Genomic DNA, 55,713 nt, shown 5'->3' on the forward strand with positions numbered 1-55,713 from the left:
ACAGCCTAAAAGATTTAGTTGCTATTAAAAACATTAGCTATAAATCACTAAAGAATATGGTTAAAAGCATTTTTGATAAGTACCACCCCCAAGGAACAATCAAAAAAGAAAAGGGAAGATACCACATTCATTATTCAATTCTGGATGCATTCAAATTGAAGGTTCCCAGACGTAACAAGTCGCCCACCATTTACAGCCACAACTGGAAAAGTAATATTGTATGGACAACTAGAGATTATTATGATCGTGATTATCACCAGTACTTAATCAATCATTTAAAGGTATTAACCTCGGATGTAAATTATCTGGAAGCCATTGAATACGATAATCAAGATAGACTTCACGTTCATCTATTGGCAGACGTAGAACCAAAGGCTATAAAACCTGTTTTAGAGGCCCTACTACAAACTTTTCTAGATGATGACAGAAGTTATAGAATATACTGCGAAAGTGTCGCAAATACCGGGTGTAGCGTTGACTACCTATTAAAAGGTCAACAATAAATTAATATTAAAAGATAAAAATATGGAAGAAATTCAATTATCAGAGGCAAAAAGCCTCTTAATCAGTGACTATATGCTCACTACCAACAGAGAGTACACAATTATCCACAATCAGCACATATTAGGCGTATATCAACACCTAAAACAAATAGGGCTATTAGGCATGCTATTTAGCTATCAAAATCCAGATGCCGAAGAACTTGTGTTTAATGAGTACCAAAGAAATGTAATTATAGCCTATATGCACGCCCAGTACGAAGAAGAAGCTATATGCACCGATTATTACATAATTACAGAATACAACTATTTAGTTGAAAACAATTTATTACATGAACTTTTTGAGTACCAAAACTAAATGAAAGTTAGGCGAACCCTACAAAGCAACAAACTAAGGAGGGCCGCCTAGACCATCATAGCAAATGAAAAAATATTAACATTTTAAAATTAAAAATTATGAATTACATTAACTTAGATAACCCAGGATTTGTAAAAAACTTAGAGGACCATCCATTTTTGTGGGAGCTATTGAAAAAGCACATAACCTACAAGGAAGGAAAAGATTCAAATTATCCAAAGGAGCAATTGGAGATACTAATAAACTATTATATTCAGCAAAGAGAATATAGTAATATTTTGAGCGTATTACTTAGTGAAGTAATAATAAATACTCCTATGGTAAACGGCTATAAAATCTATGATCTGGAGAATTTAGAATTAAGCAATAGTCCAATGTTAATAGGGTTGATAAAAATCAATATTACTAACAGAAAAGATGATGTACATGTAAGTTCCTCAGTTCGTAACTTCATGAATATGGTAAGCTGGACTTTTAAGCATGAATTAGGGGAGGAAATTGTTGGAATAGCCCTAAATGAAGCTATTAAAAACGATAATACACCTCAACTCAACACAGTATACAAAGATGTAGTAGCACTTCCCGAAGCATCTAAAAAAGTAATAGGTAATTATATAAAGAAATTAAATAGGCAGAATATGATAGGCATGCCTAAATTTTATTTCAATGATTTAATCATAAGCGAGTATAAGCGATTGAGAAATGAAGGCAAGCTACATGAAGTATTCGAAATGGAAGAATTAACAGAATCCAAAATTAGTGATGAGGATTGGCAAGAGTATATAGAACTCACAAAAGAAAGTAAGACCCCTCCAAAGTCAAATTTAGCTTGAAAAGTTATTATTAAAAATAATGGACCCCTCCCTCCCTATATATAAAGTTAGGGAGGGAATTCCACAAGTTGTGACCCTTCTTAGAAATAGGAAATATTAAACATAATTATACACACATGATGAGGTTAAGAAAATTTTTGGGGAAAATTTTAGGGAATTATATTGTTCCTTTTTCTACCAAAAGGGATAACACTTAGCACCTAAAACGGAGAGCACAAATATTCATTATAAGGGTTTAGCACGTGTTTAGGGCCATAAACATGATGAGGTGTTCAAACTGAGACTAAAAAATTAAAAAAAATTTAAAATGGACAAAAACGAAATAAACAATAAAATAATACTAAAACAAAAAGAAGTTGATCTAGAACAGGATTTCAACAAAAAGAATCAATTAAGAAGTGAGTTACAGATTTTAAACCTGCGAAAAGATATACTTGATACGAAAGAAAAAATTGACAAACTCATGTGAACACCTTAGCAAAATTAATTGTTTTTAGTATTGGTCTCCACATCTAGTCATGGCTAACGAATAAAGTCACACCCTACGAATACACCCCTTATTAATAATGGTTATTCGGTTAATGCCAGTTCGGATTTAATATTAAGATTATCTATGTATTCTTGAAACTTACTTATTGACAATTTAGGCGCAGACCTAATCTTATCCTCTCTACCTCTGTCGTCCTTTTCATCAGGAAGGGTCTGTTTAAAATCTCTCGGATTAGCATTTGGGAACAAACCAATATCTACCATATATGCAGAATACCTTAAACCATCGCTTGGAGCTGAACTAGTATTGGAATTAACCAGATGAATTAAGCGTAAATCAACTAATTCCTTAATAGCTTGATTAAGCTGTGGGTGACTAATTATTTCTGAGTTAGAAACCAGAAATGAGTTGTTTTTCTTTATTGTGATTATTTCATCTCTTATAAACTGTAAGTAATGTTCTAAAACTTCTTTCTCGTCTGCAGTGTCAGTTTTAAATGCTTCCAATTTATTAGGCAAATTGTCTATGCTACAGTCAATAACATTTGGTTTACTTATAGACTTATCTCCATTTATCATTTTATTACCCAACGAAATGAACAAAGAGAAAAAATCTCTAGGTACACCACCAGAAGCAAGACACAGAAATTTGAAAGCGTTATCTGTTAAAATAGTTTTGTAATCAATTTCAACCCCCACCTTGGCATTAACATGTTCCAATAATTCACGCATGAAGCTAACCAAGGCATTGAAATTTTCAAGACTGTAATCCAGGTTAAGTGCCTGCGCATCATGACCAATTTCCATCCCAATAAATGTGTCTCCCTGTACATACAAAGAAGACCTATGTTTAATTGTTGCTACTTTTAAAAACATACTCGTGTTTTTACAAAGGCGGTGAAAGAAATCGATAAAATATGGTTGCTCTAATTTTCTAATAAAATAGAAGTCATCTAGGATTAGAAAAATGTTACTATCAAGAAGCTTACAGGTTTGATTCACCAATTCTTTTAAGTCCGGCAATTCATTTTTTAGAATATTTAGCTTGTCGATTTTAAACTGCTTTGAAATTTCCCTTTCCTCTGATTGTTGTGCACTGACAGAAGCACTAGTATTTTTGTGACCAGACTTTGCTGTGCCTGATAATTTTGATCCAGTTTTCTCCCTTATGGATTCATCAAAATTATCGGGTTGAACAAGTCTTTTTTCAAGCTTGGATAAAATATCGTCATACTCTTTAATTATTCGTCTTGACTCTTTCCATTTTCTAAAAGATTTAAAAATACTGTATTTGCCTTTTATCTCATTCTTAAGTTGCATTATTAAACTTCGCAATACTTGAATGATCGAATTCGGAAAACTAATATCTTTAAAATCTTCAAGATTAATAGATATACATGTAATTTCAGGTCTGTTCTTTTTTAAGGACTTCAATAACAATGACTTACCAGAACCCCTTCTCCCAAAAATAATTTGATTTTGCTTACTATCTAACCTCTCAATATGTCCTTTAGGGTCCAGATATTCAATTGAAGTTTGATCTGTCACCCTAATGTTTTCTTCAATATACTTTAAAACTTTATTTAACTCACTATTTGTCATACTTTTATAATTAATACCAACAATCCGCCTCGATTTTGGCCTGAAAAATCGAGGCGGATTTCCCAATTAAAAAATCAAGTTTTGAAATGTATGGATTTTATCTAATTCAATAGGAAGCAATGTTTAGCAAATCAGTGCATGCCCTAAATTAATATTTGGTTATTTTACATTTACCTTGTTCTAGGTCCAATTTAACTTTTTTATATTTAATATTATCAATCCGTTTACCATCTTGATAAACCACATTAATTCGGTCGTTTCTACCAAGCATTTTAATCGGTGTAATTTTAGATTCATTTTTATGGTTTAGAGGAGTACAATTAAACATTAAGCTTTTCGGCAAACCTACTTGTTCATAGCGGACTTGTTTTCCTTTTCCAACTTGCATTTTTCTAAATAATTCAAATGCTTTATTAGCCTTTTCCTCGTCATAAAGAATCTTTCCATTCTCAAAATCAAAAGCTTTAGTTCCAAATGAACCAATAATTTGGTCAGTGGTAACTTCCTCTGAAGTATGGTCAAGTTTAGAATATTCGTCAAGAATAAACCTTGTTTCAACTCCGATTAAATTATATCGATCTAATATGAGTTCATTTCGAATGGCTACATTCCATCCATGTTTTTTCCTTTGAACACTTGGATATAATATTGCATCGAAGTTTAATTTCGAAACGATTGGATAAAACAATTGGTCCGAGGATATTTGACCACTGAATAAATAATCCCTCGGCCTATCCCTAGACACCCTAAGACTATAAATTTCTTCAAAAAACTCCTCAAGCAAATAAAAAACTTCCTGCAGTTTACTCTCGATTTTTGGGTCTTTGGTCTTCTCCTTACTAACAATGAAAGAACGAACCTTTGAATTTGGCTTTAACTCAAAAAAGGAAACAGTAATTACATCTCCATTTTGCGGCCTAATCTCCCAATAAGCACCAGCTTCAGTGGTTGCACAGTATAACACTTGCTGCTTTGGGATATTACATCTTCCAAAATTACACACTTCAATAGGCGGTGCTAATAATTGAGAGATGTCAGTCAGGTAGCCCAATGCTTTACCTTGAGCCTTAAGAATTCTATTATTAATGGAGATTCTAATTAATCTTTTTGGTGGTTCATCCGTTTGTGAACCGAGCTTTAGAGTGAAAAATTTTGAAACATCCTTTCGTAAATTGTCAAATTCCTCATCAGATAAGTCCTGAACTTTACCAAAAAAAGAGCGATAATAATCAAGTTTTTCAACTATTTTTTCGATAGAATGTAAATCCGGTTCACGAAAACTATCTTTATTCTTAGTGATTTTCTCTATCATTGGCGGATTTTTCTAGAGACAATTATTAGGAGTGTGCACATTAACTTAGTTCTGAATTCCGAGAATAATTATTTGATTATTATCACTTTTATCCCTTCATGCAAAATTGGTTTTTACAAAAGCTTAAACTTCTACCAAATGGATTTATGCATCACGTAGTATCCAGCGGATTAGCCACATTTTCAATATTTTCCGTCTCTTTTAGTTATTCCATCTAGTTTTCCAGTTGGTAGATTGGAATATATTCCACTGACTTTTTTAGGCAATGCAATCATATATTCTACAATTACATTTATTAAATCAAAGAGCTGACCAACTGTTTCCTGATTATCAGTATCTATTTGACCAGGATGCACAGCGTCATTTCCCGTTACTCTAACAATATCAAGTGATTGCTGTACTATTTCAGGAAGTCCTTTTTTTACTAGACTACCAATATCAGCATTAATATTATCACCCTGCTCCCCTAGCTCCTTACACAGAACTTGTATCGCCAGTCTTATTAATGCTGCGGCTCCTCTAGGTGATTTGTTACTTATTGAAGCAGCCTCTAAATATAATTTTTTAACATTTTCTGGCATTTCTGGATTTGGGAAAGGTGAATTTCCTGTATCAGGGAAATACATTATATCCTTCACCCATATTGATGTATCATTACAATGCTGACAAGTAGAAGACCCAAGAATGTTACTTTGTAGATGTCCGTGATTACCAAATCTCATACCTCTAGAAATCCACTCTTGTTTGGCTAATACTCCACAACTTGGGCAAGTAAAAGAATCCTTATGTAATTTCGGTTGAATGTATTTCATATTATGCTTTTCGTAATTATGATCAACATACGGATACGATTAAATATTGATATCTAGATAAAAAAAATAAAAGTGTATTATACTTAATAAGCAGATAGTCTATAATGCCCCACTCCCATCAATTATATAATATCTCATAAAAATCATGAATTTAACAATTTTAGAGGAATCAAAAATTTAAAAATACAAGAATTTTCCAACAGTAATAAAATATTGGATAAATCCATTTCTATTTTTAGTCATATGAAAATTCAAAGACTGGAGTTTTATTAAGAGAATAGCAGTCTTTGAATTTAAAAACTATTAATTTAAACCCAATAAAATTCTTCGAAGAAAAAAAAACCAGAAACAAACTAAAAGTGACACTAAAAATGACACAATTACAAAAATAAAAAAAGCAACTAACTGAAAATCAATTAGTTGCTCTACATAAAAGTGACCCCGGAGGGATTCAAACCCCCAACCCTCAGAGCCGAAATCTGATGCGCTATTCAGTTGCGCCACGGGGCCTTTAATTAGTTCTCAGTCGACAGCGGCAGTAAGCAGTTCTATATATTAGAAACACTGCCCACAGTAACGGCCTACATTTTCATTAAATTCTTTTTTACAATAGTAGATATCGTCTTCCCATCTGCCTTTCCTGCCAATTCTTGGGATACAAGACCCATAACCTTGCCCATATCCTTCATTCCTGCAGCACCAAGAGCAGCTATGGTCTTTATTACCGCATTTTCAATTTCTTGTTCCGACAATTGTTCTGGCAAGAACTTTTCAATGATCAATGCCTGTGCCAATTCCGGTTCGGCCAAATCTTCCCGACCTTGTTCTTTATATATAGCCGCACTGTCCTTTCGCTGCTTTACCAATTTTTGAACCAACTTTACTTCCTCTTCCTCAGACAGTTCCGTACCAGGACCTGTTTCGGTCTGTGCCAATAATAAAGCAGATTTTATAGCTCGTAACGACTCCAAGGCCACGGTGTCCTTAGCCCTCATTGCCACTTTCATGTCTTCCATTACCCTTTGCTGTAAACCCATATCATTTTTTTAGCCCTGCGAAGATAAAAATAAACCCGAAAATAAAAGCTATTTTCGGGTTTAAACTTTGTGATTTATAGTTCACCGTACTCTACTAGTCCACATTGTCATGTAAATAAGAGTTGTTGGAGCGCAATTGGATATCGTCATTACTATCCTCACTAAGACTCGTTCTGGAAACTTTATTCTCCCTAGGGTTTTCGTTTAGATTTACCCCTTGTCTCTTATAAGCCGGTTGCTTGGATATTTCGTCCAAGTTGCTAAGACTATTCTGGAATTTATAGTTAAAGTCCTTTAGTTTACGTCTACGTTCATCTGCGCGTTCTTTCAAAAGGATTTCTATTGGGGTGTTAACGGGGTCTTCATCCTCCACATTCACCCTATCTTGATTTGATTCCTGTTTTGCAATGGTGCGCTTTTCAAATATTAACTCATCTTCAACAATACGGGGCTCAAACTCCTCCGCCTTCGATTGTGCACCGGTAAGTTTCTTCTCCAACTCCATATAATCATCCAAACTGTATCGCTTTTCCCCGTTCTTATTGTATTCTAGAACTGGTATTACCTCTACGTGATCTTTTACTTCCAAATCCCTTACCTCTTCATCCAAATCGAAGGTGATGATATGGCGGGCTTCCTCTTCCTCCTCTACCGGCTTTTTGGCCAAAGGCATATCAAAACTAAATTCAAATTGATCTTCCTCCACAACCTTATTGGAAACTACTCGGGGATCTACTACCTCAATATCCTTAATTTCATCGGAAGCACTAATTATGATAAAATCGTCCTGAACATTTTCCGCTACAACTTCCTCATAGAATACATTAAAATTCTTAATAAAATTGGTGGTAGGTATCAAATCCATTTTCGGCTCCTCTTGCACCTTATTAGGCTTAACTGGAGTTACTGTAATTTCCTCTTCTTCGACCAACTGGTGAACAAGGCTTTTAGGAGTAAGATTATGCTCCGCGCGTTGTTCATCTTCTAACGTATGAATGATTTTTTTGGATTCGGTATTTACTATATCATCCTGTTGATCAATATTAAAACCCGTGGCTATAACCGTAACTGCGATTGCCTCGCCCAGTCCCTCATCTTCACCAACACCCATAATGATATTTGCACCGAAACCTGCCTCATTTTGAATATGGTCGTTAATTTCACCTATTTCGTCAATCGTAATTTCTTGTGCCCCGGAAACAATAAGTAGAAGTACATTCTTTGCTCCAGTTATTTTGTTATCATTTAGCAAAGGGGAATCCAACGCTTTCGTAATAGCTTCATGAGCCCTGGATGAACCGGACGATATGGCCGATCCCATTATGGCCGTACCACTACTGCTCAACACAGTCTTGGCGTCACGTAAATCTATGTTCTGAGTATAGTGATGTGTAATTACCTCTGCAATACCACGAGCGGCAGTGGCCAACACTTCATCTGCTTTAGAAAAACCAGCCTTAAATCCTAAATTGCCGTATACTTCCCTTAATTTATTATTATTAATAACAATCAGGGAATCTACATTGGCACGTAATTTTTCAATTCCCAACTGAGCCTGTTGGCAACGCATTTTACCTTCAAATTGAAATGGCATGGTAACGATCCCCACAGTAAGAACATCCATTTCCTTTGCCATTTTTGCAATGACAGGGGCAGCACCAGTACCTGTTCCCCCGCCCATACCGGCAGTAATAAAAATCATCTTTGTTGTAGGTTCAAGCATTTGCTTGATTTCCTCCATACTTTCAATAGCCGCTTGTTCCCCTACTTCAGGATTGGCACCAGCGCCCAGTCCTTCCGTCAATGAAACTCCCAATTGTATCTTATTGGGCACAGGACTATTATGAAGTGCTTGTGAATCGGTATTGCAAATCACAAAATCCACCCCATTGATACCGGCCTGGAACATGTGATTAATAGCGTTACTACCTCCACCACCAACACCAATGACTTTAATTACGTTGCTTTGATTTTTGGGCAAATCAAAGGCTATACTTTCAAATTCAGTGTTCTTGCTCATATTTTTAATTTTACTGGTTTTCTATACTGTTCTTATTTTATAATCTATTCCGCATTATCCAAGAAATCCTTCAATTTCTCGGACCATTTATCAAAAATAGATTTACGCTCTTTTTTAAAGGCAGTTGTGGTTTGGGTTTGGCTCTCTCCCCTAAAAATATCCTGGTTTGCATCCTTATCTACTTCTTCTTGTTGCGCTTCCCTTACTTTTGACTTGTTCTGCACCGCGTTCATCAATAGTCCCACCGCAGTAGCATATAATGGACTAGCTATTTCCTCGTCGGAATCACCTGCCAAATGCTCATTTGGATACCCAATCCTAGTGTCCATTCCCGTAATATATTCCACCAATTGCTTAAGGTGCTTCAACTGGCTACCTCCACCCGTTAATACGATGCCTGCAATCAATTTTTTCTTTTGCTCGTCGTGCCCATAATTCTTAATCTCAACATATACCTGCTCTACAATTTCCACTACGCGGGCATGTATTATCTTAGATAGATTTTTCAAAGTAATTTCCTTAGGCTCGCGCCCTCTAAGGCCTGGAATGGAAACAATTTCATTATCCTTGTTTTCCCCTGGCCAAGCCGAACCAAACTTGATCTTTAAAAGTTCCGCCTGCTTTTCAATAATGGAACAACCTTCCTTTATATCTTCGGTGATTACATTTCCTCCAAAAGGAATAACTGCCGTATGACGGATAATTCCATCTTTAAAAATGGCCAAATCCGTGGTGCCACCCCCTATATCGATAAGTGCTACACCTGCTTCTTTTTCTTCCTGACTCAAAACAGCATTCGCGGAAGCCAAGGGTTCCAAAGTAATATTGCCAAGATCAAGACCGGCACTCTTTATACATCTCCCTACATTTCGGATAGAGGAAACCTGACCCACAACAACATGAAAATTGGCCTCAAGTCTTCCTCCATACATCCCCATGGGCTGCTTTATCTCCGCTTGTCCATCTACTTTGAATTCCTGCGGCAAGACATGTATTATCTCTTCACCCGGAAGCATTACCAATTTATAAACCTGATTGCAAAGCTTTTCCACATCATCTTCATTGATAACTTCTTCGGATTTTGCCCTGGTTATATAATCACTATGTTGTAAACTTCTAATATGCTGTCCTGCAATACCTACCACTACAGAGTTGATTTTTAAACCTGAGTTGGCTTCGGCCAATTCAACAGCTTGTTGAATGGATTTGATGGTCTGTGTAATATTATTGACCACACCACGATGCACTCCCAAACTTTTAGATCTACCAATACCCAAAATTTCAATCTTGCCATATTCATTTTCCTTTCCAATGATGGCCACAATTTTGGTGGTTCCAATATCCAACCCAACTGAATAATTACCTTGTTCCATATCTTAAATTTTGGTGCACACTACTTGGTTATTAAATTCTAAACTCACCCTATTATAATCGTTCAGCGTTTTGTCCTTGTTCGCCTTGGTATAGAACGCTTTGAAATTGCTGAACTTTTTCTCCAATTCTTTCACATCCCCTAGGTCCACAACAAAATTCTCCATTCTAAATTTCAACTGATACTTTTCCTCACCGGTAATATGAACGCCTATAATATTCTTTCTTAAGAATTCATCAGAATTTATATAGGTTAAAATTTCATACACTCCCACTGTACTTTTATCTGTTATTTTCCCAGTAATTATTGGCACTCGCGCAGAATGGTATCTGGAAAATGGCATGCGTCTCCCATCCTCATCAATATAAAACTTTGCAACTCCCTCAACTCTTCCGATTGGTTTACGCTGTATGACTTTAGCCATTAGGTCCCCGTTTACCGTAAGGTAAACTTGGGCATTTTTTACCATTTCATTAGCTTCGATAGCTTTTTCTATAGTATTCAAAACTATATCTTCTTTGGGCAGGTTTTTAAGGTCCCCGGAATTTTGTATTAACAATTTATTAACCGTCTCCTGGGTCATATAAAGATTCTGATCTCCGACAAACTTAATTTCAATATTATCGATCATTTTATGCTTGTTCCTAATGTTGGAAAATGCATAAAGACCTGTAACAACAAGCAGTAAGGCCCCGAATTTTATGAAATTCCAATTTATTTTCATTTCTTTCAATTTTACAGTTTATTATCTACTAGATCTAATTCCTTTTTTATTTTTGGAACTTCCAATCCAATATCTCCCGCACCCAAGGTGATTAAAACATCTGGGTTTTGGGCTATTATCTCGGAAATCAACTCTGACTTTGTCAACAATTTCTTCACTGGACTTGTAACCTTATCCAACAACCATTGAGCGGTAACTCCTTCAATAGGTTTTTCCCGCGCAGGATATATATCCAATAATATCAAACTGTCAAAGTTGGACAGACTCCTCGCAAATTCATCCACAAAATCCCTCGTTCTAGAAAATAAGTGTGGTTGAAAAACCGCCAGTACCCTCTTACCGGGATGCATTTCAGAAACGGCCTGAAAGGCTGCATCAATTTCCGTGGGATGATGTGCGTAATCATCTATAAAAACAAAATGGGCCCTTTTAATCTGATAAGAAAAACGCCTCTGGACTCCCTTAAACGTTGCCAATGCTTTGGCTAAGCCCTGTGGTGACGAACCGGCTTGGATGGCCATTGCGTAAGCCACCAAACCATTAAGCAGATTATGTCTACCCGGTTTATTAAATCGAACCGCTTCAAGTTTAGCTTCCGGAGATTCCAGATCAAAAACATAGCTGCCCTGGTCTATTTTAATATTTCTAATACAATAATCGGAACCATCCTCAATACCGTATGTTGTTCCCTCCAACGGCAAACCATTGCGTACAAACAGTTTACCATTTGGCTTGATGCGTTTTACAAAATCGGCAAAAGACTTTTGAAGCTCTTCACTACTACCATATATATCCAAATGATCCGCATCCATGGAAGTAATACAGGCCACATCAGGGGACAGCCGAAGAAAGGAACGATCAAATTCATCGGCCTCCACTACCGAGTAATCCGAACCTTCCAATAAAAAATTACTGTTAAAATCCTCTGATATTCCTCCCAAAAATGCCGTAATGGGTGTCCCTGTTTCTTTTAATAAATGTGCCAGAATACAAGAGGTGGTTGTCTTGCCGTGAGTACCTGCAACCGCAAAACAGAAGGTATCCTTTGTAATCAACCCCAGAACTTCAGATCGTTTTTTTACCTGAAACCCGTTGCCTATGAAATAATTATATTCCATATGATAATTGGGTACCGCTGGAGTGTAAACAATTAGCGTGTTAATTGGATCTAAATAGATCTTTGGAACTAGTTCCAAATCATCCTCATAATGTACATTGATACCGAATTCAACCAAATCCCTTGTCAGTGGGGTTTCGGTCTTGTCATAGCCGGCAACATTTTTACCCACAAATTTAAAATACCGCGCAAGAGCAGACATACCAATACCTCCAATACCTATGAAGTAGACCTTATGTATATCTTTTATGCCCATTTTCTAATTATTTCGCTAATAGTTTTTGTATTTCATCTACAATTTCCTGCGTAGCATTTGGCCGGGCCAATTTTTTGATATTGGCTCCCAACTTTTCTCTTATACTATTGGAAAGGAGTAATTCAGAAAACGCTTTTTCAAACTTTTCATCCAACTCTGTCTCCCTGATCATAATTGCTGCATCCTTATCTACAAGTGCCTTGGCATTTTTCGTTTGATGATCTTCCGCCACATTTGGGGAAGGGATAAAGATTACCGGCTTGCCCACTATGCACAATTCGGATACCGAACCGGCTCCGGCCCTGGAAATAATAACATCCGACGCCATATAAGCCAGATCCATTCTATTTAAAAACGACACTACCCTAATAACTTCACTGTCATATTTTTTATACTCCTCATAATAAATCTTGCCACTTTGCCAAACGATTTGAATTCCTTCAGCTTTAAAAAAAGGCAACTCCCGTTCTATAAGTTTATTTACACGTCTCGCTCCCAAACTACCTCCCAGAACAAGCAGCGTGGTTTTACCAGGTTGCAATCCAAAGAAACCCAACGCCTCCACTTTATTACTTGTCAATGAAACCAAATCCCCTCGGACTGGGTTTCCCGTTTTCACAATTTTGTCCTTTGGAAAAAACTTATCCATACCGTCGTAAGCCACACAAATTTTGGCAACCTTGTTGGCCAACAATTTATTGGTAATACCTGCATAGGAATTCTGTTCCTGCAATACACATGGAATGCCTTTACCCGAGGCCACCTTCAATAAGGGACCACTGGCAAAGCCACCAGTACCTACGACCGCATGTGGCTTAAACTTCCTTACTATGTTTGCTGCTTTTACCAAACTACTTATTACTTTAAAAGGAAACATTAAATTTTTCAAGGTGAGCTTCCTTTGTAACCCACTTATCCACAAACCTTCTATTTTGTAACCCGCCTGCGGCACCTTCTCCATTTCCATTCTGTCCTTTGCCCCAACGAATAAAAATTCGGCATCAGGATACCTAACTTTCAGCTCATTTGCAATTGCTATGGCAGGATATATATGCCCGCCTGTTCCCCCTCCTGAGAGTATAAATCTATAACTGCCCACTTAGAACTTCTAAAGGGTTGGATTCATCAATTTCTTCAGGTTCAGACTGTGCATGTTTGTTACTGGCACTTAAAATTATACCTATGGCCAAGCAGGTCATCCAACTCGAGGTTCCCCCACTACTGATCAAAGGCAAGGTCTGACCCGTAACCGGAAAAAGTTCCACCGCAACTGCCATATTTATCAATGCCTGAAAGACTATAGGAAGTCCCACTCCCAAAACCAACAATTTTCCAAATACCGTTCCGTTACTATTTGCCACCACAACAATCCTAAAAAGCAACAGCAAATAAAAGAACATCAGGACAAAACCTCCCAACAGTCCATACTCCTCCACAATAATGGCATAAATAAAATCCGAGGAACTCTGTGGCAAAAAGTTCTTCATTACACTTTTACCAGCTCCATTACCCACTATTCCACCTGTTGCAATCGCTATCTTCGCCTTTTCTATCTGGTAATCCGCCTCCGTATCCTCTGGATTGGAAAAGCTTTCTATCCTGCTCATCCAAGTATCTACCCGGTTGGGAAATAAATCCGGCACCGCTTTGGCCGTCAATACAAACAGGGTTAAACACAATATCCCAGCTCCAACTATACCCAACAAATACTTAAAGGGATATCCACCAATAAAACAAAGCAGCAATACCATGGAAAATATAATCCCGGCGGTTGAAAAATTAGCAGGAAGTATCAACACTACCACCAAAAAAACCGGTAACCATAAAGGCAGGATACTCTCTTTGAAAGTTATGGTCTTATCTTTTATTTTTGTTAAATACCTAGCCACATAGATCATCAATACCACCGCTGCCAAATTCGATGTCTGAAAGGTAAATCCAACAATTGGAATTCGTATCCACCTACTGGCATTTGCCCCATCTATAACCTGTCCTTGCGCTAGGGTATAAAGCAATAAAAGCAATACTACCGGCATTGCAATCAATGACAAACCTTTAAAAAAATGCGTGGGAATACGGTGTACCCCATAAATAATCCCGAACCCCATTAACAGTAGGATGGCATGCTTTACCAGATAACCTATGGTAGTTCCACTGCCTACAACGTAGACCAAGTTACTACTGGCACTATAAACAGGTAAAAATGAAAATAGGGCCAAAAGGGCAACGACTGCCCAAATAGCTTTATCTCCATTCATTTTGTTTAAAAATCCCAACACAGTTTATAATTTTTTAATTGCTGCTTTAAACTGATTTCCCCTATCTTCATAATTCTTGAACAAGTCAAAACTGGCACAGGCCGGTGAAAGTAATACGGTATCTCCCCGTTCGGCAATCTTATAAGCCACCTTTACGGCCTCATCCATTGCATATGTTTCCACAACCAAATCCACAACATTTCCAAAAGCATCCTTGATTTTTGAATTATCCATACCCAAACAAATAATTGCCTTTACTTTTTCACGGACCAAAGACATTAATTCCTTATAATCGTTTCCTTTGTCCACTCCCCCAACAATCCAAACCGTCGGTGTCTTCATACTATCCAAGGCGTAATAGGTAGCGTTAACATTGGTGGCCTTGGAATCGTTGACATATTGCACATGATGAATCTTCAATACTTTTTCCAACCTATGCTCCGCCCCTTGAAAATTCTCTATACTTCTACGTATAGTTTCTTTTCTAATACTAATTAAATTAGCCGCTGTACTAGCCGCCATGGTATTCTTTAAATTGTGTTTTCCTTCCAAAGCCAAAGCATCTGTACCCATTTCTATAGTATTATTATCTGTTTTAATAATTATTTTATCAATTTCTAAAAATGCCCCTTCATCCAATTTCTTATTGATCGAAAAAGGCAATAATTTTGATTGGACCGGGTTCTTCCTCAACCAGTCGACTATTACTTCATCATCGGCGTCATATATTAAATAATCTTCCTTCGTCTGGTTTTCTGCAATTCTAAACTTGGATGCTATATAGTTTTCAAATTTGTATCCATATCTATCCAGATGATCTGGAGTGATATTGGTTAGGATGGCGATATGCGGCTTAAAATCCACTATTCCATCCAGCTGAAAACTACTAATCTCCAAGACATAGTAATCAAAATCCCTTTCTGCAACCATTTTGGCATAGCTATCACCAATATTCCCTGCCATTCCCACATTTAGTCCTGCTGACTTTAAAATATGGTTTGTAAGCATGGTAGTGGTAGTTTTCCCATTACTACCCGTAATCCCAATAATGGTAGCCTTTGTATACCTTGATGCAAACTCGATTTCCGAAATAATCGGAACTCCTTTCGCCTTTAGCAAGAGTATTAATGGAACCGTATCGGGGATACCAGGACTTTTCATGACCAAATCAGCATTCAAAATCCTATCTTCAGTATGTTGCTGTTCTTCCCAATCAATCTCAAAATGTTCAAGAACTTTTCTATATTCCTCTTTAATAATCCCCTTATCGGAAACAAAAACTTCAAAACCTTCCTTTTCACCTAAAATAGCCGTTCCAACACCACTTTCTCCACCACCCAAGACAACCAACCGCTTCATTTTATCGCACTTTTAAGGTTACAATGGTAATTACCGCCAACAGGATTCCGACAACCCAGAATCTGGTGACAATTTTACTTTCATGATATCCCTTTTTTTGATAATGATGATGTAAGGGTGCCATTAGAAATATCCTCTTACCTTCTCCAAATCTCTTCTTGGTATACTTAAAATAGCCTACCTGCAGCATTACTGAAATGGACTCAGCAAAGAAAATTCCACACAAAACAGGGATTAATAATTCCTTTCGGATAATGATGGCTATCACAGCAATAATCCCACCAATGGTCAAACTCCCGGTATCTCCCATAAATACCGTAGCAGGATATGCGTTATACCATAAAAACCCAACCAAGGCACCTACGAATGCAGCAATAAATACCACCAATTCACCTACTCTAGGTATGAACATGATATCCAAATAATCGGAGAAAATTATATTACCCGATACAAGGGTAAAGATGCCTAGAGTGAATACAATTATCGCCGATGTACCGGCAGCCAATCCATCTATACCATCGGTAAGATTTGCTCCGTTGGAAACGGCAGTGACAATGATTATGATAATGGGAATAAATACCAACCATGCATATTCCACCATCCCATCTCCCATCCAAGAAATAAAACGGGAATAATCCAACTCGTTATTTTTTATAAACGGCAAAGTGGTCATGGTAGATTTAATTTCCTTGCCCGGGATTTGTTTAACGGTATAATTCTGGGTAATCTCCGTCCTGGCATGTTCCTTCACGGTTACCTCTGGGTGAAAATATAAAGTCGCCCCCACCATAAGTCCCAAAACTACCTGCCCCAACACCTTAAACCTTCCCTTTAATCCCTCTTTGTCCTTTTTGAATATTTTGATATAATCGTCCACAAAACCAATTATCCCCATCCAGATTGTAGTAACGATCAAAAGGATCACATAAATATTATCCAAGAAACGGGCAAATAGCAAAACCGGAATCAAGGTGGACATAATAATAATGAGTCCTCCCATGGTTGGCGTGCCCGATTTCTGTTTCTGGCCATCCAGACCCAAATCCCTAACGGTTTCCCCAATTTGTTTGTGCCTCAAAAAATTAATAATCCTTTTCCCATAGACCGTGGCCAAAATAAGCGAAAGCATTACCGCCATTGCCGCCCTAAACGTAATAAATTGGAAAAGCCCCGCACCAGGCAGTTGATATTGTTTTTCCAAATATTCGAACAAATAGTATAGCATTTCCGGGTTATTGTTTTTTATTATTCACTTTAAAACAGATGACCTAATCCTCTATTTTTTTACACTGGCCAACAACTCCTTGACCATTTTAAAATCATCAAAATCTTCACGGACACCATTTGTTTCCTGATAGGTTTCATGACCTTTGCCAGCAACCAAAATAATATCCTTGGCAGTGGCCAATTGACAGGCCGTTTTAATGGCCTGTTTGCGGTTTACGATTGATAATGTTTTGTTTACATTTTGAGGTTCCACACCAGCTTCCATTTCCTCGATAATAACGGTAGGTGATTCCGATCTAGGGTTATCCGAGGTGAAAATGACTTTATTGCTTAATGATGATGCGATATGACCCATAACCGGACGCTTAGACTTATCTCTGTCACCACCACACCCCACGACGGTGATGACATTTTCATTTCCAGTCCTCAATGTATTGATTGTATCAAGTACATTTTTCAAGGCATCCGGTGTATGGGCATAATCAACAATAGCTGTAATTTTTTCTTTTGATATATAATACTGAAACCTTCCGTCCACATTTTCCAATTCACTAAGAAGACGTAGAATTTCCAATTTTTCCAATCCCAATAAATCTGCCGTGGCATATATGGCCAACAAATTATAGGCGTTAAAATCCCCTATAAGTTTAGACCATACCTCATTGTCATCGATCTTTAACAATTGACCATTAAACTGATTTTCCAATACCTGAGCCCTATAATTGGCATAGGATTTTAAAGCATAGGTATACTTTTTTGCGTCTGTGTTCTGCAACATCACCAAGCCGTTCTTATCATCTATATTGGTAAGTGCAAACGCTTTTTTCGATAATCTATCGAACAAGATTTTCTTGGTATCCCTATATTCTGCAAAAGTTTTATGATAATCCAAATGGTCATGGGATAGATTGGTGAAAATTGCACCTTCAAACACCAATCCTTCTGTTCTTTTTTGATGGATTCCGTGTGAACTCACCTCCATAAAGCAATACTCAACACCGGCATTGTTCATCAATTGCAAGTATTTATTTATTGTCAGGGCATCCGGAGTCGTATGGGTAGTGGCATATTCCTTATTATCTACCATTATTCTTATAGTGGATAATAAACCTACCTTAAAACCAGCTTTCTTAAACAACTGATATAATAGGCTGCTAACAGTAGTCTTACCGTTGGTTCCTGTAACCCCCACCAGTCTTAAGTTTTTGGAAGGATTACCGTAAAAGTTGGATGCCATTATAGCCAAGGCCTTGTTACCATTGTCCACCTCTACATAGGTTATTTCATTTACCAATTTTTTTGGCAGTTCTTCGCACACAATAGATTTAGCACCAGAAGCAATGGCCTTATCAATGAACTGATGACCATCGGCAACAACTCCTTTTATAGCCACAAAAACATCATTCTTTCCAACCTTTCTGGAATCGAAACAAATACTACCCACCTTTATGGAGGTTGAACCACTTACCGCAGTAAGGCTAACACCGTACAATATGTCCTTTAGTGTCATCATGATAGTTCCAATACTATTTTGTTAACCTTTTTTAGATCCGTTCCCTTAGCAATAGATTGCTTCTTGACCTTTCCATTTCCTTTTACCTCTACTTCTATCCCCAAATTTTCAAGAATAGAAACCGCATCCATTCCGCTCATACCTTCTACATTGGGCACTTCATTGTAATTCTTATTGGAGGCGGCAAAATATCTTTGAAATTCCTCGTCCAATTTCTTTGTCTCGGCATCATGAACATCAACTTCATCCACCAAAGGGGAACTTGCATAAATTTTTTGTGCAACGGATTTGAAAACGGGACCTGAAACATCCGCACCATAGTAACCAACACTTTTATCGGGCTCATGAATTACCACGATACAAGAATATTTTGGATCGTCCGCGGGAAAGTAACCAGCGAAAGTAGAGATGTATTTCATTACCTCAGGATCTTTGGAAACATAATTTTTCTGTGTGGTTCCGGTTTTACCGGCCATTGAAAAATTAGGCGAATAAAGCCCATGACCGGTGCCGTGTTTTTTCTCCACAACATTTTTAAGCAATTGCTGCACCTTGTGAGCTGTTTCCTTTGAGCAAATGGAAGGGTTAATGACCTCCTTATCAAATTTGAGAATAGTCTTATCCCATTCCTTTACCTCTTTTATAAGTCTAGGCTTTAACATCTCACCATCGTTGGCAATGGCATTATAAAATGTTAAGGTCTGCAATGGCGTTAAGGAAACCTCATAGCCATGGGACATCCACGCCAAGGAAACACCGGACCAACCCTTATCACCTGGATATCGAATTACAGGAGTTCCCTCTCCTTTTACCGGCAAACCCAATTCCCTATGAAGGTTCATATTCATTAGGCGGTTTACATATTTTTCTGGATTTTCCTTATAATTATTATTTATAATTTTAGCAAAAGCGGTATTTGATGAGACCTCAAATGCCTTAGCAGCCGTTATTTTACCATAACCTCCGTGTTTGGAATCCCTAACGGTCCTATTATAAACTTTAAATGTGCCTTTTTCAGTATCTATAACCGTATTGGTATCGATTACCTTATCCTCCAAGGCCACGACCATGGACATTAGCTTAAAAGTAGACCCAGGCTCATGCGACTCGCCAATGGCATAATTTAATCGCTCATAATACTTACCATCAGTGGTTCTTCCCAAATTGGAAATAGCTTTGACCTCCCCGGTCTTGGTTTCCATAACAATTACACAACCGTGTTCCGCATTATATTTTTCCAATTGCCGCAATAAAGCATGATGGGCAATATCCTGTATGTTGATATCTATTGTGGAAACAACATCATAGCCATCTTGTGGCTCCACAATATTATCCCAGCCAATTGGCTTCCATTGTCCTTTTGCAATTTTTTGCTTTAACCTCTTGCCCTCTATGCCCCTTAAATAATTTCCGAAAGCTCCTTCAAGTCCAACTCTGGTGCGGTATCCATTCTCATCGACCCTTTCATAGCCTACACTCCGCTCTGCGATTTTACCCAAGGGATGCTCACGAACAATTTTTTGCTCAATGATCAATCCTCCCTTATATGGACCTTTATTAAAGAGTGGAAATTGCTTTACCGCTATATAATCCGAATAGTCCAAATCCCTTGCCACCAATGCGTATCTGTTCTTGTTTACTTTCGCTTTTCTCAGCAACTGCTGATAATAGGAAGTAGACTTTCCGAATAATTTTGCCAAAGCATCGGACAAGGGCTTTACATTTTCCTCAAAATCTTTCTTTCCTACAGTTTCAGCATCAAAACGTATGGTATATCGTGAAACTGAAGTTGCCAGCAAACTGCCGTCATCAGAATAGAGATTACCTCTTTTGGGAGCTATGGTGAACATTTTCTCTGTACGATCCATGGCAAGCTTCCTGTACTTATCCCCTTCCACCATCTGGATACTGACCAATTTAACCAAAACAGCCATTGCGAACAGGAATAAAAATCCCGCCACAATGTATAACCTAGTCAATATGTTTTTTTCTGTTACAGGCACTATTCTTCTGTTTCTGTTTTGACTTTTATTTTTTTAGGAGGAGTCTCCGATGGAAACAAGGCATCCGGCTCCAACAATCGCAATACTGTGGATTCCAACTTTAGCTCTTGCATATCCGAACGAACATCCACAAACTCACTTCTCAGCTCCTTAACCTGCTCATCAAGAGCGGCGATTTTATGAACTTTTCCATCGGCACTGTGAGAACTGGCAATCATTACAGTTGCCAAGAAAGAAATATAAATGATGAACATCCAGTTTTTTGGAGCACCTCCGCTCACCAAAAACTTTCCTTTTAATATGTCCAATATTCCTTTTCTCATCACTTAAAAATTATTCACCTATACCTTATATTATAAACACCCTTAAGAGGGTAGTTTATAATTTTCATTTAAATTCAAACTCGTTCTGCTATCCGAAGCTTAGCGCTTCTCGCCCTATTATTGATCTTTATTTCCTCTCTTGACGGAACCACCAATCCTCCAACCTTTTTAAGAGGAACCTCTATGTTCCCGTAAAAATCCTTTTCTGGCTCCCCTTCAAACTGGCCTGCCCTAATAAATCTTTTTACCAGCCTGTCTTCCAGAGAATGATAGCTTATAACACTCAACCTGCCCCCATCATTCAATAATTCCGGCACCTGCAACAAAAACTCCTTTATCACCTGTATTTCCTGGTTTACTTCTATCCTTATGGCCTGGTATATTTGAGCCAGTATTTTATGCTCCCTATGTTTTGGCAAATATTGCCCCAATACCTCCTTTAATTGATCTGTGGTTTTTATTGGACTTTCCCCTCTCTGGTCTATTATGGTCTTTGCCATTGCATTTGCATTTCGCAAGTCACCATACTGAAAAAGAACCCTTCTCAACTCGTCAAACTCGTATACATTCACCACATCAAAAGCCGATATCTGGTTTTTCTTGCTCATTCGCATATCCAAATCAGCATCAAAACGAGTTGAAAAACCTCGCTCCGCTTGATCAAATTGATGGGATGATACCCCAAAATCGGCCAAAATCCCATCCACTTTCTTTACACCATAGAACTTCAAAAACTGCTTTATATACCTGAAGTTTTCATTGATCAACTGAAATCTCCCATCGTCAATGGCATTTTGCAATGCATCCTCATCCTGATCAAAAGCCACCAGCCTTCCTTCCTCTCCCAGTCTTTTCAATATTTCCCTAGAATGTCCGCCACCTCCAAAAGTCACATCTACATAAACACCATTAGGCTTAATATCCAGTCCATCAACGGACTCTTTCAACAATACCGGGTTATGATAAGTCATCATCGTCGTCCCCCATTACCTCTTCAGCCAGACTTGCAAAGTCCTCGGCAGTTTCCTCCAATACCTTTTCATAATTATCCTTATCCCAGATTTCAACAATGTTGATTGCCGAGCTCAATACCACTTCTTTCGCGATTCCTGCCACATCCACCAAATTTTTTGGAATCAGCAACCTACCGGTGGCATCTATTTCCACCACTTTTACTCCAGCAGAAAATCTTCTTATGAAATCGTTGTTCTTTTTCTTAAATCGGTTCTTTTTATTCATTTTCTGCATCAACAAATTCCACTCTGCCATGGGATACAGTTCTAAACAAGGTTGAAAAACCGAACGCTTTACGACAAAACCTTCATTAATTACGGGTGCCATTTGATTTTTAAGCGCCACAGGAAGCATTACCCTTCCCTTAGAATCGGCCTTACAATCATATGTTCCAATGAAACTTATCACTTAAAGTAGCTGGTTTTTAATTTAATAACTCAAATATATAGAAATTATTACCACAATTTACCACAAAATACCACTTTGTTAATAAAATGCATACTTTATCGACAAACGACACCAAAAATGTCCCTTAAAAAAATCTTTGGAACTAATCCAGAAAAATTCTTTCAACAAAAAAATTGTCATTATTTATTGCCATTCCAAAAACTTGGCTATACTTGTATAACAATGAATTGCCTATATTTGTCAACTAAGACCAGAAGCATCCTTAATGGAAAAAAAGATAATTAAAGAGGGAAAATACCGCTACATTGAAATGGGTGAAGGAAGACCTATTATAATATTGCACGGCCTCATGGGCGGATTGAGCAATTTCCACGGGGTTATGAATCACTTCCCTCCTAAGGGCTACAAGGTATTGGTTCCCGAGCTTCCAATTTACGACATGCCATTGCTTAAGACCAATGTGAAGAGCTTTGCCAAATTTTTGGAACGGTTTATAGAACATAAAGAACTAAAAGATGTAATACTTCTAGGTAATTCCTTGGGAGGACATATTGGTCTGCTTCATACCAAACTATACCCAAAAATGGTTAAGGCCTTAGTAATCACAGGCAGTTCTGGCCTATACGAAAGTGCTATGGGTGACGGTTATCCCAAGCGAGGCGATTATGAATTTATCAAGAAAAAAGCGCAGGATGTGTTTTATGATCCGGAAATAGCGACCAAAGAAATTGTAGATGAAGTTTTTGCCACCGTTAATGACCGAATTAAATTGGTAAAAACCCTATCCATTGCAAAAAGTGCCATAAGACACAACATGTCCAAGGATTTACCGCATATGTTGACCCCAACCTGTATTATATGGGGCAAAAACGATAGTGTTACGCCGCCAAATGTGGCCGAAGAATTTCATTCACTTCTCCCTGATTCCGATTTATTTTGGATCGATAAGTGCGGGCATGCCCCAATGATGGAACATCCCCTGGAATTCAACACCTTACTTGACGCTTGGCTGGAGAAGCGAAATCTATAAGCTGGAGTCAAGACTAATAATACTTTAACAACAAACAAATGAAAATAAAGTCGGCCGACTTTGTCATGAGCAATTCCAATGTAATAAATTGCCCAAAGGACCATTTGCCGGAATATGCCTTTATAGGTCGTTCCAATGTGGGAAAATCTTCCTTGATCAATATGCTTACCCAAAGAAAAGGCTTGGCCAAAACATCTGGCCGCCCCGGAAAGACTCAACTCATAAATCATTTTAGAATAAATGATAATTGGTTTTTGGTTGATTTACCTGGTTATGGGTATGCCCGTGTATCCAAAAAAGACAAAAAAACCTTTCAAAAATATATTACCGACTACTTTATTGAGCGTCAGCAATTGGTATGTGCCTTTGTTTTGATCGATATTAGACATGAACCCCAAAAAGTGGATCTGGAATTTTTGGAATGGATGGGGGAAAACCAGATTCCGTTTTGCATGATTTTCACCAAAGCGGATAAATTGAAGCCAAAAGCAATAGAAAACCACGTTAACGAATACATCAATCAACTATTGGAAGGGGTCTGGGAAGAAGCACCAAAATATTTTGTCACATCCTCCACCAACGGAATGGGGCAAGAAGAATTACTAGGTTATATTGATGAATTAAATACTAATTTTTTCAAAGAAGTCCGCTAGGACTTTCTTCAATTCATCTACAGTTTTTTTGGGTATATTTTTCCTGAACTACCAATATTAAGCCGTCCAGATTCTTTATGGAATTTACCTCTTCTTTATTGAGAAACCCTGTCAGTCTGCCATTATTTAAGACAAACACCCTTGGAAAGTCTGTGGTAGTATAATTTTCGTTTGGGTATCTTTCTATAAACTCATCCAAATGAAGAAATTGCATCTCCAAATCGAATTGCCGCCTAAATTCTTTCCATTTTTTATTTTCAGAAAAAACACCATAGGTTAAAGCACATAAATTACAATCGTAAGAGCCAGGACTTAAAATTTTGTGAGCACTATCCAGTAACGCATTACCTAAGCCAGATTTGGCATTATATACAAAAACAAGTCGTTCCTCAGTAGTACCATCCATAACAATAAGCTAAAAATTCTTAATATTAACTTTGTCGGTAAGCAATGACAATACTAACGGAAGTTCAAAGAGCAAGTCGAATTGTACATTAACCTCAATGGCAACTATTTTTTCAATTCAAGCTTTTCGGCAAAATAATCACAAAAATCTTTCATGGTTGCGGTCATTTTTTCATCTTGTGTAGCCTTCATAAAGGTATCAGACAAAGAAACCAGGGTTTGATGAAAGAAAATTTTCATCTCATCCACAGGCATATCCTTGGTCCACAAATCAATTTTTAGGGATTCTTGGTTCTTACTATCCCAAACGGACAATAACATGGCCTTGGCTTTTTCATTATCAATGCCACCATCTTGGGCTGACCATGTCAATTCCTCAGGGACCCTATTTTCATCCAATCCAACTTTTAACGTAATTTCCGATGTATGTAGTTTTGCCATTATTTTTTTTTGATATGTTTGATCTTCTACAGTTTTCTTGGTTTATATCCTGATCTTTTGAACAATTCTTCCTCAGGCAAGGTCAGCATCTCCTGTAAAGTGATCTTATTATTATCCATGAATGCATTTACTATTTGCCAACCTAAATACCTCCCAATTTTACCAGGTGACTCGTTATCAAGTTCCAATTCAAATTTTGAAAAAGGAGCGGGATCCAAAAATCGTGGCCCCAATTTACTATTGGTGCTATACAATAATTCGCGCTCAATAAAATAACGCCAAATCTGTTCCTCGTTGGCATTTGCCCAATCCATTTCATCCGGGGTATAACCCAATGTAACGGCATCGGTATTTTGAGGCATAAGTTTTTCCATTAAATACAGCTCTTTACCATAATAAATAAGCTGTGACAAGAAAGTACGGTCCCGCGGTGTGGGCACCACCGTTTTGGCAAACGCACTGGCCACATCACGGATCATATATTTCTCCTCTAAATCATTGGCTATGTATTTGGAAATGCCCTGATAAAACCTGTGGGATGTCCCTAAATAATTGTCAAGACCAATAAGCAGTAAACTATCCGTTAAGATAATTCTATTGTTATAATCCACATCCGAAGTCACCGTAACCAACTTTGGAACCTTATAGTTTGGAAAATAATACTTTACATACTTGAACAACAGCTCAAGTTCTTCCTGTTCCCTATCAAACCCTGGGAAGGATTTTCCTACTTCGTCAAGTACCTCTATCTGCACAGTATCCTTTAATTTGGCAATCCAAATGCTATCCGAATAATTGACGGGAAAAAGATAGGGGTAGGCTTTTTTCAATAAAGGAATGTCCTCAGGCTGTGCTTTAGCAAAATCCCTATCGAACCTTAATACCTCTAAATCTACATTTATTTTCGCGACCTCATCGGCCACTTTATCGCTACTCTCACAACTGCAAAAAATAATTATTGGAAGAAAAATGAGGAATATGGCCTTTCGCATGCTAAAGTAATTCGGTTAATGTTTTAAGTTTTAAATTCTAGGCTTTATTTTTACCATGCAAAGTTAAGTTTTTAAACCTTATAAATTGTTCAGATGCAGACCGAAAAAGTAATAGACCACATTGTAACCTGGTTACGCGATTATGCCAAAAAAGCAAATATGAAAGGATTTACAATAGGAATTTCGGGAGGTATAGATTCCGCGGTAACCTCAACCTTATGCGCCAAGACGGGTCTACGACTTTTATGTCTTGAAATGCCCATACATCAGGCAGACAACCAAGTCATCCGGGCATCCAACCATATTGACTGGCTAAAAGAAAATTACCCAAATGTTGACAGGAAACTTGTAAACCTTACACCTACTTTCGACAGTTTGGTAGATGCTTTGCCAGATGTTGAAAAGGAGGAGGATAGATTTATGTCCTTGGCGAACACTAGAGCAAGGTTAAGAATGACCACCTTATATTACTTTGCGGCATTGGACAAAATATTGGTAGCAGGAACCGGCAATAAGGTGGAAGATTTTGGCGTAGGGTTCTATACCAAATATGGGGATGGTGGCGTGGACTTAAGTCCTATTGCCGATTTATTAAAAACCGAAGTATATGAAATTGCCAAAGTCCTGGGGATTAACGAAGATATCATTAAGGCGGCACCTACCGATGGATTATGGGGCGATGACAGAACTGACGAGGACCAAATAGGAGCATCCTATCCAGAATTGGAATGGGCCATGCAAATGCAGGAAGAAGGAAGAGTGGATACGGATTTTTCTGATAGACAAAAAGAGGTTTTTCAGATATACCAAAGATTTAACCGCGCCAACAAACATAAAATGATTCCTATTCCTGTTTGTGAAATTCCAAATTCGTTAAAATGAACCTCTCACCTAAGAACCAAGTGATTAAAACGAAAAAATACCCAAAAATTTCCGGTTTTGAATAAAAAAATGAAGCTTTGCCTATCGAATTAGATATTTTAACCCTACATTGCATGTCAGTATTTTAGACATGATTATTGATGTTGAAATCTAGAAAAATAACCTAAAATGATCAAAATTTTAATTGCTGATAATCATCCTATTGTTCGGATGGGCGTACAACAAGTCTTGAACCCTGTTTCAGATATTGAAGTCATTGCCGATGCATCTACTACCACGGAATTATTTAATAAGCTGGAAATTTACTCCCCGGACGTTATTCTTCTGGAAATGGACATTCCCGAAATTAATGGCATTGCAACCCTTAGAAAGATCAAAAAACAGTACCCTAATATACGGGTGTTGATCTACAGTGGTCAGTCTGAAGATGTTTATGCATTGAGCACCATAAGGGCCGGAGCTTTCGGCTACTTATCCAAAACTTCAGAGATAGATTATATTATTAGCGCCATTAGAAAAGTTAGCGAAGGCAATATGTTTATTACGAATGAATTGGCACAACGCCTTGCTTTTGACGAAGGAACGCAAAAACCAAGAAGATTCTTTAGAAAATTATCTACAAGAGAAGTTGAGGTCCTTAAATTGTTGGCCAGTGGCAAACGCAACAAAGAAGTAGCACAAGGTTTGGATTTAAACGAAAAAACAGTAAGTACCTACAAAGCGCGTTTAATGCGCAAATTAAATGTAGACAACCTAGTGGATCTATTACAGCAAGCCAAGGCATTGGAACTGTACTAAATTACTGGAACAATAATAACTAAACAAAGACCGCATCCCTGTTAAAATAGGATGCGGTCTTTGTTTTTTAGTACTATTGGCCGAATTTCTATGAAAGAACCCTATTCAGTTTTTTGTTCAGTAGAACGTTAAGCTGAATATAATTCATGATCTCTTCCAAGGCCTCCATATTGCCTTCATGGTTATTTAAAGTATTCTCCTGAAGGGAGCCTATTCTTTTTTTTATTAAATAACACCTTAATGTTAAAATAGTTTCACTCACCAACTGGGAAATTCCCACTTTTTTATCTTTAGGGTATATATCCTTTCGCTCCCATTGATGTAAAACGTATTTTTCTTCCTCCATTAAAATGGAAGATATTTCAGAAGCCAATTCTTGGTCTAAATTGGCGATAAAGGTAGTAATGGAAAAATCTTCCTTCTCATTGAGATCTTCCATTAATTTATAATAAATATTTCTGAACTGCTCATTTGCCAGCTCAATTTCATCATCTTGGAGGTCTAGATAGATCTTTTCATACACCTTGGTATCCAACGATTCGGGCTCCAGTTCCAGGTCACCCTTTTCGTTCTCCTTCAACACCAAATCCTCAAATTTTTGTTCCAGATCCCCATAAAGCAACAACATCTCTATAATCTTGCGCTCCAGTTCATACTGCACATCCACCTTTTGCCGTAAAGGCTCGTTCTTGACCACATCAAAGGCTTGATGCTCCTGTTTTATCCTTTTATTGGCGTCCGATATGTCCTTTTTACCAATCTGTGCCAAAGTATTAAATAAAACCGCCTCGGAAATATTCATGATCTGAGCACATTCCTGTATATAAATTTCCTTTTGTATCCGATCCGGAATTTTAGAAATACTATGAACAATATCCCTGACCGTATCCGCTCTTTTAATAGGGTCGTTTGCAGCTTCCTTTACCAATAAAGAAGCCTTGAATTGTATAAAATCCTTTGAATTTTCCTGAAGATATAAGACCACATCCTCAAAATCATTATTCTTGGAAAAACTATCAGGGTCTTCCCCTTCCGGAAAAGTACATACCTTTACATTCATCCCTTGTTCCAGAATAAGGTCTATCCCCCTGAGTGATGCCCGCAATCCTGCCGCATCCCCATCAAATAAAACTGTGACATTCTTAGTAAGCCTATTAATCAACCTTATCTGATCCGAGGTCAATGCCGTACCACTCGAAGAAACTACATTGTGTATACCGCGTTGGTACATTTGGATAACATCTGTATACCCTTCCACCAAATAACAATTGTCTTCCTTGGCAATGGCCTGTTTGGCAAAGTATATACCATATAGCACCTTGCTTTTATGATAAATATCGCTTTCGGGAGAATTTAAGTATTTGGCAGCTTTTTTGTCATTTGTTAAAATGCGACCTCCGAAACCTAAAACCCTTCCACTCATACTGTGTATGGGAAACATTACACGCCCTTTAAAACGGTCAAAGGTTTTATTGATATCAGGGTTGGAGGCATCCTCCTTTACAATGGTAAGCCCCGTTTTTTCCAAATAATTTAATTGATACCCCTTATCCAAAGCCGCCTTGGTAAATCCGTCCCATTGATCTAGGCAATATCCCAAATCAAACTTCTTAATAGTGTCATCACTAAACCCACGCTCCTTAAAATAGCTCAAACCGATTGCCTTGCCCTGTTCCCTTTCCCATAAAATCTCCGAAAAATACTTTTGGGCATATTCGGAAACCAGATACATACTCTCCCGTTCATTGGTCTGCTCCTTTTGCTCATTGCTAAGCTCTGTTTCCTCTATTTCAATATTGTATTTCCTGGCCAAATATTTTATGGCCTCCGGATAGGAAAAATGTTCGTGTTCCATTAGGAAGGCTACAACATTCCCGCCCTTACCACTGCTAAAGTCCTTCCATATCTGTTTTACCGGTGAAACCATAAAACTGGGGCTGCGTTCATCGGTAAACGGACTTAAGCCCTTAAAGTTGGAGCCAGATTTCTTTAGTTGCACAAAATCCCCTATCACCTCCTCCAAACGGGCAGTCTCGTATACTTTGTCTATGGTAGATTTTGTAATCAATCTTTACATTTTTAGCACGCTAAAGATAGTACTTTAAGACCTGTTGGAAAAAGGAAAAGCCATGCTTGTAAAATAAATATTGGTTAAATTGCGATTTTCATTTAAAAGTATAGACAAATAGTAAATGATATTATTTCTAGGCACCAAACCGGGAAAAACAACTTCACTGGCACTGCAAAACATTGATTGTCCCTATTGCAAAAATAGGGGCACCTTAATGGCAGTGACAAGTACCACCTATTTCCACTTGTTCTGGATTTCGCTGTTTAGAGTAGGCACTTCTACCACCATAAGCTGTTCGCACTGTAAAAAATCTTATTTCGAAGAAGAATTTACGGAGGAAATGCAACAAGGTATTGGCAGTTGAGAAACTCTAATGCAAGAATCCAATTCCCCTACAAATGTTATAAATCAAAGCGTAATCCCAGAGAGATATTATGCTGATCTACAAGGGCATTATTAAAAATAGGGTTTAGGTCGTACTTCAAATATATCAGCGCCTCACCCACTCCAGTATAAGCGCTTAGCCCATACACAAAATCGTTGGTATTATAATCCCTTTTAAATTTATCCTTCACCCGGTCGCCATCCCTTTCATATTTCAATTTTTGACGGCTACCCATATTAATTCCAGCATACCCGCCCAAACCAAGTCTAAATTGTTTGTGAATGGAATATCGAATGGTTTGATCGGTCTTCTTTACTCGGGAAGGACCAAATTCGAAGTGTACCGGAAGGACCACATTGTCCATCCTGAATTTAGATTTGTCCAAATCATATTCAAATTCCATCAACTCCGTTCGACTACCATTAACAACAAAGTAACTATTGTCCTTTGGCTTTAACCCATTAAACTGAAATGACACACCGTAATTTAACCTTAGGAAATTGGAATTTTTAAACACCCTGGTCCTCCAGACATATCCTAATTCAAAAAAACGGCTACCGCCAACCTTATAGGGGGTATCCTGTAAGGATTGACCATCTATCAAGGTATTGTTTAGTCCCACGCCAATAACGGGATTGGAAAACGTTCGCTGATCGTATTTTAGATTATTCTGATTTCCGGTATTAACCTTTATACCAAAAATCTTATCACCCCCTTCCTCTTCCGCTCCTAACCCTATAACAATCCTTCCCATATCCATATTTAGATCCAAATCTCCATTTCGCTTCAATAAATCAATATAATTTTCTATGATAACCAGTTTATTTTCTATATTTCTAGCGTGGTTTTCTGCTGCTTTCATTTTAAGCGAATCCGCTTCCTTTATTGAGAGACCACCATTATCCATTCGGATATTAATTTGACCAATCTCCACCTTTAAAGCTTCTCTTTCGGAATTTTTGATAGCCGCCTTTTTCTTTTCCAGCTGATCTATTTTATAATTTAACACATCCTGATCCTGGGCCAATAAATTCTGTGTAAATAATAAAATAACCAGCACTACTACGTACCACGCCAATGTTCTCATAATGAATTTTGATTTAGTTATCCCCTGCCCGGCGCTCCACAATGGAGCGGGGCCAAGAGAATTGATTAATGATCGATGAATATTTTAGTTATTTCTTGCAGCTACAGCTGTTTTAACCTTAAAGTACCCCTCCTTGAGCATATCAAATATTTGCTGTCGAAACGATTGGTCCAACTCACCTTCAACTTCGGCCAATAAGGCCATAGCATCTACAGAATGATTGTCCCTAAAGATTTTTTCTGAAAATAACTCTTTCTGCGCTTGCTTTAGGAGTGAATCCACTTCGGCATCGGTCAAGGAGATATTATTTTCCTCCATTAATTCTACTAGTGTAACTATTTCCTCTATTTTAGCTGTGATAATATTATTGGGTTCCATTAATAACTTGTCCTTACCTTTTGGTTCAACAGGGTCATTAACGGCAACAGCATTAGAAATCCCAACTCCGTTCGTCAATTCCGTTTCGGTTATATCCTCAACTTTTTTCTTTTCTTTTTTTGTAGTCTCAATTTCTACCAATTCAGAAGCTTCATTGGTCGTAACAATGCCCTCCCGCTTTTCAACCTTCTTAACATTGGGATTGTTCATAGGCTCTTCCTTAACCTCCGTATTAGGAGCTGCTACAGTTTTGCTGCCCTCGCTGTCCAATTCCTGACTATTATTAAGGTACATCAGGGTTAAGATCAACAATCCTATTATACTGGCCGCAATACCGATTCGGAAAAATCCAATTTGCGAACCCGGCTTACTGTGTTCCAATTGGGCAGATAGCTCTTCCCATGCCCCATCCGAAGGGGTTATTTTCCTTTTATCCAACTTCTCCTTAATATGTTCCTCAAATTTTATTGGTGCCATATTATTTAATTTTTAAAAAGTATTTAGTTGTTACTCAACTTGGTCTTACATTTAATCCCTAGATCCCACAACTTTTCCTGTAACATTTTTCTAGCTTTGAACAATTGGGATTTGGACGTACTTTCCGAAACCTCCAACTTATGGGCTATTTCCCTATGGCTATACCCCTCTACTGCATATAAAACAAATACCATTTTATAACCATCCGGCAAGGCATCTATTAAAAATTGAATTTGCTCCAAATCTAAATCGGAACTCACTGAAATTTGATTGACAGCATTCCTCTCATATATTTCATCGTCAAAAATTATTGGTTGACTCTTTCTTAAATAAGTGATGGATTCCCTCACCATTATTTTTCTTACCCACCCTTCAAAACTACCTTCATGCCTAAAGGAATCCAAATACTTAAACACCTTTACAAATCCCCCAACCATGACATCCTCGGCAAATTGAAGATCTTTGATATATTGTCTACAAACGCTTAACATTTTAGGGGAGTATTTATCGTATAACCACTTTTGCGCCTCCTTATTACCAGATTTGGCCTTCTTAAGCAGTAACTTTTCGTTATTGTAAAAAGAAATAATTTTCAAATCCCTAAAGTTTGTTTGTTATAAAGATAGACGACTTCATTTACAAAATAGTTGCCTATGGTAATGAAGAAAATAAATATAAAATGTAAACAATTGATTTACAGTGAAGTAATTTTATTTTTTGCGGTCCACCACATAGTTCACCATTAGCTCCAGTGAATTCCTATATTCTGAATCTGGGTAGGTCGCCAATAAGGCCAATGCCTCCTCCTTATAGGCGAGCATTTTTTTCACGGCATATTCAAGACCACCGTTTTCCTTTACAAAGGCAATAACTTCCTTGACCCGTTTTTTATCCTTGTTGTGATTCTTAATAGAATTGATCAACCACCTTTTTTCCGCTTTGGAACATTTGTTGAGTACAAAAATCAATGGCAGGGTCATTTTTTGTTCCTTAATATCTATGCCCGTTGGTTTGCCAATTCTCTCTTCCCCGTAATCAAATAGATCATCCTTAATCTGAAAGGACATCCCAATTAACTCGCCAAATTTCCTAAAAGCTTCCACATCCGTGGAATCAGGCTTAACCGAACACGCTCCCAAACTACAACAAGCGGCAATCAAGGTTGCGGTTTTCTGTCTAATAATTTCGTAATACACCACCTCGGTAATATCCAGTCGCCTGGCTTTTTCTATTTGCAGTAATTCCCCCTCACTCATTTCACGAACAGCGACGGAAATAATTTTAAGAAGGTCAAAATCCCCATTGTCTATAGACAACAATAGGCCCTTGGAAAGCAAGTAATCCCCAACTAAAACGGCGATTTTGTTTTTCCACAAAGCATTGACCGAAAAAAAGCCTCGACGTTTATTACTATCATCTACCACATCATCATGGACCAAGGTGGCAGTATGAATCAATTCTATAACCGACGCCCCTCTATAGGTTCTCTCATTTACCTCCCCGTTGTTCAGGAGCTTGGCAGTAAGAAATACGAACATGGGCCGCATCTGCTTCCCTTTTCTATTAACAATGTAGTAAGTAATTCTATTTAATAGGGCAACCTTGGAAGACATGGATTCATAAAACTTTTTTTCAAAAAGTTCCATTTCCTTATTAATCGGTTCCTTTATTTGGGATACAATTTTCAAGGGATAAATTAGGCTGTTTTGGATTGCTTGTTCAGTTGCGTAAAATTAGGCAAAAAAACATAGTAATCACCAGCCAACAATGGTAATGTAACCGTAATTTATAGATTTTAGCGATTTTGTGTTTGGAATTAGCTCCTCATTTACCCGCAGCCCTTTGGTTAGGGTTTATCTAGGATTTATTTGCCAATTGTCCGCAGGCAGCATCAATGTCCTTGCCTCTGGAACGCCTTACCGTAACAGTAATACCATTTTGCTCCAAGGTTTTAACGTACATTTCAATGGCCGCATTTTTGGCCTGTTGAAATTCCCCGTCGTCTATTGGGTTATATTCAATTAAATTAACCTTGGAAGGGGCAAACCTACAGAAATCCACCAAAGCATTTACATCTTTTTGCTTATCGTTTATACCATCCCAAACCACGTATTCATAGGTTATCCTACTCTTGGTCTTTAGATACCAATATTCAAGTGCTTCGCGCAGGTCAGCTAAAGTAAATGTAGCGTTAAATGGCATAATGGAAGTTCGAATTTCATCAATAGCCGAATGCAGGGATACCGCCAACTTAAATTTCACTTGCTCATCTGCCATTTTTCGTATCATCTTTGGCACTCCAGAAGTAGACACGATAATACGTTTAGGGGACATACCCAATCCTTCCGGGGAGGTTATCTTATCAATGGCCTTGATCACATTGTTATAATTCATTAAGGGCTCTCCCATGCCCATAAAAACAATATTGCTCAATGGACGATTAAAATACAGCCTACTTTCATTATCAATGGCCACCACTTGGTCATAAATCTCATCCGGATTCAAATTCCTCATCCGCTTTAGTCGGGATGTGGCACAAAATTTACAATCCAAACTACAACCTACCTGACTGGACACGCAAGCTGTAGTCCTAGTTTTAGTCGGAATTAAAACCGATTCCACAATAAGATCATCGTGTAAACGGACCGCATTTTTAATGGTTCCGTCGCTACTGCGTTGCATTTGATCTACCTTTATGTGGTTGATCACAAAATTATCCTCCAGCATTTGCCTGGTTTCCTTGGAGATATTGGTCATATCCTCGAAGGTGTGGGCCGATTTTTGCCACAACCATTCATAGACCTGGTTACCCCTAAAGGCTTTGTCCCCCTGGGTTTCAAAGAACGACCTAAGTTGTTCCTTGGTAAATGCCCTTATATCTCTTTTATTTTTTGCGATTTCCACTTTCCAAAGATAAATGATTCTATAAAAAAATCCCGCCAATACAGATTTATCTGTGATACTGACGGGATCTAACTATTATTTAGGATACTTATATAATCAACATGGCATCACCGTATGAATAAAACTTATACCCTTCCAAAATTGCTTCCTTATAGGCCTTCTTCATTAAATCGTGCCCCATAAAGGCCGAAACCATCATTAACAAGGTAGATTTTGGCAAGTGAAAATTAGTTACCATTGCATTGGCAATACTAAAATCATATGGAGGAAAAACAAACTTGTTGGTCCAACCATCAAAAGTATTTAAAGTCTGCTGGGAAGACACCGCACTTTCCAAAGCCCTCATAGCGGTAGTACCTACGGCACATATCCTCCGTTTCTTAAGCTTAGCGGAATTTACAATTTCAGTGGCCTTTTCATCTATGATCAATTCCTCACTATCCATCTTGTGCTTGGAAAGATCTTCTACTTCCACAGGATTAAAAGTTCCCAAGCCTACATGCAAGGTTACCTCTGCAAAATCGATTCCCTTTATTTCCAATCTCTTAAGCAAATGTTTGGAAAAATGCAAACCTGCCGTAGGGGCAGCAACTGCACCTTCATGCTTGGCATAAATGGTTTGATATCTTTTTTCATCCTCAGCCTCTACTTTTCTCTTAATATATTTAGGCAAAGGAGTTTCCCCAAGTTCTTTTAACTTTCTTCTAAAATCAGTATAAGAACCATCGTAAAGGAACCTTAACGTCCTACCTCTGGAGGTTGTATTGTCTATTACCTCGGCAACCAAAGTTTCATCATCACCAAAATAAAGTTTGTTCCCAATTCTTATTTTACGCGCTGGATCTACCAAAACATCCCAAAGACGCTGCTCCTCATTTAATTCACGCAATAAAAAAACCTCAATTCTAGCTCCCGTCTTTTCCTTATTCCCATATAATCTTGCAGGAAAAACTTTGGTGTTGTTAAGCACCATTACATCGCCCTCATCAAAATAATTAATCAGATCTTTGAACATTTTATGTTCAATTTTGCCCGTAGCCCTGTGCACGACCATTAATTTGGACTCATCTCTATTCTCTGCTGGATACTCTGCCAATAATTCGTTTGGAAGTTCAAAACTGAAGTGCGATAATTTCATTTAGTATATTCCTTAAATTTAGATTCATGTTTAGCGGCTGCAAATATACGACGATGCATGGGGCGATGTCAAGTAAAACCCCATATAAATAAAAATCAGACAGTTTGCACCTTGAATTTTAAATTTTTCATGTCCTCCCAAAAGTCTGGGTATGATTTGGAAACCACTTCCGCATTGTTTACAAACAGTGAAGTTTTGAGGGCCAATGGGGCAAAGGCCATGGCCATTCTGTGGTCGTTGTAAGTATCTATGGCTATTTCACTTTTAATCTCTCTGGACGGTTCCAGGGTCAAGGTTTTATCAGTTACCGATATGGGCGCCCCTAACTTGGTCAGTTCCGTCTTTAAAGCTTCCAGCCTGTCCGTTTCCTTAATTTTAAGCGTATGAAGGCCTGTCATATGGCAACCCACACCTAAACCGAAACAGGTAACGGCAATGGTTTGTGCTATATCAGGTGCATTTGCAAGCTCAAAATTATAGGTGGTATTTATAGGATTTGCCTTCTTTCTCAAAACAACCTGATGGTCTTGGAAGCTTGTTTCCACCCCAAAATCCTTATATATTTCCTTGAGAACACTATCCCCTTGAAGGCTATTCCTGTTATAGGCCGTTAAAGAAATTTCAGTACCTAATTCACAAAGGGCTACAATACTATAAAAATATGATGCAGAGCTCCAATCCGATTCCACTACTTGAGTAGAAGGTTCAATTGCGGTCTTTGGCGACACCTTGATCGTATTCCCATCAAAAGAACTCACTACCCCTATTTGGGAAAGAAGTCCCAAGGTCATTTTTATATAAGGAACAGACGTAATTTTACCGACCAGTTCCAATTCCAGGCCATTTTCCAGACTTGGCGCTATTAAAAGTAATGCTGAAATATACTGGCTGCTAATATCCGCAGGCAAACTCACCTTATGTTTCAATAGTTTTTTGCCCTTAATATTAATTGGCGGATAACCCTCATAATTTACATAACTAATCTCAGCACCCAAACTGCGCAATGCCTCTACCAATACTTTTATTGGTCTTTCGGTCATTCGTTTCGATCCCGTTAGGGTAACTTCCTTATTTTCCTGTGACGCGAAATAAGCCGTTAAAAAACGCATGGCTGTGCCTGCATGGTGTATATCTACCACCCCATTACTGATAAGCAACCCTTTTTGCATTACTTCTGCATCATCAGAATTGGAAAGATTATTGATTTTTATGTTGGGAAATAAGGCCTGTAATAATAACAACCTATTGGATTCACTTTTGGATCCCGTGATTTTTACTTCTGATTTTATTAGGGTTTGCGAAGGGGCAGATAAATGTAGCTTCAATTTATATGTGATTTTTTAGACTTATTTGCATGATCTATTGCTTTTGAATGAATGCACAAAAACAAACGACAAATATAGTACTATTTCAGCTTTTTATTGTTGTGGTGACGATCATGATCGCGTGTGGTCTTAAGATTTAATTTCTTTTCAAAGGACTCCTGTAAATTTATTCCGGTCTGATTGGCCAAACAAAGCACTACAAAAAGTACATCTGCCAATTCTTCCCCCAGATCCTTATTCTTGTCCGACTCCTTTTCGCTTTGTTCACCATAACGCCTGGCAATAATACGGGCCACCTCCCCTACCTCCTCGGTAAGCTGGGCCATATTGGTAAGCTCGTTAAAATAACGCACCCCATGGGTCTTGATCCATTCGTCTACGGCTTCTTGTGCATTTTCTATATTCATTATTCTTTATTTTTTGTATCTATCTGAATGGTCACCGGTCCATCATTTAGTAGGGCCACTTTCATATCCGCTCCAAAAATACCAGTACCCACTTTCTGCCCAAGATCCTTTTCCAGTTGTGTTACAAAACTTTCATATATCGGAACTGCTATCTCTGGTTTTGCGGCTTTAATATAACTGGGCCTATTTCCTTTTTTCGTGGAGGCATGAAGCGTAAACTGACTTATTACCAAGGCCTCACCATTTACCTGAAGAAGGGATAAATTCATTACACCCTGCGCATCATTAAAAATCCTCAGATTAACAATCTTATTGGAAAGCCAGTTTATATCCTCATCCTGATCGGCCTCCTCAATCCCCAGAAAAATTAGTAGTCCGTTCGAAATTTCTGAAACTATTGTCTGATCCACCGTTACACTAGCAGTGGTAACCCTTTGTATTGTTGCACGCATTATTTTTCCCCGTAAATGTCAACCCTATAGTGCTCTTGTTCCCCACTTATCATCTGCACATAACTTTTATAGCGGCTCCAAGCCACCTCATTATTGTCCAAGGCTTCTTTTACCGCACAATGAGGCTCGTCCAAATGCAGGCAATTATTAAACTTGCACTCGCCTTTCAACTTAAAAAATTCAGGGAAATAATCCCCTATTTCCTCCTTTTCCATATCTACTATCCCAAATCCTTTGATTCCCGGTGTATCAATTATTTTTGCACCGAATTCCAAATCGAACATTTCCGCGAAAGTAGTAGTATGTTGCCCTTGCATATGTTGGGACGAAATATTTTTTGTTTTCAGGTCCAATTGTGGCTCTATGGCGTTGACCAAAGTAGATTTACCCACTCCTGAATGCCCGGAAAACATACTTGTTTTGCCAATCATCAGTTCCTTTACCTGATCCACATTTTTTCCGGTTTTGGCAGATATCCCGATACAGGTGTATCCAACCTCCCTGTACAGGTTTGCCAGATATTTTATCTCATCCAGTTCCTCTTGGCTATAAGTATCTATTTTATTAAAAAGTAAAACAGCCGGAATGTGATATGCTTCCGATGTCACCAAAAACCGATCGATAAAACTCGTGAAAGTGGGCGGATTATTTAAGGTTACAATCAAAAAAACCTGATCCAAATTGGCAGCAATTATATGGGTTTGCTTGGACAGGTTAACCGATTTTCTAATAATATAATTCTTCCTGTCCTTAATTTCAGTAATAATTCCTTGCAAATTATCAGCGGTCCCATCCACGTCGAACACCACCCTATCTCCAACGGAAACAGGATTGGTACTCTTTATCCCCTTAAGCCGAAATTTTCCCTTAATCCGACATTCGTAAAAAGCTCCATCCCCAGTTTTTACGCTATACCAACTTCCAGTAGATTTATATACAGTTCCTTCCATTAACGAATTCTGACAGATTTGCCTACAAAGAAACAACTTTAGTTTTATACTAGCTTTTAAAATTGATCGTTGTTAATCAATTATAAACCATATAATAACACGAAAATGAAAAACTTTATAATCATTGCATGCCTTATTTTTGCAACCTCTATAGAGGTAAATGCCCAACAATTTAAAGTAATCACCAGTGTAGAATCCATTGTTCCAAGCGGTATGGGGAGATCAAGGATCATTAGCGCCACTGAAGATAGGGACTATAAGGAGTTTACCAGTGAACAAACCGACGAAGATAATTCTAGAAACAAATCTGACCGAGGGGACATTAGGGTAAAGAATTTTGAAGAAACCAAACTTTTAAATTTTTATAATATTGGAGGAATTAGATTTCAAAATATAGCGGCCAATGATGCACTAATATCATCCAAAATAAATGCCATGGCGGCTGAAGGGTGGGAATTGGCCTTTGTTACCAGCGCAGTAGAAAGCGATAGTGGAAAGGATGATGGACAAGGAATTTTTATTACCCGGTACATCTTTAAGAAATAATCCATCGTTAAAAAAAACACTGAATCCCGACAAATGGCGGGATTCAGTGTTCAAAACAATATTTTCAACTAAAATTGAATTCTCAAATAATTTCTTTGAGGATAGGCATTGCTAATCCATAATTTTTACCCTACCTCCGGCAAACGTATTCTTATTTACCTCCTTTGGATTTCCATAAACGTATACATCCCCACCAGCTTTAATATTAATGTCTATTGCAGCCGAAGCAAACATTGAAGCCTCTCCTGCAGCGGTTATCTTAATGCTGGCCTTCTCACTAATAAGCGGCTTTCCCTCAAAAACTCCTCCTGTATTCAGGACCACTTCTTGATTAATAGTCTTTCCAGAGGCCTCAACAATACCGCCCGTAACACATCGAACGATCAATTGGTGCACATCAAGGCCCACTTTTATTTTAGCTCCTTCTTGGGTCTTTAATTCGATTTTTTCCTGGCTTAAGGTTTCGTTGACCGTAATTCTTGCTCCTTCATTCGCATCAATTAAGTCCAGATTCTTAAAATACACCTCTACAAAGGTATTTTCCCCGTGAAACTTTTTATCCAGTTCCATTTTTACCTTAAGTACTCCATTCTTATTTACAATTTGTATATCGTCAACATTGTCCCCCTTTACCAAAACCTTATTTTCGTCCGATTTAATAAGGTTAACTTCTATTAGATCATAAACTTTCACCTCCCTAAAATCTCCTACAGATTTATCAACTATTCTTTGTGAAAACCCTGCGAAGGACAGGCAAAGGAATCCTATTAGCAAAACATTTTTCATCATCCTTATATTTTTGTTATTAAATTATTCCATTAAAATTTGGGAAACAATAGACTATTCAATCTATTTTCTTGGTAAAGATGAAACAAAAGTCCATTTGTTACACTTATTTAATGAAACAATTAACTTTTTAACAGGCGAACTATCAAAATTCCGATCTAAGCATGGGTATATTTTTGTAAGTAATTGACTTTAATTTTTACAAGCGACCTTGGGTCAATCCCAAAAGTTGTGTGTAAATTAGAAATGATAGAATGAACTATCCTGGAGTTTGTGTTTTGTTCATTTTTTGCATCGCCAAAAAAACGACCAGGGCCGAATAGCCAAGGTACGGTGTACCCTGGTTAGGAGGAGCCAGCTGTAGCCATGGCTAGGCTGATTTTAAATTTCTATAAATCCACGCACTTTCCACGGCCGCACCGTCCAGGCCGCTTTCACTTGGGTGAAATGCTCTATGGACGGCTTCCATCTCCCAATGTGGAAACCACTTGATTTAAAACGAAATTGAAAATAGGCCGTTTCTTTGTTCCGTCAATTATTGGGCATTATTGCATAAGGTTGAAAATTGCATGAACAGCCTGTTGTGGGGTCTATCTTCTTCCGTCGTGGAGTTTTCATGGCCGTAAAGAATTATTGAAGCCTTGGAAATAATTTAGGCCATGGCAACGGTCCCTTAAATCCCTAGATTTTAGGGGCCACCTAGCGAAGAAGGGTCTTTTCTTTTGTTTCGTTTTCTTTGGACAGGCAAAGAAAATGAAAGAATAATTTGATCATTGGTCCTACTGCATTATTCCCACCAATTAAAACTATTGATTAAAAACACGACCAATTAAATTAATCTTAATTTTCTATTAACCCAACAATAAACAATGATCCCAGTTCAGAGGTGTGAAAAAGGTTGAGTTCTTCCTTTATAGATTAAACACAATATTTGCACAAACACAACATTTGTTCTTGACCCGTGACCTTTCCATATCCATTGCAAAAGTACAATGCATTAAACAAAAAAACCACGCCATTGGGCGTGGTTTTAACGGTCAACCAATAAAAAAGTTTAAGAGTTAATTATTTTCTCTTGGTGATTAATGGATTCTTGGTGAATTGCCTTAAACATTTTTAAAACAAATTCCTCACTTAACCCCTTAGTTTCACCTTCCAAGATCATATTACCCAAAATGGCATTCCAGCGATTGCTTTGCAATACGGCAACGTTTTTCTGCTTTTTTAATGCACCAATAGCATCGGATATTTTCATTCTTTTCCCAAGCATTTCGATCAACTGGCTATCAAGAACATCTATTTGCGCCCTTAGATTACTTAATTCAGTATTATATCCTGCCTCTGTATCGGATTCTTTTCTAATTTTCAAATCTCTCATAATCTGGATCAATTTGGATGGAGTTACCTGTTGGGCAGCATCACTCCACGCATTATCCGGATCGAAATGGGTTTCAATCATCAAACCATCAAAATTAAGATCCAAGGCGGTTTGGGAAACATCAAAAATCATTTCCCTATTTCCTGTAATGTGAGAAGGATCGTTAATCAAAGGTAAATCCGGAAATTTATTTTGAAATTCAATGGCCAATTGCCATTCAGGGATGTTCCTATATTTTGTTTTTTCATATGTGGAGAAACCTCTATGTATGGCACCTAAATTTTTAATTCCGGCGGTATACAATCTTTCAATTCCACCAAGCCATAATGCCAAATCTGGATTTACCGGATTCTTGACCAATACAATTTTATCCGTTCCCTCAAGTGCATCAGCAATTTCCTGCATTATAAATGGACTTACCGTTGAACGGGCACCGATCCACAATAAATCAACGTCATGTTCCAATGCCAACTTTACGTGGGCAGCATTAGCTACCTCGGTACAGGTTTTCATGCCTGTCTCCGACTTAACTTTTTGCAACCACTTTAAACCTAAAGCACCTACTCCTTCAAACATTCCAGGACGTGTTCTTGGTTTCCAGATACCAGCACGATAGTAATTTACATCCGTATCTTTTAACTCATTGGCAATTCTAAGCACCTGCTCCTCTGTTTCCGCACTACAAGGCCCGGCTATTACTAACGGATGGTCCAATTTCATATCGTCCAACCATGTTCTCATTTGTTTTGAATTTTCCATTTCTATACTCTATTTTTTGTTAAGTGGTATTCCGTTTAATATTTCCTTTATTTTATTCGTATTGTTCATTTCATTAAATATGCCTTCATAATCATCGGCCAACAACATGGCCTTAAACTCCTTCAAGTTTTGAATATATTCTCCCAAGGTTTCAATTACATTTTCCTTGTTTTGCTCAAAAATCGGGGTCCACATAGCTGGCGAACTTTTGGCCAACCTCACAGTGCTTTCAAAACCACTTCCAGCCATGTCAAAAATATCACGTTCATTTCTTTCTTTCTCAATAACTGTTTTTCCCAACATAAAAGAACTAATGTGTGACAAATGTGAAACGTAAGCTATATGTTTATCATGTGCCTCCGGATTCATGTAACGTATCCTCATACCCAATTGTTGAAATAGCTCCAGTGCCCTTTCCTGCAATTTAAAGGCTGTTTTTTCTATTTCACATATGATATTCGTCTTGCCCATAAACAGGCCTTCTATAGCCGCGGAAGGTCCCGAAAACTCGGTCCCGGCAATCGGGTGACAAGCCAAAAAATTTCTTCTCTTAGGATGATTTTCCACCGCTTTGCAAATCAAGGACTTCGTGGATCCTGCATCAAGCACTATGGCATCATCATTTACGGCATCCAATATTTTGGGCAATACCCGAACCATAACATCGACTGGAATACTTACAATTACGAAATCGGCCATTTGAAGTTGATCATAGTCCGCCTTTTCATCGATCAAGGATAATGACAAGGCTTCATCCAAATGCCCTTCATTGGCATCGATGCCGTAAATTTTGGAGTCCGGTCGGTTGCGCTTAATATCCTTGGCCATAGACCCTCCTATTAATCCGATACCGATTACAAATACATTCATCTTTTATTATTATCAGAGAAAAAAATGATAGAAAATGGACAAAGAATTACTCTCCAATACTTTATATTTCCTTCTGTTTTCTTTTTTCCTTATTCCTTCTTATCTACTTTTTAAAACCTTTCTATTGCTTCCTTAATCTTATCGGCCGTAACACATAAGGAGAAGCGAATATATCCCTCTCCGTTTGAACCAAAAATTGTCCCAGGGGTAATAAAAATATTCTTATCATACAGCACCGTGTCAATAAATTGCTCAGAAGACAAAACGCCAGCGGGCAATTTGGCCCAGACGAACATCCCTACAGAATTTTTATCATAGGTACATTTCAACTTATCAGCCAAAGCGCACATTAATTCCCTCCTCTCATTATACACCTTATTCAAATTACTAAACCATGATTCGCTACTATTTAAAGCAGCTATGGCACCTTTTTGAATACCATAGAACATCCCGGAATCCATATTGCTTTTCACCTTTAAAACAGCATTTATATGTTCACTGTTCCCTAAAACCATCCCTACACGCCAGCCTGCCATATTAAAGGTTTTACTCAATGAATTTAATTCCAAAGCCACGTCCATTGCACCTTCAATCTCCAAAATACTTATTGGATTTTGGTTCAATACAAAACTATAAGGATTGTCATTCACCAATAAAATATCGTTCTCTTTAGCAAAAGCCACAAGAAGTGTCAATTGCTCCCTACTTGCCGTCGCTCCTGTGGGCATATGTGGATAACTGGTCCACATTATTTTAACTTTAGCAAGGTCTTGCTTCCTCAATGCTTCCAAATCTGGAAACCAACCGTTATTATTGGTCAAGTCATAGTACCTTGGCACCGCCCCAACCAAATTGGTTACCGATGTATATGTGGGGTATCCCGGATTAGGAATCAACACTTCATCTCCTGGATTCAAAAAGGCCAGGCTAATATGCATGATTCCCTCTTTAGACCCCATTAATGGTAATACCTCAGTTTGAGAATTTACACTTACACCAAATTTATTCTTATAAAATGACGTAAATGCCTCCCTTAACTCGGGCAATCCTTGATAACTTTGATATTGATGTGCCCCATCATGGCTCAGAGCATCTTTCACCGCATCCTGAACCTCAATGGATGGTTCCAAATCAGGGCTTCCGATACCCATATTTATTATAGGTCTACCTTCGGCCATTAACCCCCTTACTTCTCTAAGTTTTTTAGAAAAGTAGTATTCTTCAACTGTATTTAATCTTTTTGCCCCAATCATAATATTCTGGCATTTTTATATTCTCCCAACACTTTAAATTCTTCCGCCATAATTTCCAACAAGGCTTTTGCCTTGGAAAAATTTTTAAATTTTTCAAAGGTAACATCTACGAAAAAAGAATACTTCCATGGCGTTTCAATTACCGGTAAGGACTGTATCTTGGTTAGATTCAGATTACAATCGCTCATAACGTTCAATATCGCGGCAAGACTTCCTCGTTTATGGTCAGTGATAAAACGTACCGATGCCTTATTAATTTCATGCTCCGGCAAAGCTTTATTCTGGGTCTTTACTATTATAAACCTAGTGGAATTGTCCTTTATCGTCTGAATTTCCGAATGTATAATCTCCAAGTCGTACAATTCCGCCGCAACTTTAGGCGCAATTGCCGCTATTCCCCTTAACTGATTCTCCTGAATTCTTTTGGCAGTCTCTGCAGTATCTACATCCTCCACCAGTTTAATATGCTTGTAATTTTTAAAAAATTCATGGCACTGTAGTAGGGCCATGGGATGCGAACGCACCTCTTGAATATCATCTATCGTCTGCCCCTTTAAGACCATTAGGTTATGATGTATATTTAAATACTGCTCTCCAATAATATGAAGGTTTTTATGGAACACCAATGCATAATTGGGAATAATGGACCCAGCAATGGAATTTTCAATGGCCATTACCCCTTTATCCGCAGTTTTATTGATCAGATGGTCCACCAAACCATCAAATGACGAACATTCAACGAATGTAACATCATCGCCAAAATAATCCTTGGCCACCTGATGGTGGTTAGAACCTTTTATACCCTGTATTGCAATTTTTAACTTCACCTTATTACAAATTAATTGCCTGCCACTTAGAACCTTTCAACTTTACTACTTTCGGATTTTACCATTTATTTTGAAAGTTAAATCCAAAAAAAAAGTCCTGGTTTTCACAGGACTTTTTTCTATATATACTTTAAAATATGCTAGACCAGTCCCATACCTCCCTTAAAAAAGAAGTAAAAATAAAAACCGTTCCAGAAATATTGCTTTGTCATTTTTCTTGTAAAACTTTGGCTAATGTAATAATTATATTTAAAACCAAACATGTAAGCAATGATTTTTTTAGTTATTTCAGTTTAATTCAAATAAAATAACAATTAAAACCCCAAATCTGTTAAAATTTACGAATTGCGAAAAAGAATCCCGTTCGACTAGTTTAGATAAAAACAACCATCCTGCATTGATGGTCAAGTTTTTATCCGGTTTATAATTAAAACTAGTTTTCACTTATTTGCATTATTTTTGATAAAAAGTTAACACATGTCCATCCTTGTAAAAAATATCACCAAATCCTTTGGTAATCAAAAAGCTTTGAACAATGTCTCCTTTACCATTGAAAAGGGAGAAATTGTCGGCTTTTTAGGACCTAATGGTGCCGGGAAATCCACCATGATGAAAATTTTGACCACCTACCACACCTCGGATGAAGGACAGGCAACGGTAAATTCATTTGATGTACTAAAGGATAAGAAAAGCGTTCAAAAAAGCATAGGCTACCTCCCTGAACACAATCCTTTGTATTTGGACATGTATGTTAAGGAATATCTTGCATTCAATGCCGATGTATATAAAGTTGACGAGGATCGGGTTAATATTGTAATTGCCCAAACAGGCCTTACCCCCGAAGCCAACAAAAAGATTGGGCAGCTTTCCAAGGGTTACCGTCAAAGGGTTGGACTAGCTGCTGCTCTACTGCACGACCCAGAGGTATTGATTCTGGACGAACCAACCACTGGCCTAGATCCCAATCAATTGTTGGAAATCAGAAAATTAATTCGGGAAATTGGAAAAGAGAAAACCATTCTCCTTTCCACACATATCATGAAAGAGGTAGAAGCGGTCTGCGACAGAGTATTGATCATAAACAAAGGAATCTTGGTAGCAGATAAAAAACTGTCGGAATTAAGGGACGGTCAAGATCAGGTATTGCTGGTTGAATTCGATTTTAGGGTAGAAGAAGCCTTTCTGAACAAACTGCCCAATGTGAGCACTGTTAAAAATATTGGCGGGTTTGTATATGAGATTACCTTTAATACCACCAAAGATATGCGCCCAGTAGTGTTCGACTTTGCCCATGACAATCAATTAAAGACCCTTCAATTAAGTAGGAAAAACAAAAATTTGGAGAGTCTATTTACAGAAATGACCCTTTAATCCAAGAAACCACCCTTTGTAGAAAGATTCAATTCCTATATTTTTTGAATTATTGGGTTAAAGGCCTTGGAAGCTACAAGAACCTGATCTCCTACCTTTAACCCATTGGCCTCCCGCCGGTCCGAAACCACCTTAATAATATCGTTACCAATAAGTACCGAGATAACATAAATAACATCCTCCTGCACTATTTTCAAAACTTCCCCAGAAAACCTAAATTTAGCACTGGTCTTGGTGAGTCCAAAGAAATCGCTGGCAGTACCTTTCTTGATAACCCGACCATTTTGAAGCTCAAACACGCAATCCGATAATTTTACAATCTCCCCAACATCATGACTTACCAGTATCGTAGTAAGTTTGTATTTTTTATGAATTTGCAGCAGATACTCCTGCAATTTTATCCGCATCTTGAGGTCTAAGGCCGATAATGGTTCATCCAAAATTAAAATATCCGGCCTCTGCACCAATGCCCTGGCCAATGCCACTCGTTGTTTTTGACCACCCGAAAGGGTTTCCGGTTTTCTTTGTTGCAACTCATTGAGTTGGGCTAGATCCAACAACTCCTCAATTATGTCCCCATCCTGATTCCTCTGCAGGGCATATTCCAAATTTTGCCGAACCGTCATATTGGGAAAGAGGGCGTAGTCTTGAAAAACATATCCCACCTTGCGTTGTTGTGGAATAAGATTAATTTTTTTATGACTATCAAACCAAGTTGTTCCATCAACAGTTATTATTCCGCTATCTGGCTTCAATAATCCACTGAGCATTCTTAAAGTAGAGGTTTTCCCTGCCCCGGAATCTCCAAACAAGGTAATAAACTCACCCTTTACTATATTCAATTCCAAATCAAGGACCATATTTCCTCCGCCTGACTTAAGTGTTTTCTCTATGTTTAGACGTATCATTGAACAAAGCGTTTGAAATACCCTCCATTTGTTAGATAAACTATAAGAAGAATAATGAAGGTTATTGAAAACAATATCAAGGAATAGCTATTGGCAGCGGAGTAATTTAGTGCCTCTACCTCATCATAGATGGCAATCGAAGCCACTTTGGTTTTTCCAGGCATATTGCCACCAATCATCAAAACTACGCCAAACTCACCAACCGTATGGGCAAAGGACAGAACAATCCCTGTCAAAAGCGCGGGTTTAACATTGGGCAATAAAACTTTTAGAAGGGTAGTCATTTTTGATTTTCCCATGGTGTATGAAGCTTCCTTAAATGTAGATGGCAGTGAGGAAAGTCCGGCCTGAATAGGTTGCACCATAAATGGAAGGCTATAAATGACGGAGGCTAACACCAAACCCCCAAAAGAAAATATAAGTCTTATTCCCAACCATTCATTTAACCAATTTCCAAATGCATTTTCTGGGCTAAAAGCCACTAGCATATAAAAACCCAAAACTGTAGGCGGGAGCACCAAAGGCATGCTCACCAAAGTTTCTATGACCGGCTTTGCTTTAGATTTCGTAAAGGAGAGCCAATTGGCAATGGGAATTGAAATCACAAACAATATAGCCGTGGTTATCACAGCAAGTTTAAAAGTAAGCATTAGAGGTTGCCAATCCATTATGGTGCCAGTATTACTTCGTTCAATTTAACCATAATCTTCACTTTCATATTTTCAGTCAATCCTAAATGCTTTGCACTCATGCTACTTATTATGGCAACGACCTCACCAAAATTGGTTTCCAAAGTTAATCTGCACATTAAGGCACCTATTTCGATATTGGTAATGATTCCGGAAATCCTATTCTCTATACTAATGTCCAATTCATTTTGGGTACTAATAGTAACCTCCATTTCCTTAAACAGGACATTTACCCTGTTACCCTTTATTAAATATGGGACTGTTTGAGGTGTATCCAATACTATCGAAATTAGTTCTATTTGGTTTGCAACCTCAACGTGAACTATGGACATATCTCCATAAGTTTCAATATCTGTTATCTGACCAGGAAAACTATTCATTCACCAAATATCCAAATTCTTTTAATACCTCCTTGGCTTCTTTGGAAAAAAGAAAATCATAAAAACCTTGAGCCTTAGGATTATTGTCCCCTTTCCGATCTACAAGAACCACACCTTGACTAATGTTGGCGTATATTGATGGGTCTATTAGAACCCACCTACCTTTACCCCTCATTTCCGGAGATAGTACACTTGATAATGCTGTGAATCCAATTTGTGCAGCTTTTGAAAAAATGAATTGATCTGTCTGACCAATACTTTCCCCATAGACCAATTTTGGCCCTAAGAATTCATACAAACCATAATGCTGCATAACTTCCATAGCAGCGACGCCGTATGGAGCGGTTTTGGGATTTGCCAAAGCAATGTATTCTATTTGGGAATTGGACAGTTCATCAATTGAAACCGTTATATTCTCTGACATTGACCAAAGTACCAATTGTCCGTTTGCATAGACCTTTGGGGAACCCAATGCCTTACCCCCATCAAAAACCGCTTCGGGATATTTCATATTTGCCGCAACAAAAATGTCATATGGCGCTCCTTCCAAAATTTGTGCTGTTAATTTACCTGATGAACCAACGACCAATTCAAATTCCAACCCAGATTTAGCGGCATAGTCTATTATCAATTCCTCCATGGTATATGCCATGTTGGCGGCAGTGGCAATTCTAATTTTTTTAACGTGATTTTCCTGACAGGCAGCCAATAGGCAAGTCAAGAACATGTACACCACCCATCCTTGGGCTGGTCCATAAAATATTTTCCGGATAGATATCATCTTTTGTTGGACAAATTTTACTTTCTAAAAATAGATAAGGCATAATTATAAATTAGTCCGTTACTTGTGCATACTCCGTCCACGACCCATCATATACCTTTGTAGAATTTTCGAGGGTCATTTCACAGGCCAGTAGCACAATGCAAGCAGTGACACCAGAACCACAACTAAATACTAGAGGCCTCCCCTCCTTATGCAAATCATTAAAAACCTCTTTCAATTCCTTCTCGGATTTATACTTTCCATCCTTTAGGACAGTTTCATAAGGCAAATTGATGGAGTTTGGAATATTCCCCCTTCTTAACTCCTTCCTTGGTTCCGGAACAAGGCCAAGGAAGCGATCAGAGGATCGTACGTCGACTACCAAGACTTCCTTATTTTCTATATTATCCTTGACTTGTTCATAGGCCACCACCAACTCAGGATTGAAGTGTGCCTTAAAATTACCTAGGCCAACCCTCTTCCTAATCCCTTTTCCCGAGGCATACCCCTTGCTACTCCATTCAGGGAAGCCACCATTTAAGACACTTACGTTCTCATGTCCCATAATTTTGAACATCCACCAAATCCGTGGGCTTATATAGATGCCAAAATGATCATAAACCACTATTTTACTGGATTTATTAATCCCCAATTTTCTACAGGATTTTTCAAATTCGGCCGAACTTGGAAGCATATTGGGAAACGGGCTATTTTTATCACTAAACTCATTTTCCAAATCAAAAATACGTGCCCCTTTGACCCTAAGATCTTCCGTATCAGAATCTGTTGCATCATATCGTAACCGGGCATCCAAAATTACTATTTCGGGCTTATCCAAATGTTCCTTTAGCCAATCGGCTGACACAAGTATATTTTGCATGAATAATTAATTAATTTTAGTCGATCGAAATTTGCAAATAATTCATAACTGCATCATCTCCCTGAAGTGCATCTTTTGGCCTTGGATTTCCCTTACCAAAAACCATCAAATCCTCTGGGGTCAAAATAGTAACAAAATCCTCCTTATAGCCTTCCTCATAAGGAATATTCCCAGCATTGAGATCAAGATGATGGTCAAAGAAATTATAGAGAGCCGTTCTTTTATTATATCCATAATCGTGTCTTTCGGCCGGTAGATGAACATTTTCAACTTTGTGCTCAGCATCATATAAGGCATATACCTTTTGTATATAAGGATACTCTACCCTAGGAGTATTCCTTGTCCAGTCTGATCCATCCGAAACCAAAAGCAAAGGTCGAGGGGCACAAAGAGCAGCAATTTCAACATTATTGGTCTGGTGATCAACACTTTTGTGAATTGGCATTCCACTCTCACAAACGCATCCACCGAAAAAGTGCGCAGAAACCTGGACCACTGGTGCTGCTACTTTTATGCGATCATCTATGGCCGTTAAGACAAAGGTCTGTGTGCCTCCTCCAGAGGCACCTGTCATCCCTACCCGCTCTTTATCCACATCCGGTCTGGACAACAAATATTCCAAGACCCGTTTACTGTTCCAAGTTTGTAACAGCAAGGCAACAGGCATCTTATGGTTCACCTGATTACTTTCGGCATAACCCACCATATCATAAGCGAAAACTACCGCCCCCATTCTAGCTAGGGCCGCGCAACGCCATTGAATATAATCCGTATAGCGCTTATCCTTCATATGACCGTGGGGACTGAGAATCGCTGCATATTTACCCTCCATTTTTACTGGCCTATACAGGTTACCCGTAATATAAAAACCTGGAAAGCTTTCAATGGCGATATTTTCTACAATATAACCATCCATGGATCTAGTATTTCTAATAATAGGATTGAAATTGCCTGTTATTTTCGGCATCTTATCCAGTTGCATGCCTTCGACAATACCTTTCCTTATTCTCGATGCCCTTTGTTCCCAAGATTCCAGGTCCGACCATTCCGCGGCAAATTTTTTCATCACAATATTCCCTTCATCCTCAGTCCAATGACTTCCAACACACAACATATTGTTATCCTGACCATAAACAATGAAACTAAAAAGGGCAATTGCCAGTAGACTGATGATATTTTTCATGTTTTAATAGATAAATGTTCGTTGTGGAATTTATGAATTTTTGTATTTATTTATTGGAAGTCGCACAGCCCATTTTGTCCATTCATCCATCAAATAATGGCACTGTTCACTTTAAGTGGTTCCCGGTAAATTTATTCTGTTAACTAAAATAGCGCTTTTCCTTCATTGTTTTAATATTTCCGAGTCAAGTTCTTTTAAATAACTCCGAATAAAATCATTAAACCAAAACTTTATTGAAGGAGGTTTTATAACTACAACCTTATAACACTCCCCATTTATAACCCCTTGCATTATTTTTGGACTAGATGGCCATTTTTTTGGTAAATTGTGGCAATACAACCAAAACCTATCAAATGTTTCAAAACCAATCCATTGCCAAGGCCCTAGTTATTATTTTGGTCATAAGCGCCTTACAGGCTTGTCAAGATCAGCCTAAAACGATTATCGATTTTCCATCACTTTCCGAACAGGATAAAAGATTGGCAGAAAATGCATTGGCCTCAATGGAGGTTGCGGACGGATTAAATCTGGAGCTTTTTGCTTCCGAACCCATGGTTACCAACCCTACCAACATGGCCATTGATGCAAAGGGCAGAATATGGGTTTGTGAAGCCAGGAATTACAGATTATTCGCCAATCCCAACAATAGTTATGACGATACCGGGGACCGCATCTTAATACTGGAAGATACAAATGGAGATGGCAAAGCGGACACCTCCAAGGTTTTCTATCAGGGTGAAGATATAAATGCCGCCCTAGGCATAGCCGTGTTGGGAAATAAGGTGATCATATCGGTTAGTCCAAACGTTTTTGTCTTTACCGATGAGAATGGGGACGACCTTCCGGACTCAAAAGAAATCTTATTTTCAGGTATAGAAGGTGTAGACCATGACCATGGGGTACATGCCTTTGTTTTTGGTCCTGATGGTCGACTTTATTTCAACTATGGCAATAACGGCGAACAATTATTGGACCAAAATGGTGAAGCCGTTATGGACATGTATGGACAGGAAATAGTAGCCAATGGAAAGCCCTATCGTGAAGGCATGGCCTTTAGAATGAATTTGGACGGATCAAACCTAGAGGTTTTAGGGCACAATTTTAGAAATCCTTTTGAGATTACTATTGACTCCTATGGCGGTCTATGGCAATCGGACAATGACGATGACGGCAATAGGGGAACTCGAATTAATTATGTCATGGAATACGGAAATTATGGATATAGGGATTTATTAACAGGGGCCAGCTGGCAAGAAAGAAGAACTGGTTGGGAAAATGAAATACCACAAAGACATTGGCATTTAAACGACCCCGGAACCGTCCCAAATTTATTACAGACCGGATCGGGATCTCCATGTGGCATTCTTGTTTATGAGGACACTATGTTGCCTCAGAAATTTCAAAATCAACTCATACATGCCGAACCCGGCCACAATGTAGTACGGTCCTACATCATAGATGAATCGGGGGCCGGCTATACCGCAAAAGTAGAAAATTTAATAAAAAGTAAAGATGATTGGTTTAGACCGGACGACGTTACCATTGCACCTGATGGCTCCCTTTTTATTTCCGATTGGTATGATGGCGGCGTAGGCGGACATAAGGCAGAAGATATTGCTCAAGGAAGGATTTACCGTTTGTCCACAATCCCGAATTACCATCCCGTTACAATAGACCCCAATACGGAGGATGGAACAACAAAAGGAATACTCTCTGGTAATATGGACGTTTTTTATCAGTCCTGGCAAAAATTGCATTCCATGGGCGAGGCTTCAGACCCGCTTTTACAGAATCTGATAGCCAAGGGTGGTAATGCAAAAGCACGCGCATTTTGGATAGGGCTGCAAATTCCGACCAAAAGCAACGAATACATAGAAATGGCACTTAAAGATGAAGATCCCAAGTTCCGAATTCAGGGTATACGTATGGCACGATATAAGGGGAAAGAAAATTTGGAAAAATACTTATCCGGACTAATCAACGATACATCACCACAGGTAAGACGGGAGATGGCCATAGCGCTAAGGCATATTGGTACTAAAACCGCCGCTGAACAGTGGGCAAATTTGGCCATACAACATACTGCCGGTGATCGCTGGTATTTGGAAGCCTTGGGCATTGGAGCCGATCTATTCCCTGACCTTTACTTTAATACCTGGAAGAATAAAGTCGGAGACCATTGGAAAAGCGAAGCAGGAAAGGAAATAGTATGGCGTATCGGCGCCACAGAATCGGTACCTATGATGGTAACCCTTATACAGGACGAAAATATACCATCTTCAAAATTAGCCTCCTATTTTAGGACTTTTGATTTTAAAGATCATCCGAAAAAAAACAACTATTTAATTAACATGTTGGCCCTGAATCATCCTTTGCAAAACCAAATTCAGGCTTATGCCTTAGGGCAGATAGACCCTACTTTTGTTCATAGATCCTCAACACATGTTAAAATGGTATTGGAAGTACTTCCCAAAATTGAAGGAACCCCTGAGTGGATCATGGCCATCAAAAACCTCGATCTAAAAAACCAGAATGAGGCCTTGTTCCGAGTAATGGTCAAAGGAACCAATAAAGATATTGGAAAGGAAGCGGCAAATCTATTGTTCGATAATGACGGTGCGCCCTTGATCGATAAATTTCTTCATTCCGAAGTTCCTGAATCCTCCAAAATAGCAGTTATGGACATGCTTAACGGAATATCCAATCCAACAGCCATAGCACTGATAAAGAAAAGCATTACAGAGGAGGGTTTAAGCCATGCGGTTACCAGAAAAATGATAGAAACCTTGGGAAATACCGGATCAGGTCAGCGCGAATTATACCAATTGTTAAATGATGGTGAATTAGCTGAAGAATATATAACAACAGCAGTACTTAAACTGATGACCAGTTGGAATAATGAGATCAGAACCAATGCCCCAAAGTTCTTAAAAACTGAAGGAGATGGCACCTTGAATATTGCTGCCCTGGTAGAACGCAAGGGCAACGCTATTCATGGCAAGGAAATTTACAATACCTATTGCAGCTCTTGCCATATGGCTGCCGGATCTGGAATCGAATTTGGACCGGAACTATCGGATATTGGCAATAAGCTCTCAAAACAATTCCTATACTCCAGTATAATTTACCCTAGTGCGGGTATCAATTTTGGCTTTGAAGGGTACTCCTTTAAAATGAAAGACGGCAAGGCATATACGGGTTACATTTTAAGCAGGACCGAAGATGAAATTACGATAAAAATAATGGGAGGAACCCAAAAGACATTGGAATTAAAGGATATCACCGAACAGGAGGCCTTGGAACAATCTTTAATGACCCAAGGATTGGCCCAAATAATGCCAGAACAGGATTTAGTGGATTTGGTAGAATATTTAGGGACTCTAAAAGTGGAAGCCTTGGAATGACTTCGAATAGATCATGATGTGTTCAATCAGTTTATATTGCAATAGCATTTTAAAACGATTAGGCACTTCCCAATGACAGGTTTTGAGAGAATTTTTAATCAATATTATACAGCCGATTCCACAAACGCAAAGCATAGTAACTAAAAAGCCTTTGGACAATACTGCTAGTGACATAAAAAAGAAAAGATTTTCTAAATTATCCCGTCAAGCTTCTAGGTCATGTACTTATTTATATCCTGCTTTTTCAGCGTGATTAGTTCAACCAACTATTTTAAAAATGGATCAATCCTAAAAGTTGTGTGTGAACTAGAAAAAGATAGGATAGACTTGCCCAGAGTTTGTGTTCTGTTCATTTTTTGCATCGCCCAAAAAACGACCAGGGCTGAATAACCAAGGTACGGTGT

Annotated in this window: 54 protein-coding genes and 1 tRNA gene (1 of these 55 running past the window's edge); 12 read left to right on the forward strand and 43 right to left on the reverse strand. The window is 38.2% G+C overall.

Annotated features, from left to right (window positions below; genetic code table 11):
• From CWD91_RS08070 to CWD91_RS22655, 4 genes are all read left to right on the forward strand, one after another.
• Window positions 1-503, forward strand: partial view of a hypothetical protein gene (locus CWD91_RS08070; RefSeq protein ID WP_103440445.1) — the 3' portion only. The gene continues 79 nt to the left of window position 1, outside the view; 503 of the gene's 582 nt are visible here — the last part of the coding sequence; its start codon lies beyond the left edge, outside the window; its stop codon occupies window positions 501-503.
• A 73-nt stretch (window positions 504-576) separates the two neighbouring features.
• On the forward strand, window positions 577-858 hold the full coding sequence (locus CWD91_RS08075) for a hypothetical protein (RefSeq protein ID WP_157943749.1): 282 nt from the start codon (window positions 577-579) through the stop codon (window positions 856-858).
• Window positions 859-956: 98 nt separating this feature from the next.
• Entirely contained in the window at window positions 957-1,691 is a 735-nt protein-coding gene (locus tag CWD91_RS08080) for a hypothetical protein (RefSeq protein ID WP_103440447.1), read from the forward strand.
• 307 nt (window positions 1,692-1,998) lie between these two features.
• Window positions 1,999-2,160: a hypothetical protein gene (locus CWD91_RS22655; RefSeq protein ID WP_157943750.1), complete on the forward strand. Its 162-nt coding sequence runs from the start codon at window positions 1,999-2,001 to the stop codon at window positions 2,158-2,160.
• 101 nt (window positions 2,161-2,261) lie between these two features.
• Here the strand turns inward: CWD91_RS22655 and CWD91_RS08085 are convergent, their stop codons facing one another.
• The 18 genes from CWD91_RS08085 to mraZ form a co-directional block, all read right to left on the reverse strand.
• Window positions 2,262-3,782, reverse strand: coding sequence for a hypothetical protein (locus CWD91_RS08085; protein ID WP_103440448.1), 1,521 nt, complete (start codon window positions 3,780-3,782; stop codon window positions 2,262-2,264).
• Window positions 3,783-3,930: 148 nt separating this feature from the next.
• The gene (locus tag CWD91_RS08090; RefSeq protein ID WP_103440449.1) at window positions 3,931-5,094 is read right to left on the reverse strand and encodes an RES domain-containing protein; all 1,164 of its coding nucleotides are present in this window, start codon (window positions 5,092-5,094) and stop codon (window positions 3,931-3,933) included.
• 182 nt (window positions 5,095-5,276) lie between these two features.
• The gene (locus CWD91_RS08095) at window positions 5,277-5,906 is read right to left on the reverse strand and encodes a DUF4145 domain-containing protein (protein ID WP_103440450.1); all 630 of its coding nucleotides are present in this window, start codon (window positions 5,904-5,906) and stop codon (window positions 5,277-5,279) included.
• Between the two features lie 436 nt (window positions 5,907-6,342).
• Window positions 6,343-6,416, reverse strand: a tRNA-Arg gene (locus tag CWD91_RS08100).
• Window positions 6,417-6,487: 71 nt separating this feature from the next.
• Window positions 6,488-6,943 carry a GatB/YqeY domain-containing protein gene (locus CWD91_RS08105; RefSeq protein ID WP_103440451.1) on the reverse strand — a complete coding sequence of 152 codons (456 nt, stop codon included), beginning with the start codon at window positions 6,941-6,943 and terminating at the stop codon, window positions 6,488-6,490.
• A 94-nt stretch (window positions 6,944-7,037) separates the two neighbouring features.
• On the reverse strand, window positions 7,038-8,963 hold the full coding sequence (gene ftsZ, locus CWD91_RS08110; RefSeq protein ID WP_103440452.1) for a cell division protein FtsZ: 1,926 nt from the start codon (window positions 8,961-8,963) through the stop codon (window positions 7,038-7,040).
• A 44-nt stretch (window positions 8,964-9,007) separates the two neighbouring features.
• Window positions 9,008-10,336: a cell division protein FtsA gene (gene ftsA / locus CWD91_RS08115; protein WP_103440453.1), complete on the reverse strand. Its 1,329-nt coding sequence runs from the start codon at window positions 10,334-10,336 to the stop codon at window positions 9,008-9,010.
• Window positions 10,337-10,339: 3 nt separating this feature from the next.
• Window positions 10,340-11,059: a cell division protein FtsQ/DivIB gene (locus CWD91_RS08120; protein ID WP_103440454.1), complete on the reverse strand. Its 720-nt coding sequence runs from the start codon at window positions 11,057-11,059 to the stop codon at window positions 10,340-10,342.
• 11 nt (window positions 11,060-11,070) lie between these two features.
• Entirely contained in the window at window positions 11,071-12,432 is a 1,362-nt protein-coding gene (murC, locus tag CWD91_RS08125; protein ID WP_103440455.1) for a UDP-N-acetylmuramate--L-alanine ligase, read from the reverse strand.
• Window positions 12,433-12,439: 7 nt separating this feature from the next.
• Window positions 12,440-13,531 (reverse strand): undecaprenyldiphospho-muramoylpentapeptide beta-N-acetylglucosaminyltransferase, encoded by a 1,092-nt coding sequence (gene murG / locus CWD91_RS08130; RefSeq protein WP_103440456.1) that lies wholly within the window; start codon window positions 13,529-13,531, stop codon window positions 12,440-12,442.
• Entirely contained in the window at window positions 13,518-14,690 is a 1,173-nt protein-coding gene (locus CWD91_RS08135; RefSeq protein WP_103440457.1) for an FtsW/RodA/SpoVE family cell cycle protein, read from the reverse strand. Before CWD91_RS08135 ends, murG begins: the two co-directional genes overlap by 14 nt.
• A gap of 24 nt (window positions 14,691-14,714) precedes the next feature.
• On the reverse strand, window positions 14,715-16,049 hold the full coding sequence (gene murD / locus CWD91_RS08140) for a UDP-N-acetylmuramoyl-L-alanine--D-glutamate ligase (RefSeq protein ID WP_103440458.1): 1,335 nt from the start codon (window positions 16,047-16,049) through the stop codon (window positions 14,715-14,717).
• A gap of 1 nt (window position 16,050) precedes the next feature.
• The gene (gene mraY, locus CWD91_RS08145; protein WP_103440459.1) at window positions 16,051-17,274 is read right to left on the reverse strand and encodes a phospho-N-acetylmuramoyl-pentapeptide-transferase; all 1,224 of its coding nucleotides are present in this window, start codon (window positions 17,272-17,274) and stop codon (window positions 16,051-16,053) included.
• A gap of 51 nt (window positions 17,275-17,325) precedes the next feature.
• Window positions 17,326-18,789 (reverse strand): UDP-N-acetylmuramoyl-L-alanyl-D-glutamate--2,6-diaminopimelate ligase, encoded by a 1,464-nt coding sequence (locus CWD91_RS08150; protein ID WP_103440460.1) that lies wholly within the window; start codon window positions 18,787-18,789, stop codon window positions 17,326-17,328.
• Window positions 18,786-20,792, reverse strand: coding sequence for a penicillin-binding protein (locus tag CWD91_RS08155; protein WP_103440461.1), 2,007 nt, complete (start codon window positions 20,790-20,792; stop codon window positions 18,786-18,788). The genes CWD91_RS08150 and CWD91_RS08155 overlap by 4 nt, the downstream gene beginning before the upstream one ends.
• Window positions 20,792-21,115 (reverse strand): FtsL-like putative cell division protein, encoded by a 324-nt coding sequence (locus CWD91_RS08160; protein ID WP_103440462.1) that lies wholly within the window; start codon window positions 21,113-21,115, stop codon window positions 20,792-20,794. The genes CWD91_RS08155 and CWD91_RS08160 overlap by 1 nt, the downstream gene beginning before the upstream one ends.
• A 74-nt stretch (window positions 21,116-21,189) precedes the next feature.
• Window positions 21,190-22,086: a 16S rRNA (cytosine(1402)-N(4))-methyltransferase RsmH gene (gene rsmH, locus CWD91_RS08165; protein WP_103440537.1), complete on the reverse strand. Its 897-nt coding sequence runs from the start codon at window positions 22,084-22,086 to the stop codon at window positions 21,190-21,192.
• Window positions 22,073-22,537, reverse strand: coding sequence for a division/cell wall cluster transcriptional repressor MraZ (gene mraZ / locus CWD91_RS08170; protein WP_103440463.1), 465 nt, complete (start codon window positions 22,535-22,537; stop codon window positions 22,073-22,075). Before mraZ ends, rsmH begins: the two co-directional genes overlap by 14 nt.
• A gap of 265 nt (window positions 22,538-22,802) precedes the next feature.
• On the opposite strand from mraZ, the gene CWD91_RS08175 reads away from it, so the two are divergent.
• Entirely contained in the window at window positions 22,803-23,567 is a 765-nt protein-coding gene (locus tag CWD91_RS08175) for an alpha/beta fold hydrolase (RefSeq protein WP_103440464.1), read from the forward strand.
• Between the two features lie 38 nt (window positions 23,568-23,605).
• The gene (gene yihA, locus CWD91_RS08180) at window positions 23,606-24,220 is read left to right on the forward strand and encodes a ribosome biogenesis GTP-binding protein YihA/YsxC (RefSeq protein ID WP_103440465.1); all 615 of its coding nucleotides are present in this window, start codon (window positions 23,606-23,608) and stop codon (window positions 24,218-24,220) included.
• 13 nt (window positions 24,221-24,233) lie between these two features.
• Here the strand turns inward: yihA and CWD91_RS08185 are convergent, their stop codons facing one another.
• From CWD91_RS08185 to gldB, 3 genes are all read right to left on the reverse strand, one after another.
• Complete coding sequence (locus CWD91_RS08185; RefSeq protein ID WP_103440466.1) at window positions 24,234-24,626, reverse strand: GTPase; 393 nt, start codon at window positions 24,624-24,626, stop codon at window positions 24,234-24,236.
• Between the two features lie 104 nt (window positions 24,627-24,730).
• A complete protein-coding gene (gene gldC / locus CWD91_RS08190) occupies window positions 24,731-25,066 on the reverse strand; it encodes a gliding motility protein GldC (protein ID WP_103440467.1) in 336 nt (111 codons plus the stop codon).
• A gap of 26 nt (window positions 25,067-25,092) precedes the next feature.
• Entirely contained in the window at window positions 25,093-26,058 is a 966-nt protein-coding gene (gldB, locus tag CWD91_RS08195) for a gliding motility lipoprotein GldB (protein WP_103440468.1), read from the reverse strand.
• 93 nt (window positions 26,059-26,151) lie between these two features.
• On the opposite strand from gldB, the gene nadE reads away from it, so the two are divergent.
• Both nadE and CWD91_RS08205 read left to right on the forward strand, forming a co-directional pair.
• Window positions 26,152-26,940 carry an NAD(+) synthase gene (gene nadE / locus CWD91_RS08200; RefSeq protein WP_103440469.1) on the forward strand — a complete coding sequence of 263 codons (789 nt, stop codon included), beginning with the start codon at window positions 26,152-26,154 and terminating at the stop codon, window positions 26,938-26,940.
• A gap of 168 nt (window positions 26,941-27,108) precedes the next feature.
• Window positions 27,109-27,738, forward strand: coding sequence for a response regulator (locus CWD91_RS08205; protein ID WP_103440470.1), 630 nt, complete (start codon window positions 27,109-27,111; stop codon window positions 27,736-27,738).
• Window positions 27,739-27,826: 88 nt separating this feature from the next.
• On the opposite strand, the gene dnaG is transcribed toward CWD91_RS08205, so the two are convergent.
• On the reverse strand, window positions 27,827-29,806 hold the full coding sequence (gene dnaG, locus CWD91_RS08210) for a DNA primase (protein ID WP_103440471.1): 1,980 nt from the start codon (window positions 29,804-29,806) through the stop codon (window positions 27,827-27,829).
• 124 nt (window positions 29,807-29,930) lie between these two features.
• Between dnaG and CWD91_RS08215 the strand changes: the two genes are divergently transcribed.
• Window positions 29,931-30,173 (forward strand): zinc-ribbon domain-containing protein, encoded by a 243-nt coding sequence (locus tag CWD91_RS08215; protein WP_103440472.1) that lies wholly within the window; start codon window positions 29,931-29,933, stop codon window positions 30,171-30,173.
• 37 nt (window positions 30,174-30,210) lie between these two features.
• Here the strand turns inward: CWD91_RS08215 and CWD91_RS08220 are convergent, their stop codons facing one another.
• The 10 genes from CWD91_RS08220 to rsgA form a co-directional block, all read right to left on the reverse strand.
• Window positions 30,211-31,281 carry a porin family protein gene (locus tag CWD91_RS08220; protein ID WP_103440538.1) on the reverse strand — a complete coding sequence of 357 codons (1,071 nt, stop codon included), beginning with the start codon at window positions 31,279-31,281 and terminating at the stop codon, window positions 30,211-30,213.
• An 84-nt stretch (window positions 31,282-31,365) separates the two neighbouring features.
• Window positions 31,366-32,136 (reverse strand): hypothetical protein, encoded by a 771-nt coding sequence (locus tag CWD91_RS08225; protein ID WP_103440473.1) that lies wholly within the window; start codon window positions 32,134-32,136, stop codon window positions 31,366-31,368.
• A 23-nt stretch (window positions 32,137-32,159) separates the two neighbouring features.
• The gene (locus CWD91_RS08230) at window positions 32,160-32,732 is read right to left on the reverse strand and encodes an RNA polymerase sigma factor (protein WP_103440474.1); all 573 of its coding nucleotides are present in this window, start codon (window positions 32,730-32,732) and stop codon (window positions 32,160-32,162) included.
• Window positions 32,733-32,846: 114 nt separating this feature from the next.
• Window positions 32,847-33,824: a polyprenyl synthetase family protein gene (locus tag CWD91_RS08235; protein ID WP_103440475.1), complete on the reverse strand. Its 978-nt coding sequence runs from the start codon at window positions 33,822-33,824 to the stop codon at window positions 32,847-32,849.
• 169 nt (window positions 33,825-33,993) lie between these two features.
• Window positions 33,994-35,034, reverse strand: coding sequence for a 23S rRNA (adenine(2503)-C(2))-methyltransferase RlmN (rlmN, locus tag CWD91_RS08240; RefSeq protein ID WP_394335715.1), 1,041 nt, complete (start codon window positions 35,032-35,034; stop codon window positions 33,994-33,996).
• Between the two features lie 94 nt (window positions 35,035-35,128).
• Window positions 35,129-36,178, reverse strand: a complete 1,050-nt coding sequence (gene queA / locus CWD91_RS08245) for a tRNA preQ1(34) S-adenosylmethionine ribosyltransferase-isomerase QueA (RefSeq protein ID WP_103440476.1) — start codon at window positions 36,176-36,178, stop codon at window positions 35,129-35,131.
• Window positions 36,179-36,273: 95 nt separating this feature from the next.
• Complete coding sequence (locus CWD91_RS08250; protein WP_103440477.1) at window positions 36,274-37,503, reverse strand: 3-phosphoshikimate 1-carboxyvinyltransferase; 1,230 nt, start codon at window positions 37,501-37,503, stop codon at window positions 36,274-36,276.
• An 80-nt stretch (window positions 37,504-37,583) separates the two neighbouring features.
• Window positions 37,584-37,910, reverse strand: a complete 327-nt coding sequence (locus CWD91_RS08255; RefSeq protein ID WP_103440478.1) for a nucleotide pyrophosphohydrolase — start codon at window positions 37,908-37,910, stop codon at window positions 37,584-37,586.
• Window positions 37,910-38,362 carry a D-aminoacyl-tRNA deacylase gene (gene dtd / locus CWD91_RS08260; protein ID WP_103440479.1) on the reverse strand — a complete coding sequence of 151 codons (453 nt, stop codon included), beginning with the start codon at window positions 38,360-38,362 and terminating at the stop codon, window positions 37,910-37,912. The genes CWD91_RS08255 and dtd overlap by 1 nt, the downstream gene beginning before the upstream one ends.
• Window positions 38,362-39,312: a ribosome small subunit-dependent GTPase A gene (rsgA, locus tag CWD91_RS08265; RefSeq protein WP_103440480.1), complete on the reverse strand. Its 951-nt coding sequence runs from the start codon at window positions 39,310-39,312 to the stop codon at window positions 38,362-38,364. The genes dtd and rsgA overlap by 1 nt, the downstream gene beginning before the upstream one ends.
• Before the next feature lie 105 nt (window positions 39,313-39,417).
• Between rsgA and CWD91_RS08270 the strand changes: the two genes are divergently transcribed.
• Entirely contained in the window at window positions 39,418-39,858 is a 441-nt protein-coding gene (locus CWD91_RS08270) for a hypothetical protein (protein ID WP_103440481.1), read from the forward strand.
• Window positions 39,859-39,969: 111 nt separating this feature from the next.
• Here CWD91_RS08270 and CWD91_RS08275 read toward each other — a convergent pair whose 3' ends face one another.
• From CWD91_RS08275 to CWD91_RS08295, 5 genes are all read right to left on the reverse strand, one after another.
• Window positions 39,970-40,647 (reverse strand): head GIN domain-containing protein, encoded by a 678-nt coding sequence (locus tag CWD91_RS08275; RefSeq protein ID WP_317045607.1) that lies wholly within the window; start codon window positions 40,645-40,647, stop codon window positions 39,970-39,972.
• A gap of 1,051 nt (window positions 40,648-41,698) precedes the next feature.
• A complete protein-coding gene (locus tag CWD91_RS08280; RefSeq protein ID WP_103440483.1) occupies window positions 41,699-42,781 on the reverse strand; it encodes a bifunctional 3-deoxy-7-phosphoheptulonate synthase/chorismate mutase type II in 1,083 nt (360 codons plus the stop codon).
• A gap of 9 nt (window positions 42,782-42,790) precedes the next feature.
• Entirely contained in the window at window positions 42,791-43,651 is an 861-nt protein-coding gene (locus tag CWD91_RS08285; protein ID WP_103440484.1) for a prephenate dehydrogenase, read from the reverse strand.
• Window positions 43,652-43,761: 110 nt separating this feature from the next.
• Window positions 43,762-44,904 (reverse strand): pyridoxal phosphate-dependent aminotransferase, encoded by a 1,143-nt coding sequence (locus CWD91_RS08290; protein ID WP_262923127.1) that lies wholly within the window; start codon window positions 44,902-44,904, stop codon window positions 43,762-43,764.
• Entirely contained in the window at window positions 44,901-45,731 is an 831-nt protein-coding gene (locus tag CWD91_RS08295) for a prephenate dehydratase (RefSeq protein WP_103440486.1), read from the reverse strand. The genes CWD91_RS08290 and CWD91_RS08295 overlap by 4 nt, the downstream gene beginning before the upstream one ends.
• Before the next feature lie 477 nt (window positions 45,732-46,208).
• Between CWD91_RS08295 and gldA the strand changes: the two genes are divergently transcribed.
• Complete coding sequence (gene gldA / locus CWD91_RS08300; protein WP_103440487.1) at window positions 46,209-47,102, forward strand: gliding motility-associated ABC transporter ATP-binding subunit GldA; 894 nt, start codon at window positions 46,209-46,211, stop codon at window positions 47,100-47,102.
• A gap of 35 nt (window positions 47,103-47,137) precedes the next feature.
• Here gldA and CWD91_RS08305 read toward each other — a convergent pair whose 3' ends face one another.
• From CWD91_RS08305 to CWD91_RS08330, 6 genes are read right to left on the reverse strand one after another with little or no spacing between them, the layout of a single operon-like run.
• Window positions 47,138-48,010 carry an ABC transporter ATP-binding protein gene (locus tag CWD91_RS08305; protein ID WP_103440488.1) on the reverse strand — a complete coding sequence of 291 codons (873 nt, stop codon included), beginning with the start codon at window positions 48,008-48,010 and terminating at the stop codon, window positions 47,138-47,140.
• Window positions 48,007-48,678, reverse strand: a complete 672-nt coding sequence (gene modB / locus CWD91_RS08310) for a molybdate ABC transporter permease subunit (protein ID WP_103440489.1) — start codon at window positions 48,676-48,678, stop codon at window positions 48,007-48,009. Before modB ends, CWD91_RS08305 begins: the two co-directional genes overlap by 4 nt.
• Entirely contained in the window at window positions 48,678-49,079 is a 402-nt protein-coding gene (locus CWD91_RS08315; RefSeq protein WP_103440490.1) for a TOBE domain-containing protein, read from the reverse strand. Before CWD91_RS08315 ends, modB begins: the two co-directional genes overlap by 1 nt.
• Window positions 49,072-49,860 carry a molybdate ABC transporter substrate-binding protein gene (gene modA, locus CWD91_RS08320; protein WP_103440491.1) on the reverse strand — a complete coding sequence of 263 codons (789 nt, stop codon included), beginning with the start codon at window positions 49,858-49,860 and terminating at the stop codon, window positions 49,072-49,074. Before modA ends, CWD91_RS08315 begins: the two co-directional genes overlap by 8 nt.
• A 52-nt stretch (window positions 49,861-49,912) precedes the next feature.
• Window positions 49,913-50,722 (reverse strand): sulfurtransferase, encoded by an 810-nt coding sequence (locus CWD91_RS08325; protein ID WP_103440492.1) that lies wholly within the window; start codon window positions 50,720-50,722, stop codon window positions 49,913-49,915.
• Between the two features lie 16 nt (window positions 50,723-50,738).
• Entirely contained in the window at window positions 50,739-51,905 is a 1,167-nt protein-coding gene (locus CWD91_RS08330) for an alpha/beta hydrolase family protein (protein WP_103440493.1), read from the reverse strand.
• A gap of 353 nt (window positions 51,906-52,258) precedes the next feature.
• On the opposite strand from CWD91_RS08330, the gene CWD91_RS08335 reads away from it, so the two are divergent.
• Window positions 52,259-55,309, forward strand: a complete 3,051-nt coding sequence (locus tag CWD91_RS08335; protein ID WP_192877644.1) for a PVC-type heme-binding CxxCH protein — start codon at window positions 52,259-52,261, stop codon at window positions 55,307-55,309.
• The last annotated feature ends 404 nt before the right edge of the window (window positions 55,310-55,713 follow it).

It is taken from the genome of Arenibacter hampyeongensis (assembly GCF_002909255.1).
GTDB classification, from domain to species: domain Bacteria; phylum Bacteroidota; class Bacteroidia; order Flavobacteriales; family Flavobacteriaceae; genus Arenibacter; species Arenibacter hampyeongensis.

Coding starts and splice junctions, on each gene's coding strand:
- CWD91_RS08105 (WP_103440451.1), bottom strand. CDS start 6,943: ATGGGTTTACAGCAAAGGGTAATGGAAGACATGAAAGTGGCAATGAGG.
- CWD91_RS08205 (WP_103440470.1), top strand. CDS start 27,109: ATGATCAAAATTTTAATTGCTGATAATCATCCTATTGTTCGGATGGGC.
- mraY (WP_103440459.1), bottom strand. CDS start 17,274: ATGCTATACTATTTGTTCGAATATTTGGAAAAACAATATCAACTGCCT.
- CWD91_RS08185 (WP_103440466.1), bottom strand. CDS start 24,626: ATGGATGGTACTACTGAGGAACGACTTGTTTTTGTATATAATGCCAAA.
- CWD91_RS08175 (WP_103440464.1), top strand. CDS start 22,803: ATGGAAAAAAAGATAATTAAAGAGGGAAAATACCGCTACATTGAAATG.
- CWD91_RS08315 (WP_103440490.1), bottom strand. CDS start 49,079: ATGAATAGTTTTCCTGGTCAGATAACAGATATTGAAACTTATGGAGAT.
- rsgA (WP_103440480.1), bottom strand. CDS start 39,312: ATGGAAGGAACTGTATATAAATCTACTGGAAGTTGGTATAGCGTAAAA.
- ftsZ (WP_103440452.1), bottom strand. CDS start 8,963: ATGAGCAAGAACACTGAATTTGAAAGTATAGCCTTTGATTTGCCCAAA.
- gldA (WP_103440487.1), top strand. CDS start 46,209: ATGTCCATCCTTGTAAAAAATATCACCAAATCCTTTGGTAATCAAAAA.
- CWD91_RS08215 (WP_103440472.1), top strand. CDS start 29,931: ATGATATTATTTCTAGGCACCAAACCGGGAAAAACAACTTCACTGGCA.
- ftsA (WP_103440453.1), bottom strand. CDS start 10,336: ATGGAACAAGGTAATTATTCAGTTGGGTTGGATATTGGAACCACCAAA.
- CWD91_RS08150 (WP_103440460.1), bottom strand. CDS start 18,789: ATGATGACACTAAAGGACATATTGTACGGTGTTAGCCTTACTGCGGTA.
- CWD91_RS08160 (WP_103440462.1), bottom strand. CDS start 21,115: ATGAGAAAAGGAATATTGGACATATTAAAAGGAAAGTTTTTGGTGAGC.
- CWD91_RS08335 (WP_192877644.1), top strand. CDS start 52,259: ATGTTTCAAAACCAATCCATTGCCAAGGCCCTAGTTATTATTTTGGTC.
- CWD91_RS08290 (WP_262923127.1), bottom strand. CDS start 44,904: ATGATTGGGGCAAAAAGATTAAATACAGTTGAAGAATACTACTTTTCT.
- CWD91_RS08255 (WP_103440478.1), bottom strand. CDS start 37,910: ATGAATATAGAAAATGCACAAGAAGCCGTAGACGAATGGATCAAGACC.
- CWD91_RS08085 (WP_103440448.1), bottom strand. CDS start 3,782: ATGACAAATAGTGAGTTAAATAAAGTTTTAAAGTATATTGAAGAAAAC.
- CWD91_RS22655 (WP_157943750.1), top strand. CDS start 1,999: ATGGACAAAAACGAAATAAACAATAAAATAATACTAAAACAAAAAGAA.
- CWD91_RS08135 (WP_103440457.1), bottom strand. CDS start 14,690: ATGAATGGAGATAAAGCTATTTGGGCAGTCGTTGCCCTTTTGGCCCTA.
- CWD91_RS08285 (WP_103440484.1), bottom strand. CDS start 43,651: ATGAATGTATTTGTAATCGGTATCGGATTAATAGGAGGGTCTATGGCC.
- dtd (WP_103440479.1), bottom strand. CDS start 38,362: ATGCGTGCAACAATACAAAGGGTTACCACTGCTAGTGTAACGGTGGAT.
- CWD91_RS08275 (WP_317045607.1), bottom strand. CDS start 40,647: ATGATGAAAAATGTTTTGCTAATAGGATTCCTTTGCCTGTCCTTCGCA.
- CWD91_RS08305 (WP_103440488.1), bottom strand. CDS start 48,010: ATGATACGTCTAAACATAGAGAAAACACTTAAGTCAGGCGGAGGAAAT.
- queA (WP_103440476.1), bottom strand. CDS start 36,178: ATGAAATTATCGCACTTCAGTTTTGAACTTCCAAACGAATTATTGGCA.
- CWD91_RS08095 (WP_103440450.1), bottom strand. CDS start 5,906: ATGAAATACATTCAACCGAAATTACATAAGGATTCTTTTACTTGCCCA.
- CWD91_RS08090 (WP_103440449.1), bottom strand. CDS start 5,094: ATGATAGAGAAAATCACTAAGAATAAAGATAGTTTTCGTGAACCGGAT.
- murD (WP_103440458.1), bottom strand. CDS start 16,049: ATGAAGCGGTTGGTTGTCTTGGGTGGTGGAGAAAGTGGTGTTGGAACG.
- CWD91_RS08325 (WP_103440492.1), bottom strand. CDS start 50,722: ATGCAAAATATACTTGTGTCAGCCGATTGGCTAAAGGAACATTTGGAT.
- modB (WP_103440489.1), bottom strand. CDS start 48,678: ATGGATTGGCAACCTCTAATGCTTACTTTTAAACTTGCTGTGATAACC.
- CWD91_RS08280 (WP_103440483.1), bottom strand. CDS start 42,781: ATGGAAAATTCAAAACAAATGAGAACATGGTTGGACGATATGAAATTG.
- nadE (WP_103440469.1), top strand. CDS start 26,152: ATGCAGACCGAAAAAGTAATAGACCACATTGTAACCTGGTTACGCGAT.
- CWD91_RS08330 (WP_103440493.1), bottom strand. CDS start 51,905: ATGAAAAATATCATCAGTCTACTGGCAATTGCCCTTTTTAGTTTCATT.
- CWD91_RS08270 (WP_103440481.1), top strand. CDS start 39,418: ATGAAAAACTTTATAATCATTGCATGCCTTATTTTTGCAACCTCTATA.
- murC (WP_103440455.1), bottom strand. CDS start 12,432: ATGGGCATAAAAGATATACATAAGGTCTACTTCATAGGTATTGGAGGT.
- CWD91_RS08075 (WP_157943749.1), top strand. CDS start 577: ATGCTCACTACCAACAGAGAGTACACAATTATCCACAATCAGCACATA.
- CWD91_RS08225 (WP_103440473.1), bottom strand. CDS start 32,136: ATGGCACCAATAAAATTTGAGGAACATATTAAGGAGAAGTTGGATAAA.
- modA (WP_103440491.1), bottom strand. CDS start 49,860: ATGATATCTATCCGGAAAATATTTTATGGACCAGCCCAAGGATGGGTG.
- CWD91_RS08120 (WP_103440454.1), bottom strand. CDS start 11,059: ATGAAAATAAATTGGAATTTCATAAAATTCGGGGCCTTACTGCTTGTT.
- CWD91_RS08220 (WP_103440538.1), bottom strand. CDS start 31,281: ATGAGAACATTGGCGTGGTACGTAGTAGTGCTGGTTATTTTATTATTT.
- CWD91_RS08080 (WP_103440447.1), top strand. CDS start 957: ATGAATTACATTAACTTAGATAACCCAGGATTTGTAAAAAACTTAGAG.
- gldC (WP_103440467.1), bottom strand. CDS start 25,066: ATGGCAAAACTACATACATCGGAAATTACGTTAAAAGTTGGATTGGAT.
- rsmH (WP_103440537.1), bottom strand. CDS start 22,086: ATGACTTATCATAACCCGGTATTGTTGAAAGAGTCCGTTGATGGACTG.
- yihA (WP_103440465.1), top strand. CDS start 23,606: ATGAAAATAAAGTCGGCCGACTTTGTCATGAGCAATTCCAATGTAATA.
- gldB (WP_103440468.1), bottom strand. CDS start 26,058: ATGCGAAAGGCCATATTCCTCATTTTTCTTCCAATAATTATTTTTTGC.